Origin of the sequence: Actinomadura keratinilytica, from assembly GCF_039539665.1 — a bacterium.
Lineage (GTDB): Bacteria > Actinomycetota > Actinomycetes > Streptosporangiales > Streptosporangiaceae > Spirillospora > Spirillospora keratinilytica.
On the sequence record NZ_BAABDO010000008.1, the window covers coordinates 1 to 57,021 of the forward strand.

At 71.7% G+C, this 57,021-nt stretch carries 46 protein-coding genes, 4 tRNA genes and 3 pseudogenes (1 of these 53 only partly in view); 21 read left to right on the forward strand and 32 right to left on the reverse strand.

Annotated features, from left to right (window positions below; all coding sequences use genetic code 11):
• Positions 1-195: 195 nt before the first annotated feature.
• Together ABD879_RS04390 and ABD879_RS04395 are read right to left on the reverse strand one after the other, a co-directional pair.
• Positions 196-1,077 carry a hypothetical protein gene (locus ABD879_RS04390; RefSeq protein ID WP_345017657.1) on the reverse strand — a complete coding sequence of 294 codons (882 nt, stop codon included), beginning with the start codon at positions 1,075-1,077 and terminating at the stop codon, positions 196-198.
• Positions 1,078-1,469: 392 nt separating this feature from the next.
• Positions 1,470-2,459, reverse strand: a complete 990-nt coding sequence (locus ABD879_RS04395; protein WP_486303740.1) for an SRA domain-containing endonuclease — start codon at positions 2,457-2,459, stop codon at positions 1,470-1,472.
• 438 nt (positions 2,460-2,897) lie between these two features.
• On the opposite strand from ABD879_RS04395, the gene ABD879_RS04400 reads away from it, so the two are divergent.
• Both ABD879_RS04400 and ABD879_RS04405 read left to right on the forward strand, forming a co-directional pair.
• On the forward strand, positions 2,898-3,032 hold the full coding sequence (locus tag ABD879_RS04400; RefSeq protein ID WP_345017661.1) for a hypothetical protein: 135 nt from the start codon (positions 2,898-2,900) through the stop codon (positions 3,030-3,032).
• 197 nt (positions 3,033-3,229) lie between these two features.
• Positions 3,230-3,337: pseudogene (locus ABD879_RS04405) on the forward strand (IS5-like element ISDge16 family transposase); the annotation flags it as partial.
• Positions 3,338-3,342: 5 nt separating this feature from the next.
• Here ABD879_RS04405 and ABD879_RS04410 read toward each other — a convergent pair.
• Positions 3,343-3,929: pseudogene (locus ABD879_RS04410) on the reverse strand (IS5 family transposase); the annotation flags it as partial.
• A 320-nt stretch (positions 3,930-4,249) separates the two neighbouring features.
• On the opposite strand from ABD879_RS04410, the gene ABD879_RS04415 reads away from it, so the two are divergent.
• From ABD879_RS04415 to ABD879_RS04425, 3 genes are all read left to right on the forward strand, one after another.
• Positions 4,250-5,452, forward strand: coding sequence for a right-handed parallel beta-helix repeat-containing protein (locus ABD879_RS04415; protein ID WP_345017663.1), 1,203 nt, complete (start codon positions 4,250-4,252; stop codon positions 5,450-5,452).
• Positions 5,453-5,745: 293 nt separating this feature from the next.
• A complete protein-coding gene (locus tag ABD879_RS04420; RefSeq protein ID WP_345017665.1) occupies positions 5,746-6,585 on the forward strand; it encodes an SAM-dependent methyltransferase in 840 nt (279 codons plus the stop codon).
• A 91-nt stretch (positions 6,586-6,676) separates the two neighbouring features.
• Positions 6,677-7,570 (forward strand): hypothetical protein, encoded by an 894-nt coding sequence (locus ABD879_RS04425; RefSeq protein ID WP_345017666.1) that lies wholly within the window; start codon positions 6,677-6,679, stop codon positions 7,568-7,570.
• A gap of 534 nt (positions 7,571-8,104) precedes the next feature.
• Here ABD879_RS04425 and ABD879_RS04430 read toward each other — a convergent pair.
• Both ABD879_RS04430 and ABD879_RS04435 read right to left on the reverse strand, forming a co-directional pair.
• A complete protein-coding gene (locus ABD879_RS04430; RefSeq protein ID WP_345017668.1) occupies positions 8,105-9,367 on the reverse strand; it encodes a sialidase family protein in 1,263 nt (420 codons plus the stop codon).
• A 110-nt stretch (positions 9,368-9,477) separates the two neighbouring features.
• The gene (locus ABD879_RS04435) at positions 9,478-10,698 is read right to left on the reverse strand and encodes an FAD-dependent oxidoreductase (RefSeq protein ID WP_345017670.1); all 1,221 of its coding nucleotides are present in this window, start codon (positions 10,696-10,698) and stop codon (positions 9,478-9,480) included.
• A 142-nt stretch (positions 10,699-10,840) separates the two neighbouring features.
• Between ABD879_RS04435 and ABD879_RS04440 the strand changes: the two genes are divergently transcribed.
• The 5 genes from ABD879_RS04440 (at position 10,841) to ABD879_RS04460 (ending at position 15,484) form a co-directional block, all read left to right on the forward strand.
• Positions 10,841-11,767, forward strand: coding sequence for a carbohydrate kinase family protein (locus ABD879_RS04440; RefSeq protein ID WP_345017672.1), 927 nt, complete (start codon positions 10,841-10,843; stop codon positions 11,765-11,767).
• Positions 11,768-11,910: 143 nt separating this feature from the next.
• Complete coding sequence (locus ABD879_RS04445) at positions 11,911-12,666, forward strand: alpha/beta fold hydrolase (protein WP_345017674.1); 756 nt, start codon at positions 11,911-11,913, stop codon at positions 12,664-12,666.
• Positions 12,667-12,719: 53 nt separating this feature from the next.
• Positions 12,720-13,430 carry a hypothetical protein gene (locus ABD879_RS04450; protein WP_345017676.1) on the forward strand — a complete coding sequence of 237 codons (711 nt, stop codon included), beginning with the start codon at positions 12,720-12,722 and terminating at the stop codon, positions 13,428-13,430.
• Positions 13,430-14,533: an XRE family transcriptional regulator gene (locus tag ABD879_RS04455; protein ID WP_345017678.1), complete on the forward strand. Its 1,104-nt coding sequence runs from the start codon at positions 13,430-13,432 to the stop codon at positions 14,531-14,533. Before ABD879_RS04450 ends, ABD879_RS04455 begins: the two co-directional genes overlap by 1 nt.
• 141 nt (positions 14,534-14,674) lie before the next feature.
• Positions 14,675-15,484, forward strand: a complete 810-nt coding sequence (locus ABD879_RS04460) for an alpha/beta fold hydrolase (RefSeq protein ID WP_345017680.1) — start codon at positions 14,675-14,677, stop codon at positions 15,482-15,484.
• Positions 15,485-15,761: 277 nt separating this feature from the next.
• On the opposite strand, the gene ABD879_RS04465 is transcribed toward ABD879_RS04460, so the two are convergent.
• From ABD879_RS04465 to ABD879_RS04480, 4 genes are all read right to left on the reverse strand, one after another.
• Positions 15,762-16,724: a sigma-70 family RNA polymerase sigma factor gene (locus tag ABD879_RS04465; protein ID WP_345017682.1), complete on the reverse strand. Its 963-nt coding sequence runs from the start codon at positions 16,722-16,724 to the stop codon at positions 15,762-15,764.
• A gap of 233 nt (positions 16,725-16,957) precedes the next feature.
• Complete coding sequence (locus ABD879_RS04470) at positions 16,958-17,731, reverse strand: cellulose binding domain-containing protein (protein ID WP_345017684.1); 774 nt, start codon at positions 17,729-17,731, stop codon at positions 16,958-16,960.
• 562 nt (positions 17,732-18,293) lie between these two features.
• Positions 18,294-18,506 (reverse strand): DUF397 domain-containing protein, encoded by a 213-nt coding sequence (locus ABD879_RS04475; protein WP_345017686.1) that lies wholly within the window; start codon positions 18,504-18,506, stop codon positions 18,294-18,296.
• Positions 18,507-18,772: 266 nt separating this feature from the next.
• Entirely contained in the window at positions 18,773-19,645 is an 873-nt protein-coding gene (locus ABD879_RS04480; protein WP_345017687.1) for a helix-turn-helix domain-containing protein, read from the reverse strand.
• A 942-nt stretch (positions 19,646-20,587) separates the two neighbouring features.
• Between ABD879_RS04480 and ABD879_RS04485 the strand changes: the two genes are divergently transcribed.
• Positions 20,588-21,826, forward strand: coding sequence for a cyclic nucleotide-binding domain-containing protein (locus ABD879_RS04485; RefSeq protein WP_345017689.1), 1,239 nt, complete (start codon positions 20,588-20,590; stop codon positions 21,824-21,826).
• A 96-nt stretch (positions 21,827-21,922) separates the two neighbouring features.
• Here the strand turns inward: ABD879_RS04485 and ABD879_RS04490 are convergent, their stop codons facing one another.
• The 6 genes from ABD879_RS04490 to ABD879_RS04515 form a co-directional block, all read right to left on the reverse strand.
• Complete coding sequence (locus ABD879_RS04490; RefSeq protein ID WP_345017691.1) at positions 21,923-22,510, reverse strand: nitrile hydratase subunit alpha; 588 nt, start codon at positions 22,508-22,510, stop codon at positions 21,923-21,925.
• The gene (locus tag ABD879_RS04495) at positions 22,497-22,784 is read right to left on the reverse strand and encodes an SH3-like domain-containing protein (RefSeq protein WP_345017693.1); all 288 of its coding nucleotides are present in this window, start codon (positions 22,782-22,784) and stop codon (positions 22,497-22,499) included. Before ABD879_RS04495 ends, ABD879_RS04490 begins: the two co-directional genes overlap by 14 nt.
• A complete protein-coding gene (locus ABD879_RS04500; protein ID WP_345017695.1) occupies positions 22,777-23,040 on the reverse strand; it encodes a hypothetical protein in 264 nt (87 codons plus the stop codon). The genes ABD879_RS04495 and ABD879_RS04500 overlap by 8 nt, the downstream gene beginning before the upstream one ends.
• A gap of 831 nt (positions 23,041-23,871) precedes the next feature.
• A complete protein-coding gene (locus ABD879_RS04505; protein WP_345017697.1) occupies positions 23,872-24,753 on the reverse strand; it encodes a glycerophosphodiester phosphodiesterase in 882 nt (293 codons plus the stop codon).
• A 617-nt stretch (positions 24,754-25,370) separates the two neighbouring features.
• The gene (locus ABD879_RS04510; RefSeq protein WP_345017698.1) at positions 25,371-27,182 is read right to left on the reverse strand and encodes an adenylate/guanylate cyclase domain-containing protein; all 1,812 of its coding nucleotides are present in this window, start codon (positions 27,180-27,182) and stop codon (positions 25,371-25,373) included.
• A 227-nt stretch (positions 27,183-27,409) separates the two neighbouring features.
• On the reverse strand, positions 27,410-28,864 hold the full coding sequence (locus ABD879_RS04515) for an amino acid permease (protein ID WP_345017700.1): 1,455 nt from the start codon (positions 28,862-28,864) through the stop codon (positions 27,410-27,412).
• Between the two features lie 393 nt (positions 28,865-29,257).
• Between ABD879_RS04515 and ABD879_RS04520 the strand changes: the two genes are divergently transcribed.
• Together ABD879_RS04520 and ABD879_RS04525 are read left to right on the forward strand one after the other, a co-directional pair.
• Positions 29,258-29,335: transfer RNA gene (locus ABD879_RS04520), tRNA-Asp, on the forward strand.
• Between the two features lie 27 nt (positions 29,336-29,362).
• Positions 29,363-29,436: transfer RNA gene (locus ABD879_RS04525), tRNA-Phe, on the forward strand.
• A 77-nt stretch (positions 29,437-29,513) separates the two neighbouring features.
• On the opposite strand, the gene ABD879_RS04530 is transcribed toward ABD879_RS04525, so the two are convergent.
• From ABD879_RS04530 to ABD879_RS04560, 6 genes and pseudogenes are all read right to left on the reverse strand, one after another.
• Positions 29,514-29,663 (reverse strand): site-specific integrase, encoded by a 150-nt coding sequence (locus ABD879_RS04530; RefSeq protein WP_345017702.1) that lies wholly within the window; start codon positions 29,661-29,663, stop codon positions 29,514-29,516.
• 675 nt (positions 29,664-30,338) lie between these two features.
• The gene (locus tag ABD879_RS04535; protein ID WP_345017704.1) at positions 30,339-30,611 is read right to left on the reverse strand and encodes a hypothetical protein; all 273 of its coding nucleotides are present in this window, start codon (positions 30,609-30,611) and stop codon (positions 30,339-30,341) included.
• Positions 30,612-31,221: 610 nt separating this feature from the next.
• The gene (gene folP / locus ABD879_RS04540; protein ID WP_345017706.1) at positions 31,222-32,127 is read right to left on the reverse strand and encodes a dihydropteroate synthase; all 906 of its coding nucleotides are present in this window, start codon (positions 32,125-32,127) and stop codon (positions 31,222-31,224) included.
• Between the two features lie 1,036 nt (positions 32,128-33,163).
• Positions 33,164-34,121, reverse strand: a pseudogene (locus ABD879_RS04545) (IS481 family transposase).
• A gap of 598 nt (positions 34,122-34,719) precedes the next feature.
• Positions 34,720-35,397 carry an SMI1/KNR4 family protein gene (locus ABD879_RS04555; protein ID WP_345017708.1) on the reverse strand — a complete coding sequence of 226 codons (678 nt, stop codon included), beginning with the start codon at positions 35,395-35,397 and terminating at the stop codon, positions 34,720-34,722.
• Positions 35,398-35,440: 43 nt separating this feature from the next.
• Positions 35,441-35,851: a hypothetical protein gene (locus tag ABD879_RS04560; RefSeq protein ID WP_345017711.1), complete on the reverse strand. Its 411-nt coding sequence runs from the start codon at positions 35,849-35,851 to the stop codon at positions 35,441-35,443.
• 139 nt (positions 35,852-35,990) lie between these two features.
• Between ABD879_RS04560 and ABD879_RS04565 the strand changes: the two genes are divergently transcribed.
• The gene (locus tag ABD879_RS04565; protein ID WP_345017713.1) at positions 35,991-37,082 is read left to right on the forward strand and encodes a TNT domain-containing protein; all 1,092 of its coding nucleotides are present in this window, start codon (positions 35,991-35,993) and stop codon (positions 37,080-37,082) included.
• Here ABD879_RS04565 and ABD879_RS04570 read toward each other — a convergent pair.
• Positions 37,079-38,824: a GMC oxidoreductase gene (locus ABD879_RS04570; RefSeq protein ID WP_345017715.1), complete on the reverse strand. Its 1,746-nt coding sequence runs from the start codon at positions 38,822-38,824 to the stop codon at positions 37,079-37,081. The genes ABD879_RS04565 and ABD879_RS04570 overlap by 4 nt on opposite strands.
• Positions 38,825-39,386: 562 nt before the next feature.
• Between ABD879_RS04570 and ABD879_RS04575 the strand changes: the two genes are divergently transcribed.
• Positions 39,387-39,842, forward strand: coding sequence for an ATP-binding protein (locus ABD879_RS04575; RefSeq protein WP_345017719.1), 456 nt, complete (start codon positions 39,387-39,389; stop codon positions 39,840-39,842).
• 214 nt (positions 39,843-40,056) lie between these two features.
• On the opposite strand, the gene ABD879_RS04580 is transcribed toward ABD879_RS04575, so the two are convergent.
• The 8 genes from ABD879_RS04580 to ABD879_RS04615 all read right to left on the reverse strand — a co-directional run bounded on the left by ABD879_RS04580 (position 40,057) and on the right by ABD879_RS04615 (position 48,919).
• Positions 40,057-41,247 (reverse strand): vWA domain-containing protein, encoded by a 1,191-nt coding sequence (locus ABD879_RS04580; protein WP_345017721.1) that lies wholly within the window; start codon positions 41,245-41,247, stop codon positions 40,057-40,059.
• The gene (locus ABD879_RS04585) at positions 41,247-42,518 is read right to left on the reverse strand and encodes an AAA family ATPase (RefSeq protein WP_345017723.1); all 1,272 of its coding nucleotides are present in this window, start codon (positions 42,516-42,518) and stop codon (positions 41,247-41,249) included. The genes ABD879_RS04580 and ABD879_RS04585 overlap by 1 nt, the downstream gene beginning before the upstream one ends.
• Positions 42,515-44,302, reverse strand: coding sequence for a hypothetical protein (locus tag ABD879_RS04590; protein WP_345017725.1), 1,788 nt, complete (start codon positions 44,300-44,302; stop codon positions 42,515-42,517). The genes ABD879_RS04585 and ABD879_RS04590 overlap by 4 nt, the downstream gene beginning before the upstream one ends.
• On the reverse strand, positions 44,299-45,447 hold the full coding sequence (locus ABD879_RS04595; protein WP_345017728.1) for a leucine-rich repeat domain-containing protein: 1,149 nt from the start codon (positions 45,445-45,447) through the stop codon (positions 44,299-44,301). The genes ABD879_RS04590 and ABD879_RS04595 overlap by 4 nt, the downstream gene beginning before the upstream one ends.
• Positions 45,447-46,859 (reverse strand): SDR family NAD(P)-dependent oxidoreductase, encoded by a 1,413-nt coding sequence (locus tag ABD879_RS04600; RefSeq protein ID WP_345017730.1) that lies wholly within the window; start codon positions 46,857-46,859, stop codon positions 45,447-45,449. The genes ABD879_RS04595 and ABD879_RS04600 overlap by 1 nt, the downstream gene beginning before the upstream one ends.
• 29 nt (positions 46,860-46,888) lie before the next feature.
• Positions 46,889-46,961: transfer RNA gene (locus ABD879_RS04605), tRNA-OTHER, on the reverse strand.
• A gap of 15 nt (positions 46,962-46,976) precedes the next feature.
• Positions 46,977-48,794 (reverse strand): tetratricopeptide repeat protein, encoded by a 1,818-nt coding sequence (locus tag ABD879_RS04610; protein WP_345017732.1) that lies wholly within the window; start codon positions 48,792-48,794, stop codon positions 46,977-46,979.
• Between the two features lie 50 nt (positions 48,795-48,844).
• Positions 48,845-48,919 (reverse strand) — tRNA-Trp (locus tag ABD879_RS04615).
• A 69-nt stretch (positions 48,920-48,988) separates the two neighbouring features.
• Here ABD879_RS04615 and ABD879_RS04620 point away from each other — a divergent pair.
• Positions 48,989-49,351: a DUF488 domain-containing protein gene (locus tag ABD879_RS04620; RefSeq protein WP_345017733.1), complete on the forward strand. Its 363-nt coding sequence runs from the start codon at positions 48,989-48,991 to the stop codon at positions 49,349-49,351.
• Between the two features lie 36 nt (positions 49,352-49,387).
• Here the strand turns inward: ABD879_RS04620 and ABD879_RS04625 are convergent, their stop codons facing one another.
• On the reverse strand, positions 49,388-50,287 hold the full coding sequence (locus ABD879_RS04625; RefSeq protein ID WP_345017735.1) for an alpha/beta fold hydrolase: 900 nt from the start codon (positions 50,285-50,287) through the stop codon (positions 49,388-49,390).
• A gap of 114 nt (positions 50,288-50,401) precedes the next feature.
• Here ABD879_RS04625 and ABD879_RS04630 point away from each other — a divergent pair, with 114 nt between their 5' ends.
• From ABD879_RS04630 to ABD879_RS04650, 5 genes are all read left to right on the forward strand, one after another.
• The gene (locus ABD879_RS04630; protein ID WP_345017737.1) at positions 50,402-50,938 is read left to right on the forward strand and encodes a MarR family winged helix-turn-helix transcriptional regulator; all 537 of its coding nucleotides are present in this window, start codon (positions 50,402-50,404) and stop codon (positions 50,936-50,938) included.
• A gap of 134 nt (positions 50,939-51,072) precedes the next feature.
• A complete protein-coding gene (locus tag ABD879_RS04635; protein ID WP_345017738.1) occupies positions 51,073-52,266 on the forward strand; it encodes a homogentisate 1,2-dioxygenase in 1,194 nt (397 codons plus the stop codon).
• The gene (locus tag ABD879_RS04640) at positions 52,263-53,096 is read left to right on the forward strand and encodes a hypothetical protein (RefSeq protein ID WP_345017740.1); all 834 of its coding nucleotides are present in this window, start codon (positions 52,263-52,265) and stop codon (positions 53,094-53,096) included. Before ABD879_RS04635 ends, ABD879_RS04640 begins: the two co-directional genes overlap by 4 nt.
• The gene (gene fahA / locus ABD879_RS04645; RefSeq protein WP_345017742.1) at positions 53,093-54,283 is read left to right on the forward strand and encodes a fumarylacetoacetase; all 1,191 of its coding nucleotides are present in this window, start codon (positions 53,093-53,095) and stop codon (positions 54,281-54,283) included. Before ABD879_RS04640 ends, fahA begins: the two co-directional genes overlap by 4 nt.
• A gap of 150 nt (positions 54,284-54,433) precedes the next feature.
• Entirely contained in the window at positions 54,434-55,648 is a 1,215-nt protein-coding gene (locus ABD879_RS04650; RefSeq protein ID WP_345017745.1) for a L,D-transpeptidase, read from the forward strand.
• Positions 55,649-55,945: 297 nt separating this feature from the next.
• Here ABD879_RS04650 and ABD879_RS04655 read toward each other — a convergent pair whose 3' ends face one another.
• Positions 55,946-57,021, reverse strand: partial view of an ABC transporter ATP-binding protein gene (locus ABD879_RS04655; RefSeq protein ID WP_345017747.1) — the 3' portion only. Its footprint extends 214 nt past the window's final position; only the last 1,076 of its 1,290 coding nucleotides appear in the window; its start codon lies beyond the right edge, outside the window; the stop codon is at positions 55,946-55,948.

Sequence of the window (57,021 nt, forward strand, 5' to 3'; positions counted from 1 at the left end):
CTCCCACAACTCGTCTGGAACCAGCCGCTCGACCATCACCACGAGCGACAGAGTATCGATCAAGCCAAATGAGACAAGCTCTAATGCCCCCGACCACCACCAGCACCCAGTACCGTTCGCTCGAGTGCGGCGACCTCATCGCCGTCAAGTGAGACGGACAACGGCCACGAGGCCCCGCGCTGCCACCGCCTCACATCACCTCACGGTGATGATTTCGTTCATGCCCTGGGCCGCGTGCATACGCCCCGTACGGTAGTCGGTCACCCAAGTCACCAGCGCGTACGTGCCCGGACGCAGTTCGGCGGAGATGACCGTGGAACGGCCCGGCGACAGCGGCACCATGCCCACAGGACCGCCGATGAACGGGTAGGGGGCCGCGGGTCCGCCCTCCATTGCGGCGAAGAAGGCGCCGACCTGTGCACGGGTCGTCCCCTCGCGCACGGGCATGAAGATCGCCTCATTGAACTGACGGGAGCGGTTGGTCACCCGCACCGCGGCGCCGGCCCGCAACTGCGCCGGGGCGCGGAAACGGGGACCGTCCGCGGTCTGCACCTGCACGATCTCCGCCTCGGCACGGGGCACGACCGCTCCCCCGTGCCCGACGACACGCAGTTTGCGCACCTTGTCCGCCAAGCCGGGCGAACCGACGTCCTTGAAGTCGATCAGGTAGTACGTGCCGGGCCGCAACCTCGGCGTGAAGGTGACGGGGGCATCCGGCAGCACCGCCGCGCCGCCGTACATCACCACGTCACGCTCAACGGCCCGCGATCCGGCCATGGCCGCCTCACGGTCGGTCTCGTCGTAGGCCTGTTCCAGATCCGCCAGGTAGCGCTGGAGCGACACCCCCTTCCGCAGCCCGATCAGCCCGATGTAGGCGCCGCCGGGATCGGTCGTGGTCACCTGGAACGACGCGGCGTCCTGCGACACGACGGCCGGAGCGGTGAACCCTTCGGGCGTGACAGTGATCGCTGAGAAGCGGGCCTGCGGCGCGGCGGCGGGCACGGTCCGGGCCTGGGCGACCGCGGTACCGGTGGCCAGCAGAGAGACGGTGAGAGCGGAAACAGTGAGGATTCGCATGGGTCGACCTTCTCCCGCCCATGATCACCCCGGCATCCGGCTCCGGCCGTAACCTTCCCCAGCGCCCCTACATCCCAAGATGTAGCCACAACACGCCCACACGCTTACACCACTGCCCGCGGAACACGCCTGCGAGGCGCCCCAGCCGCCGCGGATGCGGCCCGGCCGCCTAGCGGAAGTACCCGGCAGCGCAGCACCTCAGCCAACCACTGTCCCGCGGCAGCTCAGCCGCCACCTGTTGCATCCGACTCACCGCTCCGCCCGAGCTGAGGCGCTGGATACCGGAAGGCCAGTGGCTCCTCGCTACGCATCCCGTCTACCCTTTTTTCAACCTGGAGCCGTCTCCAAGACTGTTCTGCACTTCCACAGGACGCACCAGAGCCTGTACGTGATCAGACGGAAGGATCGAGGCCGGGAACGCCGACAAAGGTCTTGCCATCCCAGTAGGCGAGAGTAATCCCGAGCGACTCCAGCAGAGCACGCAAGTCGTCATGGGGTGCCTCCGGCAAAAGCACCGCCAGTTGGGGTGCAGCAGGCTGGACGTGCCTGCTGTAGTCCAGCAACTGGCCGATCGCCATGCGCACTGCCTCGCGCGTGCTGGTGCCCTTCAGTTCATAGAGCACGTGCGCCTGCTCATCGTACAGATCGGTTAGCAGAGTACTTGTCAGGCCCTTTACCTTGATCTGGAAGCGTCTCAGCTTGCGTCCTCTAGCGCCCATGAACGCCAGGAACCTATCCGCCAGTTCGGCTTCTCGTCGCTCTGCTACCGTTTTGGGGGCCGCCGACCGAGAGCTCTTGGTCTTTTTATTGATCTCCGGCTCTACGATCGCGCTGGTAGTCACATCGGCCGCAACAGAGGTCGCCTGTGTTTTTGGCGCCGGTGGGATCGCATCATCGTCCCGTCGCTCAAATTCCTCCTCAATGGGCCGCAAGCGAAACACAATTACCCGCCGCATGATGCCCTTATCGTTTGGCGCTTCACGCACCACATAGGGCTGGATGTTGTCTAGTTCAAAGCGTCCAAGGTAGCGCTGAAGTTTGGTGCCGGTGCCGGGAACCTTGCCGACCGCCTTGAACAGCCGCAGCGCTCGCCCCTCGTCAACGTGCTGCAGGATCGCTCGGTTCCCAGTGCCATGCAGTCCCTCAAAGGTCTGATCGCCCTGACCGTGCCCGGTGTACTCGAACACCGGTCCGTACTCGTCTTCCTCCGCTAGCCATCCGTCGTGGTAGCCCTGCGCTTCCCCAACGGAAGGATCCGTGAAGACCAGCACGTTCGCTGTCGTCCGCGAAGGGCAAATCCCTCCCTGGGTACCCCCTCCGAACAGCTCCTTGAGCTCCGCCCGAGTCCGGACATCCCCGGGCACTATCTGCCCACCCACCATGCCCGACACTTTAGATCACAACGGACATTGAGTGTAGAAGCATCATGCCACTCAACTCGGTCAGACCGAGAGGAAGTAGAAGGCTGCCGGGGACCTGTCGCAGCAAGCTGGCGCAGCCGATGAGTCGGTTAGGTGCCGACAACATGCGAAATCCATGTGTGGTGGCGAGACTGGGCTTCGGTGCGGAGGAGGGCGCGGAGGGTTTCGCGGCTGCGGCCCCTTGTCTTGGTGGCGTGGTAGTTGGGGCAGAGGGCGATCATCTGCTCGGGGTGGTCGCGGCCCCAACCGGCGCGGTCGTCTATCTGGCCGACTTCGAGGATCGGGTCGCCGGAGTCGGTGACGTCGTCGGGTTGACCTGCGCAGAGGTTCTCACAGCGACCGTTGCTGCGGAGGAGAACCGCTCTCCGCGAGTCGTCGGACCGGACCGGTTGGGTACGGATGTCGGTTGTCGTGGTCGCCGCGGGCTTCGGCAGCTTCTGGCTCGGCAGGCCGACGTCGTTGAGCAGTGGCTCGGGGCAGGTGCCAGCGGAGTGGCGGCCCGGCGAGTTCGCGGGCAACGTGCTGTGGCGGTGAGGGCCAGCGATCTGCACCAAGGGCGTGGCCCAAGCCCTCTACGGCGGGTGCCGGTCCACACGAGGACGACATCGCCGCGGTCGCGGTCGCCGCGCTGCAGCGGAGGCCAATGTCGGCTATGACGACGACGTGTACCTCCCCAGATGTGGCGGGCAGCTCGTACACCCAGGCGGTAAAGCGCCGTACGGACTGTGCCGCTCCATGCACGGGTCCGCCGCGGTTCGCGCGGCGGGCGCCCGCCAGTGTTCGGCCCGGCCGCCTACCGGCGCCGCAACGTGGTCGAACGCTGCATCAACCGGCTCAAGCAATGCAGTGAGCGGCGGATCGCCTTGGAGCCGTAAGCCTTGTCGGCGATCACCCGGTCAGGCTGGCACCGGGGACGGCCCGGACCCGTCCGCGGCACCGTGATCGCCGATAGCACCTGCGGGAAAACAGTGCAGTCGTTGACGTTGCCGGGCGTGAGCACGACCGTCAACGACAGGCCGCGCCCGTCCACCGCCAGGTGGATCTCGGTGGTCGGCCCGCCCCGTGACCGCCCGAGCGCCTGGCCGGGTGTCCGGTTCGTCCCGTCCGGCTCCCCTTTTCGCGGGCCCCGGCGGCGTGCCGATGCGCCCGCACGATCATCGAATCGACGCTGACGGTCCGATCGATGCGCCCCACCGAGTCGTCGTGGACCTGCACATGGGTCAGGATCGCATCGAAGGTGCCGTCGGCGGCCCACCGCCGGTACCGCTCGTACACGGTCTTCCAGTTGCCGTACCGGTCGGGCAGGTCCCGCCACGGGGCACCGGTGGCGAGCTTCCATAGGATCCCGTTCAGCACCCGGGGCGGCTGGGCGGGCAAAAGCGGCTCGATCCGCCGCCAGGCCGCATCGGTCAACTCATGCCGTCGCACCACGACACGCCATCAAACCCAGTCCCAAGATCGTCCTCAGCCAAACATCAAGATCGACCGGACAGGCCCTAGCGCAGCTGCTGTCGCTGCGCGGCACGTTGGGTTGTGGTCGGCTGTTGTGGATCTTTTCGGGTGGGGGGCGGTTGCATCGGTGGGTGCGCCTGGCGTTCATCCGGTGTACTGCGGAGGAGCGGGTCGGGGCGGCTTGGGTGGCAGGGGCGAGGGGGTGTGGTGAATGCGTGTGAAAATAGGGGTTGTGTCTGGAAAGCGCTTTCCATAGCCTGGGGCGCCCTGTACCAAACGCGGAGAGGTGTGTGTTGAGCATGGCTTTTCTCCGGCGCGTCGGCGTGATGGGGTCGGTGCTCGCGGTGGCGGCCATGGGGGTCGTCTCGGTGGGGGCGACGTCCGCGCAGGCGGCCAGTGAGCTGTACGTGGCGACCAACGGGAGTGACAGCAATCCGGGGACGCCGGCCCAGCCGTTGGCGACGATCCAGAAGGCGGTCGACCTGGCCCAGGCGGGGACGACCATCTACGTGCGGGGCGGGACGTACGCGCCCAGCACCAACGTCCAGCTGAACAAGAACGGGACGGCGAGTGCCCCGATCACGTTGACGGCCTACGGCAGTGAGCGGGTCGTCATCGACGGGGAGAACATGCCGTACACGCCCGGGGAGGTGGGGTCGAGCATTCCGCGGGCGCAGCGCGGCGCGCTGCACATCGAGGGCGACTACTGGCGGATCGTCGGGTTGGAGATCGTCCACGGGCCGTACGGCATCTTCGGGCTGGACGCCAACAACAACGTGTTCGAGCGGCTCACCACCAGGGACAACTACGAGAGCGGGCTGCACCTGCAGGGCTCGTCCGCCAACAACCAGATCATCAACCTGGACAGTTACGGGAACCGGGACCCGCGCAAGAACGGGGAGAGCGCCGACGGCCTGGCCATCAAGGAGGGGGCGGGGACGGGGAACGTCGTACGCGGGGCCAGGTTGTGGAACAACTCCGACGACGGGTTCGACGTGTGGGAGTTCCTGTCGCCGATCCTGATCGAGGGCAGTGTCGCGTACGGCAACGGGTTCAACAGGTGGAACCTGCCCGACTACACCGGTGACGGCAACGGGTTCAAGATGGGCGGCGGTGACCCCGATCCGGCGGCGAACCACATCGTCCGCAACAGCATGGCCTGGCAGAACGCCGTCGCGGGGTTCATCGACAACGGGAACCCGGGTGCTTTGACGATCGAACGCTGCACGGCCTGGAAGAACCCCGGCAACGGCTTCGACTTCGCCGACTCGGACTCGACGCTGACGAAGAACCTGTCGGCGAGCAACGGCACGGCCGTCTCGCTGGGGTCGAACTCGGGCGGCGGCGGGAACTCGTGGAACCTGGGCGGGACCTGGAACGACTCGTCGTTGGTGAGCACGGACGCCTCGGTCATCACCGGGCCGCGGAACGCGGACGGGTCGATTCGGTCTTCGGACTTCCTGCGTCCCAAGAACGGGGCGGACCTGGGGGCGCGGCTCTGATCTCGGCGGACGCCGTGGCCCGGTGCGCGTTGAGTGCCGGGCTGGGCCGCCTGGCGGGAGCAACCATCGGCCCAGCCCGGCACGCCGGGGTCTATCGGTGCCCCGGATGTGGCTGAGAGCACTGTCTCCAACGTCTCCGGCTTGCGTGTCGTGTGGTCGGTGCGGTCCGCGGGTGTGATCTCGGCGAGCCCCGGCGGGACAGTGCGGCCGATGGCGGACATCCTTAGGTTCGCCCCGCTTCGCCCCGAATTACGGTAGCTGTCGAGAGTTGTCACGGAGTCCGAAAGGTCGTCATGACCGACAGCAGCACGTCGCCGTCCAAGTCCGCCGCGCCCATCGACAGCACGCGCCCCCACCAGGCCCGGCTGTGGAACTACTGGCTGGGCGGCAAGGACAACTACCCGATCGACCGCGAGGTCGGCCAGCGGATCATGGAGGTGTATCCGGAGATCGCCGACGTCGCCCGGCAGTCGCGCGCCTTCCTGGTGCGGGTGGTGCACTTCATGACCGGCCAGGGCATTCGGCAGTTCCTCGACATCGGCACCGGGCTTCCGGCGGTCGACAACACCCACGAGGTGGCCCAGCGGGACGCCCCCGAGAGCCGGGTCGTGTACGTCGACAACGACCCGCTCGTCGTGGCGCACGCCCGGGCGCTGCTGAAGAGCGTCCCGGAGGGCGAATGCGCCTACCTGGAGGCCGACATCCGGGAACCCGAGGCGATCATCGAGCAGGCGGGGGCGGTGCTGGACTTCACCCGGCCGATCGGGTTGCTGCTGCTCGGCATCGTCGGCAACGTGTCCGACGAGGACGATCCCCGGGGTGTCGTGCGGCGCCTGGTCGACGCGTTGCCGTCCGGCAGCTACGTGGCCGTCAACGACGGCACCAACGTGCTGGGCGTCGACGAGTGGACGCCCGCCGAGGCCACCGCCCGCGGCGAGGCGCTGCGGCTGTGCCGCGAGGCCGGGACGGTGCCGTACCACGCCCGCACCCCCGAGTTCATCGAGTCCCTGTTCGAGGGCCTGGAGCTGGTGGAACCGGGTGTCGTGTCCACGCCGTTGTGGCGTCCTGAGTTCCCCCAGGTCGAGGACCTCCAGCCGATCGACTCGTTCGGCGGCGTCGCCCGCAAGCCCTGACCGCCCGGCGTGGGCCGGCGGCACCGGCGTATGGACGACGGTGACCGTTTCCTACAAGACCCGTGGGGCGGCACCAGCTCATGCTGTGGGCATGACCATCGATGTTTCCGCAGCCGGTGAGTTCATGGCCACGCATGCGCGCGTCCTGGACCGCCGCCGTTTCGAGTTGCTGACGTCCGGGAGCGGCGACCCGGCCCCTGTACTCGCCGCACTCGACGGGTATCGCAACGCGGACGGCGGCTACGGGTGGGGCCTGGAGCCGGACCTGCGTGCGCCCGAGAGCCAGCCCGGGGCGGCCCTGCACGCCTTCGAGGTGTTCGAGGACATCGCCCCGGCCACGGCCCCGCAGGCGGGGGCGTTGTGCGACTGGCTGGCGGCGGTCACGCTGCCGGACGGGGGCCTGCCGTTCGTCCTGCCGCTGTCCACCACCGCCGGTACGGCGCCCTGGTGGGCGGGCGGCGACCCCACGGTGTCCTCGTTGCAGATCACTGCGGTGACCGCGGCCGCCGCCCACCGCGTCGCCGTCCACGATCCGGCCGTGGCCGGGCACCCGTGGCTTGAGCGCGCCACCCGCTACTGTCTGGACGCGATCGGGTCTCTTGAGGAGACGCCCCACGCGTACGTGCTGGCGTTCGTCGTCCGCTTCCTGGACGCGGTGCACGACACGCACCCGCAGCGGGCCGCCGAGCTCCTCCAGCGCATGCGGCGGCACATCCCCGCGGACGGGCGGATGCGCGTGGAGGGCGGTACCGAGGAGGAGACCCTCCACCCGCTGGATTTCGCGCCGCTGCCCGACCGTCCGGCACGCGTGCTGTTCGCCCCGGACGTCATCGCGGCCGATCTGGACCGGCTCGCCTCGCTCCAGCAGGAGGACGGCGGCTGGACCGTCGACTACGCCAACATCTCGCCCGCGGGCGCCCTGGACTGGCGGGGCCACGCCACCGTCCGCGCCATCGACGTCCTGCGCCGCAACGGACGCCTCTGACCTGCCCGACCGGCCAGGACGCGAGCTCGATCGGCGGCGGACGGCATGGACGGGGCGCCGTGCTGCGGCCGGTCTGCCTGCGCGGCAGCGCGACGCCCCGGCTAGGGCGTGTTTCAAAGTGCGGCGAGCGTCACCCGCCATGGTCCCGGTTGCGGGAGGCCAGGACCGACAGCAGCGGTGGTCGTCCACCCGCCTTCGACCCGGCCGACCACCGGGGACGCCATGCCGTCGGGTACGGCCGCGCCGTCCCGAGCGCCATCGCGGGCCGTGGATACGCCGTGTCGAGCTCGCTGCCCGCTATCAGGCTCTTCTCTGGCTCCACCTACTGTGGCCGTCTGCGGCGATCGGGCGCCGAGGCGGCGCTCCTGGCTTCGCGGCGGTCGTGGTGGGCTTCGGGTGGCTCTGAAGGGTCGTCGGAGCGTCTACGGGATGCTCTCCCATCCGTCGGCAGGGACGCCTCCCGGCGGACTTCCACTCGGCCTGGACGGCCTTGCGGATCAGGGACCGCACCGGGCTCGACGCCGGCGGGCGTTGTCAGCCGTTGAGGATCCAGGAGAGGTTGAACTTGCGGAAGATGATCGAGCGGTAGGACTTGCCGTTCTCGGAGGTGTCGAGGTTGCTCTCGACCAGGGCGGCGATGCGGTAGTCGGAGGTCTTGGCCATGCTGGAGTAGCCGCCCTCCGTGCCGGCCCCCGAGGGCAGTGGGCCGTCGCCGAGGGGGCGGCTGACCGGCCAGGTGCGGGCGCCGTCGTAGCTGATGCGCACGCGCATCTTGTTCGCGCGCTGCACGGTGCTGGCCGGGTTGAGGAAGACGGTGCGGGCGGGGGAGTCGTTGTTGTACTGCAGCACCGACGCCTCGCACTGGGGGTCGAGCAGGGTCGAGTCGGGGGAGAAGGCGGAGAAGGTGCCGGTGGCGCTACCGCGCGAGACCCAGCGCCGCTTGGCAATCTCCCATGAGGACGTGGTGGGGCGGTCGTTGCGGTAGAGGGTGCCGTCGGTGAGCTGGGTGATGGTGGCCTCGCCTGTCTGCTCGCCGAGTTTCTGCACCTGCCAGGTCCGGCCGTGGTCGAAGCTGATGATGTTGCGGTGCTGGGCGGGGACGACCAGGTGGCCCTCGCGGGTATAGATGCCGTTGCCGGGCCCCATCGCGTCCCACGCCCATTCGGCGCCGTTGGCCTTCTTCTTGGGGGTGAGCGCCTCGGTCATGTCGGTGGGGGTGGAGGTGCCGTCCAGCCCCTTCCACGTCAGGCCGTCGTCGGTGCTGCGCATCAGGTAGGTGCGGCGGTCGCCCCACTTGGTGATGGGTGTGGTGGTGGTGCCGGTGTCGGGGTCGTAGCCGCCCCGCTGGCTGTAGCCCGCCGGGTTCCACGACATGAACATCCAGATGGTGCCGGTCTGCATGTCGACGACCGGGGTGGGGTTGCCCCAGGTCCCCTGCCCCGCGCCGACGACCTCCTTCAGGCTCGACCACGTCGCGCCGTTGTCGGTGCTGCGCTTGTAGACGAGGTTGATGTTGCCCCAGTCCTTGTTGCTGGAGGCGCGTCCCTCGGCGAACGCCAGCAGCGTGCCGGCCTTGGTGCGCACGATCGACGGGATCCGGAAGGAGTGGTAGGTGATCCCGTTGAGCGACTCCTTGTGGCCGCCCCTGAACAGCACCGTGGCGGTGTGGACGGGGGTGGCGGACTTGGCCGGGTCGTCCACTGCCCGCGCCGGAGCGGCCGTCACGCCGACGAGGGCCGTCCCCGCGACCAGGATCGCCGCCGAGGGGAGGGCGGGGGCCCGGAGCACCGTCTTCATTTGTCCTCGCTTCCCGGGGCGGACCCAACAAACAGCCCATCCCCCACGAAAGTCGATCAAATAGGACAATACGCGGCGAACACTCCGACGCGGAGGGACCTGATCGACGTTCAGGCGGTGTTCACCAACTCGGAGGCGTCGGCGGGGGCGGCCCAGTCGATGCGGTAGCGCTGCTCGGGGCCGAGCGTCTTCTCGCCGCTGAGGAACGTGCGGGTCGCGATCGGCATGAACAGCCGCATGAACGCGGCGCCGACCGGGCCGAGCGCCTTGGTGCCGTTGGTCTTGGCGGCGCGGGCGGCGATCTTCTCCACCCGGGGACGGCGCAACCGCTCGTAGGCGGCGAACGCCGACGGCACGTCCGGCAGGTCGCGCAGGCAGCGGGCGAGCTGAACGGCGCTCTCCACGGCCAGTGACGCGCCCTGCCCCGAGCTGGGGGACGGCGCGTGGACCGAGTCGCCCACCAGCACCATCCGGCCCCGGTGCCAGCGCGGCACGCTCGGCATGATGCCCATGGTGCCGAGCACGATCAGGTCCTTCGGGTCGGTGCGGGCGAGCAGGTCGCGGCCGGGCGTCTCGTCGCCGACGGCCTCGCGCAGGCGGCGCAGCCACTCGTCCGGGGGCGTGCGCCGGGCCTCGGCCGTCGTCACCCGCGCCCGGTGGGGGAGGTTGACGAACCAGGCGGTGGTGCCGTCGAGCTGCGGCCAGTAGCCGAGGAAGGCGCGCCGGCCGAACACGAAGTACATGTTCTCGGTGTCGCCGGGGACGGTCGTGCGGGCCACGGCGCCGAAGTTCAGCAGCGGGACGTGCTCGGGCCCGGGGTTGTCCGGGTCGATGAGGGCGCGGACGGTCGAGCGGATGCCGTCGGCGCCGATCAGCACGTCGGCGGTGGCGGTCGTGCCGTCGCCGAACCGCGCGGTGATGCCGTCGGGCGCCTCCTCGACGCCGACCAGGCGCTTGCCGTACTGGAACGCCACGCCCTGGGCGAGGGCGGTGTCGCGCAGGGCGCGGTGCAGGTCGGCACGCCACAGCGCGACGCCCGGCGGCAGGCCCCGCGGGGCGTTGAACGCGCCGAGCCGCCTGCCCCGGCCGTCCATCATGACCATGTTGCGGGTGGGCTGGCCCACGGCGCGCACCGCCTCGTCGGCGCCGATGATGCGCAGCGCCTGGATGCCGTTCGGCGCGATGCCGAGCATGGCGCCCACCCCGTCGGCCGCCGACTCGGCGTACGCCTCGTACACGACCGCCTCGATGCCGGCCCGCCGCAGCGCCATCGCCGCCGCCGGACCGGCGATGCCGCCGCCGATGACCAGCGCGGTCCGCACCGTCGTCATGTCGCATCCCCCTTAGCTTCGGACGAATAGTTGCTTACAACTATGTGCAGCCGATTAGTTGATGTCAACTTTCTCGGATCGCGAGAGGATCCGGGAGGGGCTAGCCTGCCGACCGACGGCCGCAACCGAACGGAGGACGACCATGCGCAGCCGCGTGACCGTGGTCGGCGAAGTGCTCGTCGACCTGCTGTGGAAGGCCGGCGCCGCGCAGGTGCCGCCGGTGCCCGGCGGCAGCCCGGCGAACGTCGCGGTCGGGCTGCACCGCCTCGGCCGGCCCGTCACCCTCGTGACGACCTGGGGCGACGACCCGCCCGGCGCGCAGATCGGCGCCCATCTGGACGGCATCGGCGTCGAGGTGCGGCGCGCGCCGAGCGCCACCGACCGCAGCACGGTGGCCCTCGCCTACCTCGGCGAGGACGGCTCGGCGTCGTATGAGTTCCTGGCCGCCTGGGATCCGCAGGAGCTGGCCGTGCCCGCCGACACCGCCGTCCTGCACACCGGCTCGCTGGCGCTGGTGGTCGAGCCCGGCGCGGCCAAGGTGCTGGACGCCTGCCGCCAGGTGCGCGAGCGGCCGGGTACGGCGGTCGCCGTCGACCTCAACGTGCGGCCCGCCGTCCAGCGCGACCGGGCCGCCTACCGCGCCGCCTGCGACCGGTTCGCCGAGGTCGCCGACGTCGTCAAGGCCAGCGACGAGGACCTGGCCTGGCTCTACCCGGACACGACCGCCGAGCACGCCGCCCGCGGCCTGCTGGCCCGCGGCGCCCGGCTGGTCGTCGTCACGCTCGGCGCGGACGGCGCGTTCGCGCTCACCGCCGACGCGCAGGTGCGCGTCCCGGCACCGTCCGTCGAGGTCAAGGACACCGTCGGCGCCGGGGACGCCTTCCAGGCCGCCCTGCTGGACGCCCTGGCCGACGGCGCCGCGACCGGCGACCGGTTCGCGCCGCCGTCGGCCGAGGAGCTGACGGACGTGCTCACCCGCTGCGTCACGGCCGCCGCCATCACCTGCACGCGCATCGGCGCCGACCCGCCGACCGCCGCCGGACTCCAGGCGTCCCTGCGCGACGGGTAGGTCCGTGCCGACCGGGGCGCACCGCCGATTCCCCGCGCCACCCCGCCAACGTACCGGCGGCGCAGGGGCATCTATGCTGGCGGGTCGGCACCATGCGAACCATGGGGTCGAACCGTGGGGTCGATCCGACAAGGAAGCCGCGCATGACTGATCTTCCCGTCCGTCACTTCCAGGGCCGCGACGGCGTCGACCTGGCGTACCGCGAGGTGGGCGAGGGACGGCCGCTGGTGCTGATCCACGGCTACTTCTCCACCGCCACGGTCAACTGGATCCGCTACGGCCACGCCGCCGAGCTCGCGGCGCGCGGCCACCGCGTGATCATGCCGGACCTGCGTGCGCACGGCGACAGCGGCAAGCCGCACGACCCCGCCGCCTACCCGCCCGACGTGCTGGCCGACGACGGGTTCGCGCTGCTGGACGCCCTCGGCCTCACCGACTACGACCTCGGCGGCTACTCGCTGGGCGCGCGCACCGTCGTGCGCATGCTGGCGCGCGGCGCGACCCCCCGCCGCGCGATCGTCGCCGGGATGGGCCTTGACGGCATCGTCGACGCCGGCGGCCGCAGCGCCCACTTCCGGCACGTCCTGACCAACCTGGGCAGGCATGAACGCGGCTCGGCCGCGTGGAAGGCCGAGGCGTTCCTCAAGACGGTCGGCGGCGACCCCGAGGCGCTGCTGCGCCTGCTGGACTCCTTCGTCGACACCTCCCCCGAGGAGCTGGCCCGCATCACCGTCCCGACGCTCGTACTGGCGGGCGCCAAGGACGACGACAACGGCTCCGCCGAGGCCCTCGCCGACTCCCTTCTGTACGGCGAGTACGCCGAGATCCCCGGCGACCACATGAGCGCCGTCACCAAGCGGGACCTCGGCACCGCCATCGCCGACTTCCTCGCGTCCTGACCCGCGCGCCGCGGCCGCGTAAGAACGTCGGTGGGCGTGTCTATAGTCGCGGCATGGGCGAGGAGCAGCAGGCGTGGGACGAGCTGCACGCGGCGGGCTTCCTGCATGCGGCGCGTGAGGCGCACCGGGAGGCGACGCTGGCCGTCTTCGGCTCGCTGAGCCGTTCGGCGGGGTTCAAGGAGCGCTCGTTCGGCTACGCGTCGTTCGACGTGCTGGAGAGCCGGCTCGACCGGGTGTTCCGCATCGGCCGCCGCGCCGACGGCGGCGACCGCCCGGCGGTGGTGCGCGACAACCTCAACAACTCGCCCGGCTGGCGGTGCGGGCGGTACCGCGTGCTGCTCAAACGGCACGAGTTCGGCGCCGTACGGGCCATCCGCTGGGACCGCGACAGCCCCACCAAGCAGGCCGTGGCGCGGCAGGACTTCCCCGACGACCCGCAGCTCGCCCTCGATCTGGGCATCGCGCCCGCATGCGACACGCCCGAGGTGGTGACGCTTGTCCTCGCGCACAGCGCCACCGAGGAGCCGCTGGAGATGGAGCTGTACCTGGGGCGTCCCCGGCTGAACGCCGACGGCGGCGCGGCCTGGCACTGGCTGCGGCCGATCAACGACGACACCCTCGGGCCCGATCCGCGGCGTAAGCTCGTCGAGCCCACCCTGCCGCTGTGGACCGACGACGAGGCGGACGCCCCCGTACGCCTGCGCGAGCCGAACCGGCGGCGGCACGGCGCCACGAGGAGACGGACGAGCACCGAAACGGCCTAGTGAACGACCTCACCACCGACGACCGCACGGCCAGGCGGCTCGCCGAGGCGCGGCGGCTGTTCGACGGCGGACGGCTGACCCTGGCGCGCCGGCTGCGCGGGCTGCGCAAGAACCAGCTCGCCCAGGCGGTCGGCACCACCCCGGCCGCGATCGGCCGCTACGAGGGCGGCGTGCACCCGCCGTCCGAGGGCACGCTGTCGCGGCTGGCGATCGCGCTCGGCGTGCCGGTGGAGTTCTTCCACGCCGGACGCGGCCCCGTCACGCTCGACACCGCGCACGCCCACTTCCGGTCGCTGCGCTCGGCCACGCAGATCGAGCGCGACCAGGCCCTCGCCTTCGGGCGGATCGCCGCCGACATCGTCGCCGCCCTGGAGGAGCTGGTGGAGTTCCCGCCCGCCGACCTGCCGGAGTACCCGGTGCCGCCGGACGAGATCGCCGGCCCCGGCCCGGTGGAGGCGGCGCGCCTGGCCCGCAAGGCGCTGCTGGACGAGCCCGGCCCCGTCCCGCACGTCGTGCGGCTGCTGGAGCGGCACGGCGTGATCGTGCTGATCCTGCCGCCGTCCACCGAGCGGGTCGACGCGTTCAGCATCGGCGCCCACCCCCGCCCGATGGTGCTGTTCAACCCGGCCAAGGGCGACTACTGGCGCAACCGCTTCGACGGCGCCCACGAGCTCGGCCACCTGGTCATGCACGCCGACGCCGAACCCGGCAGCAAGGTCATCGAGGACCAGGCGCACCGCTTCGCCGCCGAGTTCCTCATGCCCGAGGAGGACATCGCCGACGAGCTTCCGCGCACCGCCGACTGGGACCGCCTGGCCGACCTGCGGGCCGTCTGGGGCGTCAGCATGGCCGCGCTGCTGTTCCGCGCCCGCACGCTGGGCATCATGACCGAGACCGCGTACCGCAACGCGATGAGCGCCATGAGCCGGCAGGGCCGGCGCCGCCGGGAACCCGGCCCCGCGCGCCCCCTGGAAGGCCCCACCATGCTCACCCGCGCCGTGGAACTGGTCGGCGAGACGGGCATCGACCGCGACCGGCTGGCCGACCGCGCCCACGTCACCCGCGCCGACCTCGACCTCCTCGTCCCCACGCGCTCCCGCTAGTCACTCCCCCGCTGGACCCAGCGATACCCGTCGGCCTCAACGAGGTGGGCCGTCCGCCCCTTTGGCGGACGGGGGTGCCGAGGCCGCGTATCGAACGTTTGTTTTAATCACATCAGCCACCGTTCAACGGAGAGGGGTGTGATGACGGACATCCACGTGACCGTCTGGGACGACAGCGACGGTTCGGCACGTGCGGCGGCGATCTTCGCGCACGGTGTGATGACGTGGGGCACCGACGACCGGTACGGGTTCGGCGCGCAGCGGCCGCTGGCGGACGCCTACCGGCTGCTGATGGTCGACCGGCGCGGGCACGGCGCCAGCCCGGACATCGACCGCACCGACTACGAGGTGGACGCCGACGACATCGTCGGCCTGCTGACGGGCATCCCCGGCGGCGCGCACCTGGTGGGGCACTCCTACGGCGGGGTGGCCGTGATGCTCGCCGCGGCGCGCCGTCCGGACCTGGTGCGCTCGCTGACGCTCATCCAGCCCGGGGCCCTGCGCCCGGCGGCCGACCACCCGGTCGTGGCGGAGGCGCTGCAGCGCAGCCGCCAGGCCACCGCGGAGCTCCCCCCGGACCTGTCGCCGGAGGAGTATCTGCGCATGTCGACCGAAGGGCTGGGCCTGCCCATGCCCGAGCCGACCCCCGAGCGGCTCCGGACCGTCCGGGCGGCGATGCGCGAACGGCCCTGCTGGGACGCCGACGTGCCCCTCCAGCCGCTGGCGGACGCCGCGTGGCCCACGCTGATCATCACGGGGACGTGGGAGGGCGCTCCCGAGGCGTATCGCCGGTACGCGGGCGAGCCGCTGCTGGCCGCCGCCGACTTCATCGCCGACCGGATCGGGGCCGAGCGGCTGCGCGTCCCCGGGTTCTACCCGCACACCGAGCAGCCGACGCTCGTCAATGACGCGCTGCGCGACCTGTGGCGGCGCGCCGACGCCGCGGCATAGCCGAACAGGGGGCGAATGCCCACCGCACCGGCCATGCGCCGACGACCTGGGGGTCGACGGAAAGACCGCCGGCCTTCCGGACGCGATGCGGTGGGCCGGCCCCGCCGGACAGCAATCCGCCGATCGGATGTCCGCTTACCGAACGACGGGGTACACGACACCCCGACGAGACCGCCCGATTACTCTACGCGATGATCGCATTACCCAGGGAGGTTCTCGGCGATCCTCCGCTTGGCCTTTCCCGGGGTGCGGCACCGGCGGACGGCGCCGGCGGGAGTCAGCTCACCCAGGCCAGCAGAGGATCGCACCGGGACGGGTCGCGCAGGCGCGCCAGCGCCCCCTTCTCGAGCTGGCGGACGCGCTCGCGGGTGAGGCCGATCCGGTCGGCGATGTCCTGGAGGGTGTGCGGACGGCCGTCCCGCAGCCCGTACCGCAAAGTCAGGATCAGGCCCTCGCGCGGCGGCAGCTCGTCCACCAGGGCGCGCAGCTCCTGCGCGAGGTTCTCGAACTCCAGGATCTCCGACGCCGGCACGGCGGTCGCGTCGGGGATCAGGTCGCCGACGCGGGTCTCGCCGTCCTCCCCGACCATGGTGTCCAGGCTGAGGGTCTCGCGCGCGGCCCGGCGCAGGTCGACGACCCGGTCGACGGGCTGCCCGGCGGCCGCGGCCACCGCTTCGGCGGTCGGTTCGCGGCCCGCCGTCTCCAGGTGGCGCTCGATGCGCGCCAGCCGGGTCAGCTCCTCCAGGACGTGGGCGGGCAGGCGGACGGTGCGGGCCTTGTCGGCCAGGCCGCGGCCGATGGCCTGCCGGATCCACCACATCGAGTAGGTGGAGAACTTGTATCCCTTGGCGTAGTCGAACTTCTCGACGGCGTGGATCAGCCCGAGGTTGCCCTCCTGGATCACGTCGAGCATCGGCAGCCCGCGTCCGCCGTACTTCTTGGCGGCCGACACCACGAGCCGCAGATTCGCCCTGATCATGTGGTCCTTGGCCAGCCGGCCGTCCCGGGCGAGCGCCTCCAGCTCCGCGCGCGTGGCGTCGGCCGTGCGCGGCGCGCGCCCCGTGTCGAGCAGGTGGCGGGCGTACAGCCCGGCCTCGATCCGCTTGGACAGCTCGACCTCCTGCTCGGCGGTCAGCAGTTCCGTCGCGCCGATCTGCGACAGGTACTGGCCCAGCAGGTCCCGCTCCTCGTCGGGCCCCGACGGCTCGTAACGCGGATGATCTTGGTAAGTGCGGGCCACCCTGCTCACCCTCGGTCGTCGCGATGGCGTCCGGACGAGGACGACCGGCAGCGGGGCCGTGTCGAGGCGCCGACGGTGACGTTGGCGGCGCAGGGGACCGCCGTCCTCGCCTCGCGGCACTGGGTCGTGTCGCCTTCCATCCTCATGCGAACCATGGGCGCCCCCTCGGCTCGACCGCATTTCCGGAAGGCGCTTTAAATACCCGCAGGGCACACCCCAAACACGGGGAATGGTCACCCCGGTGTGCAGGCGCTTCCGTTGAAGGTGCAGGAGGACGGGACCAGCGGCTCGCCGTTGCCCTGGAAGTAGATCGTCGTGCTGCCGCCCCGGGGCAGCGCCCCGCCGCTCACCATGATCGTGCTTCCGTGGCGCCACCACGCGTACGGCCACAGCGCCGTCAGCTTCCTGGGCGGATAGCTGAACGTCAGCCGCCACGACGGCAGGTCGGAGCCGCTGCCGTTGGTCACGACGTAGGCGCCGTGGAAGGTGCCCCGCCAGTCGTTGACGGTGGAGTACCTGATCGTGACGCGCCCGTCCGTCCGGGACGGCTGGGACGGGGTCGGCGCGGCGGCCCGGCTCCGCGTCGCCCTCGGCGTGGCGGAGGGGGAGGCGGAGGTGGGCGAGGCGGAGGTGGACGAGGCGGAGGCCGCAGACCGCGACGGGGACGCCGACGGCGACGCGGAGGCCGACCGCGTCGGGCTCGGCTCGCTCCTGTCATCGCGCCCCGCCGGCCCTTCGCTCGCCAGCGGGACGGCCGGCGGCTCGTCGGCGCACGCGGACGACCGGCATTCCGCGGCGGCCTGCGGGACGCGTTCGTCATCGCCGCCGAAGAGCATGTGCAACACCAGGATCGTGACGACGAAGGTGACCAGCCCCACCCCGCCGGCCGCCCACGCGACTCCGGACGGGCGGTAGCCGCGCACGCTCGCCAGCACCCCCGCCTTGGGCCGCCGCCGCGTTCCCCCCTGGCGGCGGCGCCCCGCCGATCCTGCCCTGCGTTCTGCCATGGCGTCCCTTCCGGTCGTACCAAGAAGGCCACCGAGCGCCGCCCCGCACCCGGGGAGCACCGTCCCCGCGCCCCGCCCACGCACAATGCCGCGAGAATCCTAATGGACGGAGCAGTCACGGAATGGCCGAAACGCGTTTGTTCTCGTCGGCTTCCCGCGTCTCAGCACCGAAACTCAACCCACCGCGAACAAAAAGACACGTTGCGTAGAGCCGCCGCCGCTGCCGCGATGCCGCGCCATCCCGGAAAGGGCGGCGCGACATTCCGCGGACCCGTTACGGAAAACACATTCCGCCACGCCTCGCGCACACGCAGCGACTCCGCCGCCCATCTCCCGGAGAACGTCGGGCTACCGCCGCGCCTGGCACGACTCCGCAGGTCATCGCCGTGTAGGCAAGGGGCGTCCGAGACGCTGAAATGCGAGGGCGAACTGTCGTGAAACGGCCCCGTCGGGGCGGTGAGCGCTTAATCGTGCGATGGTCATGCCGACATGGTCCAGAGCACGTCCGGAAGGGCGTCGCGCCGTTCCGGACATGACCGGGCGGCGGGCCGGGGCAAGCCGCTCACCGCGGCTCGGCGGCGCCGCTTTTGATGTTGCGGAGGAAGGCGCGCCACTGCGCCGCTTCCAGGACGAGCATGCCGCCGGAACTGTCACGCGAATCCCTGACGTACACGCGACCTTCGTGCGCCGCCACCTCGACGCACTCGTCCCCCTCCTGGCTCGCGCCGCTCTTGCGCCAGGCAAGCCGGCTCCTCGACGACGGACGGTCGGCCATCCAGCACCCCTCTGTGAAAGTCGCCGGCGGGCCTGTCGCACGAGTCATCCGGACAAGAGCACCCACCGGCCCCAAGCAGGGCATGACAAACCACGACCTTGTGGAAAATTTCCCGGACACGAGTGTAAACGGTTTCAGTTATCCCGCCTACACCGGGATCACAAGATCACGTGATGTCGCTATGACGCCCGCTCGGCCTTGGGGTGTCGGTAGGGCGGTCACCTCCGTGTTCGTCGAGGTCAGGGGTGCCGGAACGGCATCCGCGGTCAGCTCATGAGGTCCTCGGCGGCCTGCCGGATCAGCTCGATGGAGTCATTCGCCGGCAGCGCGTCCTCCAGCAGCACCTCGAAGTTGTCGCGGTACTCGGCGATGCGCGAATCGTCGCCGGTGATCATCACGCTGGTGCCCGGCCGCCCCTCCAGATAGAGCACGTCGCCGAGGCCGCCCTCGAACTCCAGGAGCGTGAACGGCCCGTAGATGCCCAGGTGGGCACCGCGCGAGAAGGGGATGACGCGGACGGTCAGCAGGTCGCTGCGCTCGGCGGAGTCGGCGATGTGCCGCAGCTGGTTCGGCATGATCATCGGGTCGGTCTCGATGCCGACATGGCGGCGGATCACGGCCTCGTCGACGATGTAGTACTGCCGGGGCGGGTTCTGCCGCCGGGCCAGTTCCTCCTGGCGCTGCATCCGCAGTTTGACGGCGAGCGCGCGGCTCGTGGGGCTGGCCATGCCGGTGGCGAGCACCTCGGCGTATTCGCGGGTCTGCAGCAGACCGGGCACCACCGTGCCGTGGAAGTTCCGGATGGAGGACGCCCCGGCCGCGTAGCCGACGAAGTTCAGGAAGGTGTCGTCCAGCTCGTTCTTGTAGGCGTTCCACCAGGCGGGCTCGCGGGCGCCGCGGGCCAGGGCCTGCAGCCTCTCCTGCCGGCTCTCGGACGTGACGTCGTAGACCATCAGCAGAGCCTGCAGGTCGGTGCGGGTGATGGCGTTCTTTCCGCCCTCGATCCTGATGACCTTGGACGGGGACCATTCCAGGGCCCGTGCCACCTGCTCCTGCGTCATTCCCTTCTCTTTTCGGAGCCGGACGAGCTCACTACGCAGCAGCGCGCTCTGCACAACCGGGCCCTGATCACTAGCCATCGCAAACGCTCACTCTAGGTAGTCGCAGTGTGGTCGATATCACATGCCGATGTGCCACCTGGCAGTCGGGCACCTGGCGCGCCGGTCACCTGCAACTCGACAGCTGCCCCCGACGCCGCCGTTCCGTTGTACCCCAACACCCCTCCGTCACGTGGCCGGTAACGCGAAATTCAGCTTGCGTACTGCTGCGCGGCACTAGACCATGTTGTACGGTGCTAGGTAGCAGATTAACAGGATACGCGCTGACATACAGCGTCGCGACATGTTAGAGTAAAGAAACGATCTTGACGCAGGGTCAGGATTCAGGGTCGGCCCCCTGTTCGGCCGTCCCGCACCGGCCCCGCCACGCCCGGGGCGCCCGCGCCGGGCCGTCCATACGAAGGAGGTCCCGCAGGCATCGACATTCCAAGCATTCACCTGGAAACGCCAAGGGCCGCCCTGCGCTCTCCATCGATCACACCGGTAGCCAGCCAAGCGAATCGAAGGAAAGCGAAGGGCGACCCTTCGGAACCGTCAGATGAGTTCGCCGGGCCGTGACCGCCCTGCGTCATCGCCGCAGTTCGGTTGTTTGACCAGGCAAAACACCTCCAGCGGACTCACCCAGTCTAACCGCGATCAAGCGGCAGAGGCTATAGGTGACCGCGACTTGCGCACCGCCCACCGCGCCATCGCCCGGTATTCCCAGGCCACGCGACCGAATCCGGGCACTCGCGCAAGCCGCCTTCGAGACTTGGGATTCTCGACCATGCGTACACAGCAGAATCCGCGTCGAATAGCCGACGTCATTTCTGTGCGCCGCCGTCCCGCGGCCCCGACCGGGCCGGGCAGCTCCCGGACGACGCCGCCACGCACCCCTCGCCGTACGCCCGTCCCGTCCAGCGCCCCCTCATCCGACCGTCCGCGCGCCGCACATCGCGCCGGCGGCCGGCCCGGGAGGGCGCGATGATGACCTACCACCCCCACCGGCACGACCCGGACGCGATGGTCACCCGTCCCTCCCTGCGCTCGCTGGACACCACGCACCGCCGGCCCGCCGCACGCGTGCAGCCGACCGCGCCGGCGATGGACCTGCGGCCGACTCCCTACGACCAGCCCGCCCCCGGCCGCGGCTTCTGGGGAGCCCTCACCCACGCCGAGCGCGAGGCGTTCTCCAAGGAGGCCGAACCGGTGGAACTGCCGGTCGGCCACGTGCTGTGGCGGGAAGGCGACGCCGCCGGCCACGTGCTGATCATCCGGTCCGGCTGGGTGAAGATCTGCGTCCGGCGCAAGGGCTGGGAGCGGATCATCGCCGTCCGCGGCCCCGGCGACCTGATCGGGGAGCGCGCCGCCATGCAGGTGCGGCGGCGTTCGGCCACCGTGGTCGCCCTGGACACCGTCCAGGCGCTGCGCGTGTCCACCGGCGCGTTCGCCGCCATCCTGGCCGAGCACCCGCGCATCCTGCGCGTCATCGAGGAGCAGATGTACGACCGGCTCGCCGAGCAGACCGCACCGTCCGCCCGCGTGAGCGACTCCCCGTGGCCGGCGGCGGCTCCGGCGGCGCCCCGCGACACCGACGCGTCCGCGCCGGTCGCCGCACCGGTCGCCGACATCCGCGCCGGGCAGAACTGCACGATCCTGTTCACCGACATCGTGGGGTTCAGCGGCACGCACCGCACCGACGAGGACCGGCTCGTCGTGCGCCGCGTCATGTACGACCTGCTGCGCGACGCACTGGAGTACTCCGAGGTGCCCTGGGATCCGTGCCACCGCGAGGACCGCGGCGACGGCGCCCTGGTGATCGTCCCCGCCGAGATCCCCACCCGCCGGGTCGTCGACCCGATGCTCACGCGGCTCACCGCCGGGCTGCGCCGCCACAACCGCACCGCCGACGGGGGCACCCGCTTCCAGCTTCGGGTCGCGCTGCACGTCGGCCCCGTCGTCCCGGACGACCAGGGCGTCTCCGGCCTGGCGATCATCCAGACGGCGCGGCTGCTGGACGCGCCCGTCCTGCGGGAATGGCTCGACCGCACCCAGGCCGACGTCGGTTTCATCGCCTCGGCCTACGTCTACGAGTTCGTCATCGCGCATGCGCCGGGCCCGGTGAACCCGGCCAGCTACCAGCGCGTCACCTGCAAGGTCAAGGACGCGGAACTGACGGGCTGGATGCACCTGTCCAGCGCCACCATCCCGCCCGCGGCCTGACCGCCGCCTCACCGTTCACGCGCGCCGCCGGGTCCAACCCCGCACCCGGCCCCCGCGCCCTTCCCCCGTCTCCGGCCCTCCGCCCCGGGCCGCATGTCACACGGCGGCCGTGCCGATGAGCCCTTCCCGAGTGACCAGGGCCGCCAGCGCTTCCTCCGCCAGCCCCTCGGTGCCGTCGGGACGGCGCGGCAGCACCATGTAGCGGACCTCCGAGCTGGAATCCCACACCGCGATCTCGACCTCGTCCGGCAGGACCAGGCCGAACTCGGCGAGCACCTCGCGCGGCTCCCGCACCACCCGGGCCCGGTAGGCGTGGCTCTTGTACCAGGACGGGGACGGCCCCAGCAGCGACACCGGATAGCACGAGCACAACGTGCACACGATCACGTTGTGGACGCGTGCGGTGTTCTCCACGACCTTCAGCCGGTAACTCATCGGCACCGAACCGGACGCGCCGAGCCTCACCTCCGCGGCCGCGGCGTTGCCGTCCTCCAGCAGGCGTTCGCGGAAGGCGGGGTCGGTCCAGGCGCGCGCCACCAGCCGGGCACCGTTCGTGGGCGACGCGTCCCGCATGAACCGGCTGAGGGTTTCGTCCAGTTCCCGGTCGCTGGTGAGCCCGGCCGCGATCGCCCGCTCCTCCAGCCGGCGGACGCGCGCGGCCACCGGCAGGTCAGCATGGCTCAAGGTAGGACTCCCACAGGTCGACGGCGACGGTGTGCCCGCCCGTCCCCCACAGGTCGCGGGCGGCGAAACGCACGCTGTAGACGGTCTCCACGCGCGGCGGGTCGATACCGCGCACACGGTCGTCCGGCAGCGGCCACGCGCCGTGCGCCTCGACGACCTCGCCCACCTGGCCCCGCACGTAACGCGGCACACGGGTGTGGTGCGGCGGGTCGACGGCGCGGACCCGCACCCGGTCTCCGGGCCCGTACGCCGGCGTGCCCGTGTCGTCAGCCAAGCCCTTTCTCCTCCAGGAGGTTCTCTATGGCCAGCAGCCAGCGCTCGTAGTACGAGCTGCGCAGATAGACCTCCGGCGGCAGCCTCTCGATGGCGTCGCGGAACTCGTCCAGGTGGTAGGCCCCGTTGTTCACCAGCGTCATGTTGAGCGCGTACACGCGGGCCTCCCAGTCGGCGTGGAACGGCGGCTCGTCTCCCACGACGACCGGCACGGGCCCGAACCCTTCTTGCCCGCCCATGTCGTGCACCCTGCCCATGCCCTGAAGCTACCCCGCCTCCAAATCCGAACCCAGCCCCCGACACCCCCAGCACGTCCGTTGAGCGGGCGGGGGCGCGAGCCACCGTACGGCCCGGCGCGCAGACCGCAATGCGAGCCACCGTCCCCCCACTGCGCGCCCAAAGCCGACGGCGCCCCGCCCTAACGCCCCGTCCCGCACACGCCCCCACACACAGACGGTGCACGAGACCAACACGCGGCCATCCACGGCCCGGTACACGACCCAATGTGCAAACCACCTTGCGAACCCCCATGAGGTCCCGCCGCAAGGCCCAACATTCACCTCGATGCCAAGGCCAGTGCAGCGCGCAGCACCCCCCAGTGCGCGCCCCATCGGTGTCTCGACGCGCGAGCCCGTGGGCAGAGCCAGCGCGTGGCCCATATGCGGCCGGTGTCCAGCCATCGTGCGCCCCTACAGCCCCTACGTCCTACCCCGGCCCAACGCCGAGGCCGACGCCGCACAGCAGCGCAACAAGCGCCCCCAGTGCACGACCCGACACCGGGCTGGGGCGCGGGCCACCGTCGTACGGCCTGGTGCATAGATCCGTGTTCGGGCCGGTCTAGGAGCCGGTACGCAGCCATCTGCACACCCCAGCGTCCGCCCATGCGCAGACCGGTGCACAGTCCAGGTGGGCGCGCAGCGGCTTCACACCAGACGGCACAGGGGCGGGGCATCGGGGCGTTCAACAGACGCGCCCCAGTGCGCGGAGCCGGTGTCCGTGCACCGGTGCAGACCGCCGGCGTGCGGGAGCGGACATGGTCGCGCCGCCGACCCCGCTGGGGAGGTCGGCGGCGCGTATCGGCATGGAGATCAGGCGGCGGCCCGCTTCCGCGCACCGCCGGTCAGGACCTGACGCAGCACGTCCGGCTTGTCGGTGATGACGCCGTTCACGCCGAGCCCGACGACGTTGCGCATGGCGGCCGGGTCGTTCACCGTCCAGGTGAAGACCTCCATGCCCAGCGCATGCACCCGCTTGACGTATGCCGAGGTCAGGGCGGTGTACTGCGGGTTGATCTGGTCGGCGTACCCGGCCAGGACCGGGAGCCGGTCGACGGCGGGCGTGCCGAGCAGGCCGATCGGTACCCGCGGCATGATCTCGCTGAAGCGCTCCATCGACTCCCAGTTGAACGACTGCACGACCAGCCGGCGCTTACGCGGATCGGGCAGCAGCCACGACGGGTTGCGCTTGAGTTCGTCGGCGATCCGCTTCTCGATACCGGGGTACAGCTCCGGTGACTTCACCTCCAGCAGCAGCCCGATACCGCTGTGCCGCATGGCGCGCAGGGACTCGCCCAGCGTCGGCACCCGCTCGCCGGCGTACTCGGCGCTGAACCACGACCCGGCGTCCAGCTTGCGGATCTCCGCGAGGGTGAAGTCGGCGACCCGCCACGGCGCCCGGTCGGGGAAGACCTCCTCCACGTTGGTGGTCCGGGCCAGCGTGGTGTCGTGGATGACGACCAGCTTGTGGTCCTTGGTCTGCTGCACGTCCAGTTCGAACATGTCGGCGCGCTGCTTGCGGGCCAGTTCGAACGCGGCGATGGTGTTCTCCGGCGCATACGCGGAGGCACCGCGGTGCGCGACGACCGCGACCTTGCCGGGCTTCGACGTCGATGCGGCCGCGTCCGCCGCGGTGCCGGTGACCAGCGTGGCGGCCGCGGCGGCGGCGAGGGTGAGACCGAGCCGTCGGAACATTGGCACCCCTTGCAGGTAGGCGATGTCGGTCCAACCCTTGAGCCGTCCGGTGACGCTCAAGTAACAGACCGATAGCAGCTCGTGTAATCCGCGTGGACGAGACAGGCCGCCCCCGCACTATCGGCCCGCCTTAATCCGCTGGCCCGCCGTCTCGCGGCACTCCCAGTGGCGACGCATGAGGACCTTGACGCACGTCCGGAGCCGTCGATCCGGAGAATCCATCGGCCGCATGCACTCTGACGGACGGCACAACGTCAATAAGCAGAAAGTTTCGCAACCCGTCGTGCCGTCGCGGGCCCCGTCCACCGCCGCAAACCGCCCATGCCGTTGTGTCAGCGTCGCCAACACCTGGCCTCCCCCACCTTGCTCCTGCTGCGCACACCGGCCGCCTGACCAGCCACCGACACCACCATGCGCCGCACCGCGTCGATCAGAACACCAAGCCGCCGACCGTAACCGGCAAGGCTGCGCTCCTCGACGTCATGCACAGCCCCAGCCCGAGCAGCGCGACCGGCAGCGACGGGCAAACCCACCAGGCCCCACCGCCGGCACCGCGCCGTACGCACTGACGTCGATGGACGAACCCACGCCTGCTCAGCGACCGCCAGTCGGCCGGTTCAGTCGCCGTCCACCGCGGCGTCAGCGCCGAACGAGGGCATCGCCCCGGCGTCGGACGAGGGTGTCGGGTCGGCGCTGGGCGGGGGCGTTGCGGGGCTGCCCGCCATGGGGTGCGCGGGAGCGGCCGCGGGCCGGGTCTGGTCGTCTCGGGCTGCTTCGTCTGCGGTTTCGGAGCGCCTGAAAGGCTTGAGGTTGGCAATCTTCGTGCGGGACGGCTTCGGCTGCCGGACGACGCCGGGCCACGGCGACGTGTCGTCCGCAGGAGGCCGACGGCGGCGGACGACGCGGGGACGTGGCAGAAGGCGCCGCCGGGCGGCGGGCACGAAGGGCGGGTGCGGCATCGCGAGCCTGGTCGGCTTGCTGCGGCCGCGCAGGATGACCGAGGCGCCGAGCTCCCACTCCTCGGCCTCGGCGGGGCGGGCCTCCCGCAGCAGGGCGCCGGAGGCCAGGACCCGGCCGGGGAAGGTCTTGGCGAGGTCGCTGAGGCGGGCGGCCTCGTTCACCGGGTCGCCGATCACCGTGTACTCGAAGCGCTGCTCGGCGCCGATGTAGCCGGCGACGACCGGGCCCGCCGACACGCCGACGCCCGCGTCCAGCTGCGGGACCTCCTCGCGCAGCCGGGCGGCCAGCTCCCGGGCGGCGCCCAGCGCGGCGCCCGCGGCGTCCGGGAGACAGGTGGGCGCGCCGAAGATGGCCAACGCGGCGTCGCCCTCGAACTTGTTGATCCAGCCGCCATGGCGGCCGACCACGTTCACCACCACGCCGAAGAACGCGTTGAGCAGCGCCACGACCTGGTCGGGTGAGCGGCTGTCGGCGAGGCGGGTGGAACCGGCCAGGTCGACGAACAGCACGGCGACCTCGCGGGTCTCCCCGCCCAGCCTGATGTCGCCGCTCTCCAGCGCCAGCACGGCGACCTCCTCGCCGACGTGCCGTCCGAACAGGTCGCGCAGCCGCTGGTGTTCGCGCAGGCCGGCGACCATGTGGTTGAACCCGGCCTGCAGCTGGCCGACCTCGCTGGCGTCGTACACCTCGACCCGCGCGCCGAGGTCTCCGCGTTCGACGCGGGCCATGCCCTCCCGCACCGACGCGATGGGGTCGGCGACGGCGCGGGTCGCGATGTAGGTGACCTGCATCCCGATCACCAGGGCGGCCCCGCCGAGGCCCAGCACGGTGACGGCGAGCTGCGCGGTGCCGATGCCCGGCGCGACCAGCGCCGCGACCGCCACGCAGATCAGGCCGAGGATCGGAACGGCGGTGCCGAGCGCCCAGGCCAGCATGACCCGCATGGTGACGCCCGGCAGCCGCAGGCCGCGCGGCGGCTCGCTGGCCAGCACCAGCGCGGCCGCCGGCCGCAGCAGCCGCTCCGACAGCAGGTAGACGATGGTGCAGGTCGTCAACGCGCCGAGCAGGCAGGTCAGCCCCACCTTGGCGGCCAGCCGGCCGGTGAACAGGAACAGGTCGAGTAAGAACCAGCCCGCGGCGCCGCCGCCCCACATCAGCCCCACCAGCAGGGTCAGCCGCAGCGGCCCGAGCAGCACGGCGCGCCGCTGCGCCGCGTCGGGGACGCCCTTGTCGCGGACGAGCCGGACGACCGGGCGCCACAGCCGCCACGCCACGAGCAGCGTCACGGGCGCGGCCACCACCGGATAGCTGAAGAACGCGACGGTGTTGACGACGCGCGCGTACTCCGGGTCGGCGAGCGGCGGATCGGGCACCACGAAGATGGCGAACAGCAGGACCACCGCGGCGCCGCCCAGGTTGGCCAGGCCCACCACGACGAGCAGCACCCAGCGGACGCGCATCTCGAGCATGGTCCGGGGGATACCGGGGAGGTCAAGGCGGGCTCCGAGCCCGCGCACCACCGTCTTGCCGGTCACCTCTGCCCTCCCCGGTCTCCCGAGGTTCATGACGGCCGTCGCCCTGCGACACGTTCACCCTAAGGGCCGCGCAGCCGACGCGGTGGAAAACTCCCCACCGCGAGGACAAGCCGCTGGGCGCCGCCGTAAGGCCGATGTGTCCTCACGGCGGCGCCCCCGGCTCAGCCGGCGTTCTGGGGCGTGCTGCGAGCGGACGCCGGGACGGCCGCCATCCGGGTCTGCTGCGAGCCGCGCCGGACGAACGGCCATCCCGCGACGATGAGCACCAGCCAGCCCGCCATCACGTACAGCGCGACCCGGGTGTCGGCCTCCCAGGCGATCAGCACGGTGACGAACGCGAAGAACGCCAGCACCAGCACGCTCGTGAACGGCGCGCCCGGCATGCGGTACGGGGCGGCGGCCAGCCGGCCCGCGGCGACCGCGCGTCGGTAGCGCATATGGGCGACGACGATGACCGTCCACACCATGATGGCGCCGCCGGTGGACACCGAGGTGATGTACTCGAACGCCTTCTCCGGGACGACCGCGTTCACCACCACGCCGATGCCCATGACCACCGCCGAGATCACCACGGTCAGCACGGGCACACCGCGGCCGCTGAGCCGCGCCAGGATCCGCGGGCCGTCGCCGTTGGCCCCGGCCGTCCGCAGCATCCGCGAGGTGGAGTACAGGCCGCCCGCGTTGCAGGACGACAGCGCGGCGGTGAGCACCACGAAGTTGACGATGCCCGCCGCGGCCGGGATGCCGATCTTGGTGAAGGCCAGCACGAAGGGGCTGGTGCCCTCCTCGAACTCCGTCCAGCTCACCACCGACAGGATCACCAGCAGGGACCCCAGGTAGAACAGGGCGAACCGGATCGGCAGCGCGTTGATCGCGCGAGGGATGTTCTTCTCGGGATCCTTGGCCTCGCCGGCGGTCACGCCGACCAGCTCGACCCCCAGATAGGCGAACATGACCATCTGCAGCGTCATCATGGTGCGGCCGAACCCGTTGGGGAAGATCCCGCCGTCCGCCCACAGGTTCGTGACCGAGGCGGTGCGTCCGGCGTCGCTGAACCCGAAGACCAGCACCGCCAGCCCGACCAGGATCATCATCACGATCGCGGCGACCTTGATCATGGCGAACCAGAACTCGAGCTCGCCGAACAGCCGCACCGAGATCAGGTTGATCACGAACAGCACGACCAGTGCGATCAGGGCGGTCTTCCACTGGTCGAAGTCGGGCCACCAGTACTGCACGTACTGGCCCGCGGCGGTCAGCTCGGCCATCCCGGTGGTCACCCAGATGACCCAGTACGTCCAGGCCGTCGCGTACCCCCAGAACGGCCCGAGGAACTCCCGGGCGTAGTCGGCGAACCCGCCCGGGGCGCGCCGGTAGGTGAGCAGCTCGCCGAGCGCCCGCATCACGAAGAACAGCGCCAGCCCCGCGATCGCGTAGGTGAGGATCAAGCTGGGGCCGGCCTTGGCGATGTTGGTCCCCGCACCGAGGAACAGGCCGGTGCCGATGGTGCCGCCGATCGCCAGCATCTGGATCTGCCGGGTGCCGAGCGCCCGGTGGTAGCCCTCCCCGGCCGGTTGTGCCTCCTCAGGGGGCCGGTCGGCAGTGTGTGGAGCCATGCGCCTTTGGGCCTTTCTCTTCTCCGCCGTCCGGGTGGGACGACGGTGTCTGCAGTCCCCTTGTGGGTGACCGGGGTCATACTAGGTACTCGCCGCACGGACCTGTAAGAGACCCCCTGTCCAGCACAAACGCCGCGCAACACCATCCGATCTCACCGTACGCGACGACACCGACACTCTTTGCAGCACTCCCTGCGTCTACCCGCCCGAAGCGGCTCCCACCAGCACCGTCTCGCTCCCGACGCCGCTCGCACCCCACCCGATCCGGCGGTCGGCGGCCGCGATAACGAGTTGGCGCTCACCTCGGGCATCGCGTATGCTCTCGGTCGTTGCCGAACACCGGCGAGGCCCGGTCAAGGAACACCTCCGGAGCGGTTACGCTCAGGAGTGCAAGGTCCTGTGGAGCAGTTAGGAGTGCTCGCCACCCTGTCAAGGTGGAGGCCGCGGGTTCAAATCCCGTCAGGACCGCCAGGCGTACCGCCGTCTCCGGTGCGTCATGGGCAGGTAGCTCAGTCGGTACGAGCGTCCGCCTGAAAAGCGGAAGGTCGGCGGTTCGACCCCGCCCCTGCCCACACCGTATGAACAGCACAAACGCCCGGCCGCACACTCGCAGCCGGGCGTTTTGACGGCAACCCTGACGGCAACGCCCCTAGCCGAGGGCATCCCCCAGCTTCCGCAGCGCCGCCCGCTTGTCGTCGGAGGTATGGGCGTAGATCGTCATCGTGACCCCGATGTCGCTGTGCCCGACGATGTCCCTGACGACGTGCGGCGGGACGCCGAGGGCCAGGAGCAGCGACACGCAGGTAATGCCGCATGTCGTGAAACCGCATGGAGCCGAGGCCGGCCGCCTCGCGGATGCGCCCCCAGCTGCGGCGAAGGTTGGCCGGCTCCATGGGTGTCCCAAGACAGGACGGGAAAGCAGCCCGCGATCTTTCCAGTTCGGCCAGGCATCCGCGGCCTCGATCCGGCGCTTGGCCGCCTCGTCCTGCCCTCAATGCACTTGGCGTGGACGCGAAGCACGCCCTCGACACTGTGACCGGCTCACTCGGCGACCTGGGGTGCCGGAACGCCACCGTTCAGCCAGGTGGACACACAGGCATGCCGCAGGTCGTACGCGGTGAGGCGTACTCGGCTTTGCTCAGTGCCATTCTGGCCTTGTCCCACGCGCGCCGGTAGGTGCTGGTCGACAGCTCCCCACCGCGCACGCCCCAGAACAGACGCCCACCGGGACCCGTCGGCCAGGTGCCGACGCGAGACGCGGGTCAGCGGGGCGGGACCGGCACGCGGCGCCACTCGCCCTGACCGCGCCTCTTGATTCCGCGCTGTTCCGGCGAACGCCGTCTTCGGTCCACTCGGCGTCGAACTCCGGGGCGGTGCAGAAGTGCAGCTCCCCCAGTTATCGGCCGGTTCCTCCACCTGCCCAACCCGCACGCGAGATCGACTACGGCGGGATGCCGAGATCGGACGGGCGTGGTCAGGAGGTGAGTATGAGGACGATGCTGAATGCGGTGAAGAAGCCTTGGATCCAGGCCCAGTGCTGGACAGGGATGCCGTACAGGGTGTGCTCATTGTGATGCCTGTTCACGGCCCGGCCCACGACGACGAGGAGGACGGTGCCGACCGCCAGTCCCACCGAGGTGCCGATGGGACCGAAAAGCTCCCCGAGGAGCATCGCGGCGACGATTCCGGCGCCGATCAGCAGGGGCACGATGAGGAGGCCGAGCCCGGTCCAGACGATCAGCAGCATGTTTCATCACCGCCCGGCATGCCGAGCGCCTCTTGGCCGCTCTCACTTCTACGGTCCCGTGCCGGATCGGCCATCCGACGTCCGAGCGTCGCAAGGTTCACATAGCGCATCGTGCAGGCATCATCGCTCGCAGTCCAGCCCTGGCCTGCAGGCGTTGGCGGACCGACGCGCATCGCGAAGCCGCTCGTGGTGACCAGCGGCCCCGATCGAGGTACCCGGTGCGCCGTCGGCTCGGCGTGGTTTCCGTGCGAGTGGGCAGGGCCTCGAGTAGTCCGTTCGGGCGAGTGTGCGTCCCTCTGGGGCTTCCACTGACCGCCTCTGCGTCCCGCAGCACTCAGTCACGCGGAAAGGCTGCCACGTCCTTTCGCCTGCATCGCGAAGCCGCTTGTGCCGGCTGATGGTCCGATCGGGGCACTCGACGCAGGAGAGCACGCCGGGCCCGGCGCGAAGTGCCATGAAAGGGAGCAAGGGGCCCGACGAGCACTCATCCGCTGCGGACCGGTTGAGCCTGGGGGTTCCGCAGGTCTGCGGATTTGTATCCCGGGGCGCTCATGGGCCGTGTGCACGGGTGAGCAGAAATCTGCGAAATGCACTTGCTGGCTTCGGGTGGTCAGACAATGTTGTGGCGGGCCACTGCGGGAGGACGCCATCCCAGGATTCCCTCGACCATCCGAACGGCCGGGACGAGTTCGGCGACATCGTGCACGCGCACGATTCTGGCCCCCTGCATGATGCAGACTGCGACAGTGGCGATCGTCGCTTCTACGCGCTCCAGTTGTTTGCGGTCGACCGTTTCGCCGATGAAGTCCTTGTTGGACACAGCCACGAGGAGGGGGTGGCCGATATCAGCGATTTCCGTTAGGCGTCGCGTTAGTTCGAGTGAGTGGTACGTGTTCTTGTTGAGGTCGTGCCCCGGGTCGATGATGATTTTGTCGGACGGGACGCCGCGGCTTTCCGCGAGGGCGACGCGATCCCTGAGGAACTCGGCGACCTCGGCCACCACGTCGTCATAAACGGGACGAGGGTAGGGCGTCCGGGGCTGGGCGAGGCTGTGCGTGATCACAAGGCTGGCGCCTACTTCCGCCACGGCGTCAGCGAGAGCCGGGTCATGCAGCCCGCTCGTGTTGTTCAGTACGTCGGCGCCGGCGGCGAACGCGGCGCGGGCGACGTCCGGCCTGAAGGTCTCGACCGAGATCACCGCGTCGGTACGGGCGCGAGCAGCCTCGATCAGGGGAACCACACGGTCGATCTCTTCCGCCGTGCTGACGGGAGGACCCGGGGCGAACGGCACGCCTCCGATGTCGAGCCAGTCGGCGCCATGCGCGAGCGCATTCTCTACGGCGGCCACCGCAGCGTCCAGGGCGAACGTCCGGCCTTTGTCGTGGAAGGAATCAGGGGTTCGGTTGATTATCGCCATGACGGCGACCTGCCGAGAGAAGTCGAAGGTGCGACTTCCGATCGTCCGCCGGGGGCGGATGATCTGCGGATTGTAGATATTCGAGTTCGTTTCCGTCACTGTCGCCTACCTTCGTTGCGATCCAGGGCCCAGCATAGCCCCACCGGACAACGCGGCACATCGGCGCCGAGCCGTCCGGCCAGCGGGGCCGTCGGACGGGCGTGCCCTGCGCTCGGGCCCGCCGGCTCCATCTCGCTGCCGGTTCCTCGTGACTCTACGCCTTGGCCACGCCTTCGGAACTGCAAGGAAAACCGATGAGAGCGACGAACAGGCACGGGTTTTCCCATCTAGAGCAGACTTCACCGTCTCCTGGGCCGCGTGATCCTCAAGGACGTTTCTACTGCCTCTTCTGCAGTGCCGCTGATATTTCGTTCGTCGATGTGAGATTCGTGTCGTCGCACCTTTTCCGGAACGTGTCGGCCGGTGGGTCGGCGTTCGTCGCAGACGGTGGGGTGGGCGCCCGTCTGTCTCCTCGGTGGGGCCGACCTGCCAGCGCCGCACCGTCGGTAGGTTCCTCCAGACTTGTCCTGTTGACCTTGCGTGCCCACTCCGGCACCGTCACGTGGCGTAGCGGGCGGCCTTTTAGGCAGATGGCTGGTCGAGGGAGAAGGGGCCTTGGGTGTCGGTGCGAATGCCGCGCTCCACAGCGGGACCTTGTCTCAGGGCGTCCCCCTTGGATGTACATCTCGGGGAACCCGTGGTCGGACGGACAGCGCTGCGGTAGATGACACGACGGTTGAGGGCCGCGATGTGTTCTGGGAAAGCGCGCCCCTGATTGGTCGGCTTTCCCGTGGTATTACTAGCTTCTTCAGCCTGCCCCGTTGACCTTGGTGTGCCCACTCCAGCGCCGTCACGTGGCGGTGCGGGCGCTGGCACAATCGCCGTCCTAAGCGTGTCCGGTGGATCATGCTGGGTCCGTAGCGGCGCGGTGGCCGGGGTGCTCCGGCTCGGTGGGCAAGGGCGGGCCTGATGTGGCGGGTGGCGAGGCTGTGCCTCGTTTCGGGTCGGTTGGTGCGGTGTTCGACCACGTTGCGGTGTCGGCAGGGCACCCGCATCGGAGGCGGTCGCGCAGCCGTCAAGATGCACCGGACACAACCTAGGTGTGTTGTTCGGACAGGTTGGTGACGCGGTCGGCTGGGGTTGGGCCCGCGATGCCGACGTGGGGTCGGTGGTGGTTGTAGCGGTCGAGCCGGTTGCCGAAGGGGGCCTGCCGTTCGGTTTCCGAGGTGTAGGGCCGGTGGTAGGCCGATTCTTCGAGCAGGGTGCGGTGGAATCGTTCGGTCTTGCCGTTGGGCTGGGGACGCCGGGGCCGGGTCCAACGGGGGCTGATACCCAACTCCGCGCAGGTGGCGCGCCTGGTCGTCTTGGTGTAGGCCCAGGCGTTGTCGGTCAGGACGCGCCGGATGGTGATGCCGCGTGCGGCGAACCACTCCGTGGCGCGGACCGGGAACGCGGCGCAGGTGGCGGCGGTCTCATCGGCCAGGACTTCTGTGTAGGCCAGACGGGAGTGATCGTCCAACGCAGTATGCAGGTAGAGGTAGCCGCCGCTGTCGCGGTGCCGGTCAACGCGGCCCGCGGCACGCCCGGCACCTTGTGTCCGCCCTCGTCGGGGATGCGGCCGAGCTTCTTGACGTCGATATTGACCAGGTCCCCGGGGCGCTGGTGCTCGCAAGCGGCGGACGGGCTCGCCGGTGGCCCGGTCGCATGCCGCCCGGGGGCGCCACGCCGTGCCGGACCAGGATGCGGTGCGCGGTGGACGGCGCGATGCCGGTACGGGCGGGGCGGGCGGACCGATGCGGTGCGCCCGGCGCAGAGCGAGCACCTGCGCCTCGACACCCGGCGGCGTCCGGCGGGGGCTGCGATGCGGGCGGCCGGGTGCGGTCGTGCATGCCGGCCTCGCCGAGTTGCCGGTACCGGTCGGCCCAGCGTTTGGCGGTGGTGGCGGAAACCTGGAACCGCTCGGCGGCCCGCCGCAGCGACCAGCCCTCCTCCACGACGCACCGGGCCGGGCGCAGGCGTCCGGTCGGGGTCAGCGGGGCGTTGCGGTGGGGCACGAGGGCCTCCTGGGCGTCGGTGGTAGATGTCGCAATCCACACCGGAACCAGAAGGCCCTCTTGTCGTTCGAGAACTGTCCGGGGCGTGTCGCCTGTCACCAACGTCCCCGAACAGCACACCTAGGTCGCCGGGGCACTGGTGCTCGCAAGCGGCGGATGGGTTCGCCCGTGGCTCGGTCGCATGCCGCCAGGGGCGGCAGTCCGTGGCGCGCCAGGATGCGGTGGGCGGTGGAGGGCGCGAGGCCGGTGCGGGCAGACCGGGCCGATGCGATGCGGCGCAGGGTGAGCATCTGCGCCTCGACGTGCGGTGGTGTCCGGTGGGGGCTGTGATGCGGGCGGCTGGAGCGGTCCTGCATGCCCGCTGCGCCCTGCTGCCGCCGGTGGGGCCAGAAGCTTATGGCGTGTTCGGTCTGGGTGGTGATGGTGAGGACGGTCGACGCCCGGCGGACGAGTGCGTCGGCCGCATCTGTATTCGTCAGCGTGTCTGGGGGCTGGTGTCCCTCGCTGTCCTTGGCTTGTGCGGCCACGCTGTCTTGTGCCAAATCGGGCCGTCGTTCGGATTGATGGGCACGCTTCGGCCTGTGCGACAGGGGGTTGGTTACGGGTCTGTTTGCGGGACGTACTGGGCTTCGGCCTCGTCCAGCCACCGGCGGTACCAGCGGGCGAATCCCATCGGCTTCCCGTCGGTATCGAGCAGCGGCCGGAAACCGCAGCCGTCGGCCATGTCGTCCGCCCACATCTGGCCCCTTGCCGGGCCGCTGACGACGAGTGCCTCGCGTAGTGCACAGCCCAGGTGGCACAGGTACAGGAGCCCGACCGAATACTCAGGCCGGCAGACGACCTCCTCGAATTTCTTCCAGTAGGCGTCCTCGGCCTCGCTGAAGGCTTCGTGCGAGCCGTAGTCCCCTGGGTCGGGCGGGTCGGGCAACGCGTCGGCCGGGTTGAACGCCTCGGTGTGCGGAAAGGGGTGCGCCAGCGTGTCGAGGTCGGTCAGGTCGGCGCCGTCGCCCTCCCAGCGCCATCGCCCGTCCACTCGGCGGACCGGGAAAAGGCCGTACGCGGGTCCTGCTCCTCCTCTGCCGGCCTCCAGGAGAAAGGATCGGTACTCGCCGGGCAGCTCCACCCGCAGCTGCTCCTCGAGCTCCTGGAGCTCGGCGGCGCTCAGCGGCGGCTCAAGGCGCCACCTGTGACTCATCGCCCCGGGATCATCACCCGTGTCATTGGCGGCCAGGCGGGCGAGCCGTTCACGTATATCCGACCAGTCGGGAGGCGTCATGGTCGGCCACGATATCCCACGCGGGGTGGGGCGGCGCAGGACTTCAGGGCTGCTCCTGAGTGGGGCGGGGGGTGGTCAGGAAACCTATGGCGGCGGCGAGAGTTGCTATGCCTTCGCCTACGAGGCTGATTGTCTTATCGGTGTACCACCTGGGGTCGTGCATGGCGGGGATGGGGCCGAGTCGGCCGACGTCCACGTAGTAGTAGAGGAGGAGGGCCCCGACGGCGCTTCCGGCGACGAGGAAGGCGATCGCATAGGTCCATTTGCGGGCCCAGGCGAGGACGAGAAGGCCCGATACCGCGGCGAGGACGGCCTGGGCCCGGAAGAGGTCGTCGCCGGGGATGGTGCCGTCGCTGCCGCGGGGGCCGGGGGCCATTTCCGGTGCGAACTGCCAGTGGACGTAGGCGTCGGCCGCCAGGCCGGCGGCTGTGAGCAGGCGGAGCAGGATTCCCATACCAGTGGAACGGTGCGGCCGCCCCTGACGGCTCAATTCGATGGGGCGGCTCGCGCTATGTTCTGGGGGCATGCATCTGGCGCGGGTGTTCGACGACGGTGGGGAGCACGGGAAGCGGCCGCCGGTGTCGCGTCCTCCTGTGCCAGAGCACGAGGTCGAGCGCGTGGTGGAGTACCTGCGCAACGGGAAGGTGGTCATGGCGGCGCGGTCGTTCGCGCCGGACCAGGTCGATCCGTCCCGGGGGGACAAGGTGCCCCTGATCTTCCACACGGACGGCACGTGGGTGTGGGCGGGGGCCGTCTACTACTACCTCAAGGAGCACGGCATTCCGCCGCAGCCCGAGCTGGTGCATCACATCCGGGCGCGGGGCTTCCAGCCCGCCGAGGTGGACGACGCCGCGATGGACATGGCGATCGAGATCGCGACCGGTCAGCGGGAGCCGGATCCGCCCGTGCCGCTGCCTCCCCCCGGGCCGCCCCAACCGCCTCCGGCACCGTTTCCGGGGCCGCACGGGCCCGGTGCTGTGCCTTTCGGTGCGCCTCCGCCCGTGCCGCCTGCGCCCGCGTGGCCGCCGGGGTTCGGGCAGGCCTACCCGGGTGGGCCGGGGCCGTTCCCGGGGGCGCCGCCGATGCCGCCGCCTCACGTGCAGGTGGCTCCGCCGGACGAGTGGGCGGCGGAGCTGAAGCGTCGATTGACGGAACTGGGCGTGGACTCCGGCGCGTACCGGATCGGTGAGGTCGTGGACGGCGCCTGGTGCATGGTGCCGGAGGGGGGCCGCTGGGCGGTTTTCCAGTCGCGTCACGGGGAGCAGCGCAGGCAGGCCACGTTCGAGAACCCTGAGCAGGCGGCGACGTATCTGGTCGGTGGTCTGCTGTTCAAGCCAGGGCGCAAGCGCAAGGACGGGTCGATCGAGCCGCTTCCGGGCGAGCCCCCGCTCGGTCTGTTCCGCAACCGGCAGATGATCGAGCTGCCCCCGGGGACGACGGTCGACCGCTATGGCGACAACAGCGGGAACGTGGCGTTCACCGCGGGCACGCCCGTCCCCCAGCGGTCGCTGCCGCCGGACGGGGCGAACCGCCCCTACCAGATGTTCCGGTTGCAGCGGCCGCTGAAGGTGCTGATGGGCGTGACGCTGCCGTCGTTCGACCAGCCCGGGGGCGGCACCGCGTACATCTTCGAGCGCTCCATCGCGGAGTTGCTCGCCGACGGTTCGCTGGTCGTCGCCCGTTAGGGCACTTCCGCCGGTGGTTCCGGCAGGGTGAGCGCGGCCGGGGCGTCGGGTGGGACGGCGGGGTTGCGCGGTGGGACGCTGCGGATGCGGCGGTAGGGCGCGCCCAGCGGGGGGCGGGGGTCGGCGTCGCCGCGGTTGGGCCAGAAGCTCATGGCGCGTTCGGCCTGGGCGGTGATGGTGAGCGACGGGTTGACACCCAGGTTCGCGGTCACGGCGGACCCGTCGACGATGTGCAGGCCCGGATGCCCGTAGACGCGGTGGTAGGGGTCGATGACTCCCGTCTCGGGGGAGTCGCCGATGACGCAGCCTCCGATGAAGTGGGCGGTGGTCGGGATGTTGAACAGGTCGAACCACGTGCCGCCGGGGGTGGCGTCGAGTTCTTCTGCCAGCAGCCGCACGGCCTTGTGCGCGACGGGGATCCAGGTGGGGTTCGGTTCGCCGATGCCCTGGCGGGCCGTCAGGCGGCGGCCCAGGAGGGTGCGGCGTTCGGTCACGGTGATGGAGTTGTCGGCGGTCTGCATGACGAGGGCGATGATGGTGCGCCGTGACCAGTCCCGTAGGGAGAGGCCGCGTAGGACGACGTCGGGTCGCCGTAGGGCATGGCCGAGGAACTTGGCCCAGCGCGGGAGGCGGCCGCCGCCGTCGATGAGCAGGGTCCGGATGAGCCCCATGAGGTTCTGGCCCGCCCCGTAGCGCGTCGGTTCGATGTGCGTGTGCTCGTCGGGGTGGAAGGACGAGGTGATGGCCAGGCCGGTGCTGTGGTCGACGTCCTCGGGGCGGTGCCACAGGGTCAGGCGTTCCACGCCCAGAAGCGCTTCGGAGTTGGTGCGGGTCAGCTCACCCAGCCGCGGGGACAGGTGGGGAAGGACGCCCTTGGCACGCATCCGGTGCAGCAGCCGTTGGGTGCCGTACGTGCCGGCGGCGAAGACGACCTGTTGCGCGGAGAGCCGCACCCGGCGGCGGCCGGGGAGCGCTCCGGAGCGGACGGCGTGTATGTCGTAGCCGCCGTCCGGTCGGGGGACGACGGCCGTGACGGTGGTGTCGGGGACGATTGCGGCGCCGGCGCGTTCGGCCAGGTAGAGGTAGTTCTTGGTGAGAATGTTCTTCGCGCCCACCTTGCAGCCGACCATGCAGCCGCCGCAGGCCGTGCATGCGCTGCGCCGGGGGCCGGCGCCTCCGAAGTAGGGATCGTCCGTCTCCTCCCCCGGTTCGGTGTGCTCGTCCCCGAAGAACACCCCGACGGGGGTCGGGTGGTAGGTGTCGCCCACGCCCATCCGTTCGGCGACGCGGCGCATCGCCTCGTCCGCCGGGGTGACCAGGGGGTTGACGGTGACGCCGAGCATTCGGCGGGCCTGGTCGTAGAACGGTTGGAGTTCGTCCTGCCAGTCGGTGATGTGCCCCCACTGGCGGTCGGTGAAGAACGGGCGGGGCGGCTGGTAGAGGGTGTTGGCGTAGACGAGTGAACCGCCGCCGACCCCGGCACCGGCCAGCACGAGCACGCCGGCCTTGCCCCGCACCAGGTGCATCCGCTGGATGCCGCGCAGGCCCAGGCGCGGCATCCACAGGTACCGCCGCAGACGCCAGGAGGTCTTGGGCAGGTTGGACTCGTCGTAGCGGCGGCCGGCCTCCAGGACGGCGACCCGGTCCCCCTTCTCGGTGAGCCGCAGCGCCGAGACGCTGCCGCCGAACCCCGATCCGATCACGACCACGTCGGCGTCGAAGCCTTCGGGGTCAGCCGCCATGGGCACCCTCCCTGCAGTCGGGGAACCAGTCGAGCAACACGGTCTCCGACTATCGGCCCGCCGCGGTGCCGGGCACCACGCAGAGAAAGCGGCAACTGCGCGGGCGACTTGTCAGCGGTCTGATAAATGGCGATTAACGGACCATCCGAAAAAGGCATTCTGTGGAGGGGCGATTCGAGTGCCCTGCTCCGGGCGCCTGTCTGCCGGTCGCCTGCCCGGCTCTAGCGGATCGCGGCAGGGGCGCTCCAAGAGCGGCGCCGCCCGCAGGCGCCCGACCGCTACTTCTGCGCGAATTGCGGAGATTGTCGTAGATATGTGGGCATGATTGGGCGTTACGACATCCGGATGACGTGCAGTGGAAGCGCAGTTCGCGGGCGTGTCCACATCAGGTCAACATCGGTGTGCGCGCCACATTGCCCATCACTCTGCGCAGGGGAATGATTGCGGTGCGCACTCGACCGCGGAATGGTGATCACGTGATGCTCGGCAGGACGAACCCGGCCCGACGGACGCGGGGCCTCCCGCACTCCGCCGCGCGGCGGCCGCTACCGGCAGTGACGCCATGACCGCCGCGATGGACGCCCTCGGCGAGCGGCTGGCCCTCACCGGCGGCGCGCGGCAGGGGCGGGCCGCCCGCAGGATCGTCCGGGAACGCGCCGCCAAGGTGGTGGACGATCCGGTGGCGCTGGACGACATCGAGCTGATGACCGCCGAGGCCGTCGCCAACGCCGTCCTGCACGGCACCGGGGTGGTGCAGATCGACGTGGCCACGGACGGGCGGCGGCTGCGCGTCGAGGTCCGCGACGAGGGCCCCGCGCGGAGCCCGGGCCACGCGCCCGAGGCCGAGGACGAGGCCGGCGGGCCGTGCCGGCCGGAGCGGCCCGGGGACGCCGGCGCCGCGTGCCGGCAGCCGGCCGACCACGGCCGCGGGCTGCTGGTCATCGACAGCCTCGCCGAGGAGTGGGGCCTGGAGCAGACCCCCACCGAGACGCTCCTGTGGTTCGTCATCCGCGCCTGACGCGGCCTCATGCGTCACGCGTTCGGCTCGCGGGCGGCGGGTCCGAGCACGATGACGGCCGCGACCGCCGGCACGGCCCGGGCGTCGTGTGTTCGGCCTGCGGGCAGGGGGCGCGGTGGCCAGGTGGTCCCCTGGCCGAGTGCGATCGTGTGGCCTTCCTGCGGAGGGGGGACGCTGATGTGCGGCGTTACGGGCGGCGGGGTGCCCGAGGCGGTCAGGGGCGCGGTACGCGGATCGTCTCGGCCCAGGAGGGGGGCTCCGGGGCGTCCGCGCCGATGAGCACCGCGATCAGCCGGCAGGCGGCGGGCTCGTCCGGCCAGGGGGTGAAGCCGTCGGTGAGGACGATGACGACGCCGGGCGGGTGCGGCACGTCCAGGGCCCGGCGGATCCCCACGCGCATGTCGGTTCCGCCGCCGCCCCTCAGCTCGACCTGGTCGGCCGAGGTGACCCGCGACGCGGCCTGCACGTCGGCGTCCACGCTGAGCACGGTGACGCGGTCGCCGCGCACGCCCACCTCGCGCAGCACCCCGGTGACCTCGGCGAGCGCGGCGGCCAGCGCCTCCTCCCCCATCGAGCCGGAGGTGTCGATGACGATGGCGACGCGCGGCAGCGGGCGGCGCAGGCTCGGCAGGACGACGCCGCGCAGGGCCGGGCCGCGGCGGGACGGGCGGCGGTAGGTGTAGTCGGCGGCGCCGCTCGCCCACGACAGCGCCTCGCGGACGGCCCCGGCCAGCACGCGCCGCCAGTCGACGGCCGGTTCCAGCACCTGTTCGGCCCAGCGGCGCCATCCGGCGGGGAGGTCGCCGCGGTTGCGGTGGTGGGCGCGCATGGCCTCGGCGGTGTGCCGGCGGATCGCCTCGGCCTCGGTCTCGGTGACGCGGGCGGCGGTGCCGTCGGCGGCGCCGAGGTCCCACGGGGAGGGTTCGCCGTGGGCGCCCGATCCGCAGTCGTGGCCGCCGGTGGCGGGCACGTCCGGCAGGTACTCCTCGAACAGCCGGCCGGGCGGCAGGTCGTAGGCGGCGGGCGTGACGCGGCCCGCGGGCAGGGGCAGCCCGTCGGCGAGCAGGTCGTCGTTGATCTCGCAGTCCTGGGCGATGTTGACGCGCAGCCGGTCCCGGCGCAGCTCCGGGGCCAGCCGGTCGGCGCGGCCGTGGTGGTCGCGCAGCAGGTGCGCGACCTCGTGGATCCACACGCCCGCCAGCTCCTCCACGGGGGTGGCGTCGACGAACGCGGGCGACACGTAGCAGCGCCAGTACCGGTCGACGCCCATCGTCGGGACGGCGGTGGACGGGACGACCGACAGCGAGTACAGCGCGGACGCCAGGTAGGGGCGCTGCGATGCGGCGCGGAACCGGGCGGCCAGCAGCTTGGTCCGGTCCAGGTCCGGTGCGGAAGGCCCGGCCATCAGCGGTCGCCGGTGAGCGCGCCCGACAGCTGCAGCAGGTCCAGGAACGCGTCGATGCCGCTGGGCACGGGCCAGTCGACGTCGCGCAGGGCGGCCAGGTCGACCGCCGCGCGCGCCGCGACGTCCGGGATGCCCGCGTCGACCGCCTTGGCCAGCACCGTCCAGCCCGCCTCCCAGCGGCCGCGGGTGAGCCGGCCCTGGACGGCCGCGACCACCGAGGTGAGGAACGCCAGCTGCCGGTCGCCGCGGTCGGGCAGCGCGAACGCGTCCGGGTCGGCCAGTACCCGGTCGGGGTCGGGCAGGTCGAGGTTGTCCAGGTAGGCCAGCAGTTCCAGGCCGGCGCCCTCGCCGACGGCGCCGACGACGACGGTCGACAGCGCCTCGCGTCCGGCGCCCGTGGCGTACCCGGTGGCGAGCAGCCGCAGCACCATCTCCCAGCTGCGCGGCGAGGGCCAGGCGCCGCCGCGCGCCTCGGCGTCGCCGGGCAGCTGGTGGGTCAGGCCGGGGCGCGCGGTGAGGAAGCCCGACACCGCGCCGCGGGCCCGCGCCACCGCGGACGGCATCCGCGCGGGGTCGATCCTGGGGATGGAGACCTGCGGCCAGGTGCCCGCCATGCCGCGTGCCACGGTGCGCGGGTCGTGCGTCCAGTGGAGGTGGACGAACCGGTTGGCCAGCGGCGGGCTCAGGTGCCAGCCGTCGGCGGCGCTGGACGGCGGGTTGGCGGCCGCGACGACGCGCACCGGCTCGGGCAGGGTCAGGCTGCCGACGCGGCGTTCCAGCACCACGCGCAGCAGGGCGGCCTGGACGGCGGGCGGCGCGGACGACAGCTCGTCGAAGAACACCAGGCCGCGGCCGGCGCGGGCGACGCGCACCGCCCAGTCCGGCGGCGCCATCGGCACGCCGGTGGCGGCCGGGTCGTCGCCGACGATCGGCAGCCCGGCGAAGTCGGACGGCTCGTGCACGCTGGCGATCACCGTCTCCAGGGGGACGCCGAGGCCGTCGGCGAGCTGGCGCATCCCGGCGGACTTGCCGATGCCCGGCTCGCCCCACAGCAGGACCGGCAGGTTCGCGGTGACCGCGAGCGCCAGCGCCTCGAACCGGTGGTCTTCGGCGGGTTCGGTGCGCCACGCCCCGGCGCGCCGGTTGAGCTCGTCGGCCAGGGCGAGGGCGTCATGGTCACGGATGGGGTCACGGATGGGGTCACGGATGGGGTCACGGATGGGGTCACGGATGGGGTCGCGGGCGGGCTCGCGGGCGGCTTCGTCGGTCATGCGTTCCCCTGTGCGGCGACCAGCTCCTTGAGGAAGTCCAGGTCGCGCCGGTCGCGGATGTCGATCAGCTCGGCGAGGTCCACTTCGCCCTCCGTGTAGACGAAGCAGCGGACGTCGGTGCGCGCCCCGGCCTGCACCAGCGCCCGGACGAGGTCCGCCGAGGCGTCCTCTTCGACGGCGCGGAACAGCGGAGTGCGGTGGAGTTCGTCGAGCGCCTCCAGGTCGAGGCCGGCCGCCAGCAGGCGCGGCAGCAGCAGCCGGTGGTCGACGTGGTGGAGCAGGTGCAGGAGCGTGTCCTTCCGGCCGTCGCGCGCGTGCGGGTCGCACCCCAGGTCGAGCATGCGGAGCACGCCGAGCGTGTCGCCGTGCCGCATCCGGTAGAACAGCTCGTTGCGCTGGGCGCGCAGGGCGCGCGGCATCCGTCCGGCGGACGTCCAGCTCCGGCGGACGGCGAAGCAGCCGAGGACCGGGCCGCCGAGCGCCTTGAGCGCCTCCTCGCGCCGCCGCTCCTCGTCAGTGTGGTCGTGCATGTGCAGGGCACCGTCCCGGTACGACACCTTGTGCCACACGTTCCGGCAGCGGACGCGGACGACCGGGGACGGCTCGGGGTCGGGCGGGCCGATCGGGCGGCCGTCGCCGGGCGCGTCCCGCGCGGGGAACAGCGCCGAACGCACCAGCGGGTGCAGGTCCTCGGGCGTGAGCCGTCCGGCGCGCAGCAGATCCAGGTCGGGCAGGCGCCGCCAGTACACCTCGGGCAGCGGGAGAGCAGCGCGACGCTCATGGTGTCGGCTGTGTTTCTGGAGTCGTTTGTAGGACTCGCCGTTGTACAGGACGAGGCGCAGGCGGGAGCGCGTCGGATCGTCGGCGTCTTCGTGGTGCGCCGCGGCGACGAAGTCGTGCGGCCACCCCATCAGCTGGTCGCCGAACGGGATGTACCAGTCGATGCCCGTGCGGGCCAGCCGCCGCAGCTCATGGCGCAGCCGGTGGACGGCCAGCACGCTCTTGGGCAGCCCGGTCAGCGGGCTGTCGTGCAAAATGCCGGGGGCCTCGCCGCGGTTCTCCAGGGCGATGTCCGCGGCGGCGAGCGCCTGCTCCAGGTCGCCGCGGTCCTGCAGCAGCGTGATCCATTCAGCGAAGCGGACGGGGTCGTCCGGGCCCGGGTTCTCGGCGGGCAGTTCGTCCGGGCGGCGCGGGGTGCCGTCGGCGTTGAAGAACGGGGCGCGGTCCAGGCCGCCTTGCCGGGCGAGGAGTTCGTGCGCGTGCCGCGCGTCCCACACGTGGCGCGCCGCCGACCAGTCGAGTTGGAGCAGAACCGTCCTCGCATCGGCGGGGGTCACCGGGCCGAACCGCAACGCCAGCCGCTGCGGGGCACCGCCGGGGGTGACGACCTGCAGGGCGGCGCGCCGCTGTCGGCCGTACTCGTTCAGCACGATCACGCGGTTGGGCTTGATCAGCGTCTGTCTGCGCCCCTCCTCCTCGTAGCGGGGCAGGTGCCAGCGCAGCAGGTCGGGCGCGAAGTGGCGCAGATCGTCCTCCAGCGCCTCGGCGACGGCCGGGCCCTGCCGGCGGGCCACCTCGGCCAGGTCGAAGGCGACGTCGACGCCGGCGGCGGCGCAGGCGCCCCGCCAGTCCCCGGCCAGGCGCCGTTCCGTCGCCTCCTCGATCATCCAGCGGGGCACCGCGTACCGGCGGGTCCGCGCCCACATGCCCGCGCGTACGTGGTCGAACGGAAGGCACGCGTGGGTGCCCGGTTTCGGCTGGGCGGGGGTGTCGGGTTCGCTCACCGGTAGACGCTCCCGATCAGTCGGATGTCTGGGTGGGCCGGGGTGAGGGGGCGCATCAGGGCGTTCAGCGCGCGCTTGACGCGGCGCGGGACGTTGGGGCCGAGCCGCACCTGCTCCAGGCGCGTCGCGTTGTCGCTCACCCGGGCCAGCAGTCGCTTGGCTCCGCGTCCGGTGATACCGGAGTGGGCGAGGTTCAGGGTGCGCAGGGGGCTGCCGGGGACGGCGTCGGCGAGGGCGGACGCGCCTTCGTCGCCGGTGGCGTTGCCGGGTGCGCCCAGGGCGCGTTGCGACGGCGGGCGCCCGAGGTCGAGTGCTTCGATGCCGTCGAGGGCGTCCGCCAGAGCGCGCGCGCCGTCGGGGCCGATGCCGTTGCCGCCCAGCCCCAGCCGTACGGGACGGGCCGGGTCCGCCGCCTCGGCCAGGGCGGCGGCGCCCGCGTCCCCCAGGTGATTCGACGGGACGTACAGATCGCGCACGCCCGCGTCGCGTATGAGGGAGGCCAGCAGGGGCGCCGCGTCGGCGGCGAAGCCGTTGCCCCCGAGGAAGAGGCGCTCGACCGGTTGCGGGCGTTCCGCCAGTGCGTCCCGCAATGCGCGCAGCCCGTCCAGGGTGACGCCCGTGTTGACCAGGTCGAGGGTGCGGATCGTCGTGTTGCGGCGGAGCATGGCCGCGAGCGCACGCACCCCCTTGTCGCGGACGGGGTTGCGCTTGAGCCACACGGCCCGCACCGTGTCGTCGTCCGCCAGCCGTTCGGCGAGCACGGCGACACCCTCGCCGTCGATGCGGTTGCAGCCCATGTAGAGGGTTTCGACGCCGTGCCCGGGGACGAGCGCCCGCGCGATGGTGCGCACACCCTCGTTGCCCATGGCGTTGGTGCCCAGCAGCAGGTGCACGGCGTGGGGCGACGCGGCGGCCACCGGCATGAGGCGCGCGACGCCCTGCGCCCCCAGGCCCTGCTTGCACAGGTCGACACGGCCGTCAGGGCGCAGCGTGCCCAGGGGGAACGTCTCGTCGGTGTCGACCGCGGACGCCTCGCTCAGGCGCGCCAGCAGCGGTTCCAGCGCGGCCGGGTCGGCCGCCGGGACGTCGGGGTGTTCGATGGCGGGGCAACGCACCGGTGTGGGCTGTGCCTCGGGGGCAGTCATCACCACTCCACTGGGCGGTAGTCCTTGAGGAACAGTCCATGCACGGGTTCGCCGCGCACGCCCCGCACGATGGGGTCGTACACGCGGGCGGCCCCGTCGATGACGTCCAGCGGCGGGCGGAAGCCGAGCGCGCGCTGCTCCATGCGGCTGGGGTGGGGCCGCTCGTCGGTGACCCAGCCGGTGTCGACGCTGTTCATGTAGATGCCGGACGCGGCGTAGTCGGCGGCCGACGTCCGGGTCATCATGTTCAGCGAGGCTTTGGCCATGTTGGTGTGCGGGTGCATCGCGGACTTGTACGACCGCGAGAAGCTGCCCTCCATCGCCGACACCTGCACCACGTACCGGTCCGGGTGCGGGGACGCCTCCATCAGGCCGCGCAGCCGGGAGGTCAGCAGGAACGGCACGAAGGCGTTCACCACGTGCACCTCCAGCCATTCCCCGGGCGGCACCTCCGCCAGCCGCAGCACCCAGCTGTTGCGGTCGCGCAGGTCGAGCGGTTGGCCGGTCTCGTCGGTGCGCCCGGCCGGGAACAGCGCCTCCCAGCCCGCCTCCGACAGCGCCTCCCAGCCCGCGTCCGGAAGGGCATCGGGGGCCTGCCCGGCGGTGAGCGCGGGACGGGCCGCACCGGACACGGCGACGCGCGCGGCGGCGCCGGTCAGCGCGCGGTCCTCGGCGGCGCGCACCTCGCGGTAGTAGGCGGGCGGGCGGCGGATCGTCTGGGCGGCGTTGTTGACCAGGATGTCGAGGTGGTCGAACCGCCGGTGCACCAGCTCGACCAGGTCGGCCACGGCGGGCAGGTCGAGGAAGTCGACGCCGTGGACGTGCAGGCGGTCGAGCCAGTCGCGGGCGTCGCAGACGGCGGCGAACCGGCGCGCCGCGTCCCGGGGGAACCGGGTCGTCACCAGCACCTCGGCGCCGTCGCGCAGCAGCTTCAGCGCCGTGTGGAAACCGATCTTCACCCGGCCGCCGGTCACCAGTGCGCGGCGGCCGCGCAGGTCGGCGCGGGCGTGCCGGCGGTCGGCGTTCTCCTGCGCGCACGGCGGGCACATCGAGTGGTACTGCGGGTGCACCTGCCGGTAGGGCGCCTTGCAGACGTAGCAGCGCCGCGCGCGGACCAGCCGCCGCGGCGCCTGCTCACGCGCCGGGCCGGGCGCGGGATCGGGGGCCGGATCGGGCGCGGGGTCCTGCTCGCGGTGGCGTTCGGACGCGGCCAGGGCCTGCCTGTCGTGCCGCCGCCGCTCCTCGCGCCGCGCCGCCTTGCGCGCCTTCTTGTCCGCCCGGTACGCGTCGCCGACGGCGCGCCGCACCTGCTGCCAGCGCGGATCGCCGGGGTCCGCCGCGGCCACATGCCCCAGCACCCGTAGGCACGCGTCGATATCGGCTTGAGTCGGCTCCGATTCGATCGACGCCACCGCGCTGGCTCCCCCGTGCGAAAGGGGTGATGGGCCGGCCGGATTCGAACCGGCGTCCTCCAGTGTGCACACAAGGCGCGACGACCTCTGCGCTACGGCCCATCACCTATGGTGATCTTAGCGATCGCCCCGCCCGGCTTCTCCCTTTTGTTCGTCGCGTCGGCTCACCTCGTCCAGCACCTCGGCCAGGGCGGCGCGCGGATCGAACCGCGCGGTGCCCATGGCGGTGCGCACGCGGTGGTGGACGTCCACGGCGGTGCGCAGCCACCGCGCCGCCTCCTCCAGGCGGCCCTGGCCGCGCAGCGACAGGCCCAGCCAGTAGGCGGCCTCGTGCAGCGGAGGCTCGTCGTGGCGGCCGTCCCAGGCCAGCCGCAGCAGCGGTTCGGCCTCCGCGTACGCGCCGCGCCGCACCATGCTGCGCCCCGCGGGCCAGCCGCACCACGCCACGCCGCGCCGCGCGGCCAGCGCCCACATGCGCTCGGCCTCCTGCACGTCGCCGTACTCCTCGGACCGGTCGCCGCACCACCACGCGGCCTTGCCGTGCCCGAGCCGGGCGGCGCGGCGCAGCCACCGCTCGGCGTTGAACGCGTCGTTGGCGATCAGCAGCAGGTGCCCGGCGCGCTCGACGAGCCGTACGTCCGCCTCGTCCGGCTCGGACGCGGCACGGGCCCGTTCGTAGGCCGCCGCGGCCGCCGGCAGGAACCACCCGACCACGTGCCGCGGCTCGGCCTCGCACCGCCCGTACAGCAGCTCCCCCAGGGCCAGCCCGGCCTCGACGTCCCCGGTCTCGGCCGCCATGCCGTACCAGCGGGCGGCCTCGGCGAACCGTCCGGCCTCTTCGAGCAGCCCGGCCAGTTCGACGGCCGCGTCCGGGCTGCCGCCTTCGGTGGCGGCGCGGAGCCCGTCCAGCCGCCCGGCGTCCGCCGCCGGGGCCGCTCCTGCCGTCCGCCGCTGCGCCTCCACGCGCTCCAGCGCCCCTTCGACGTCGCGGTGGTCGTCGTCACCGGCGTGCTCGCCGTAGGCGGTGTACCAGTCGCGGGCCTCGGCGAAGCGGCGCTGGCGCAGGCACAGGCCGGCCAGCTCCCACATCGAGGACGCGTCCGCGAGGGCGGCGCCCCTTTTCAGCCAGTGCTCGGCCTCCCCCACAAGCCCCCGCTCCCGGCACAGGACGCCCAGCGTGAACGGCGCGTAGGGCCTGCCGGGGTAACGCCGCGCCGCCTCCTCCAGCGCCCGACGGGCCTCGTCCCACCGGTCGACGCGTTCCAGCAGCAGGCCCTTCCAGACGAGCGGCCTGTTGTCGTCCGCCGCGTCGGCGACCTTGTCGAACAGCCGCACCGCGTCGTCCTGGAAGGAGGCGTAGGCGCGGAAGCCGGCGACGTCCCGCCCGAGTTCGGCGACGGCGTCGAGCGCCATCGCGTGGTCCCCTCCCGCGACGGCCTCGGCGACCGTGTCCTCGCCCCGGCGGACGAAGGAGCGGAACCGCTCCATCGCCTCCAGGGCCTGCCCGGCCGTCCGGTCGCCCGCCGCCAGGGCCTCCCCGAGGAGCCGTTCCGCCTCGTCCTGCCGCCCCTGCGCGGCCGACAGCAGCGCCGCCGCCGTCCGGCATTGCGCGCTGCCCAGCTCGGCGCCCCGCGCGTACCACCGCGCCGCGCCCGCCGTGTCGCCCGACTTCTCCAGCAGCACGGCCAAGCCGAACGCGCATCCGCCGTCGCGGTCGGCCGCGGCGCGGTACCACCGCTCGGCCCGCTCGTAGTCGCCGCGGTCGCGCAGCACCGCGGCCAGCGTGCGGGCGCAGGACGCGTCGCCCGCGCGGCCGGCCCGCTCGAGCCAGGGCAGGGCCGCGTCGATGTCGCCTCGGTCCATGAGCTGCCGGGCGTACGCGGCCGGGTCGTGCACGCTGTTTTCAGTTGTGGTCGGGGAGGCGAATTCGGACATCCGGCATAGGTACCAGAGAACGTGATGATGCGTCCGGAATTCGCCGAGGGGCGGGCCGGCCGGACTCGAACCGGCGTCCTCCCGGTTTTGGAGACCGGGCGCGACGACCTATGCGCTACGGCCCGCCGCCTCGCAGCCTAGTGCCACCCGGTGGGATGTGAATGGCCGCAGGGGATGCGGGCATGATCTGGCCCATGAGCACACCGTCCAAGCCCAGAGTGCGCCGGGCCTACGACGAGCCCGAACCCCAGGACGGCATACGCGTCCTCGTGGACCGTCTCTGGCCGCGTGGCCTGTCCAAGGACTCCGCGCGCATCGACGAGTGGCTCAAGGATGTCGCCCCGTCGACCGAACTACGCCGCTGGTACGGGCACGACGCGTCCCGCTATGAGGAGTTCTGCCGCCGCTACGAAGCCGAACTCGCCGACGAGGCCCACGCACGGGCACTCGCCCGGCTCCGGGAGCTCGCCGCGTCCGGCCCCCTGACCCTGCTGACCGCCACCAAGGACGTGGAGCACAGCCAGGTCCCCACTCTCCTCAAGGCCCTGTCAGGGTGAGCCGGGGGCGCCTGCGCCGGTTTTCCTCAGGGCGCGTCACGGTGACGTGGGGCTCGGCTCGGTGCCGTGTGCGCGGACGGCCCGTGCCACCTCGTGCGGATGCGTCAGGTGCAGGTGGTGCCCCGCGTCCGCGACGACCGTCACGGTGGCGTGGGGGAGCGCGGCCGGCAGCTCCTGCCCTTCGGGGGTGCGCGGATCGCGGGAGCCCACGACGACGTGCACGCGCCCCGGGAAGCGCCGCAGCTTGGCCTTGAGTTCGTCGCGCCATCGCGGCCGCGCGGTGGCGGCCGGGAGCCGGGCGGCGGTGGCCGCGACCGTGCCGCGGCGAAGGTCCGCCGCGCTCGAACGGAGCGCCGCCGCGTGCGCCGTGTCGCCGGTGAGCCGCCGGGCCAGCGCCTCGGGACGCGCCCGCCTCAGGTACCGGCGGGTCAGCGGCGCCCACCTGGCGATCGCGCCGGGGCGTTCCTGCAGGAAGAACGGCGACACGAGGGTGAGCCGGTGCACCTCGCCCGGACGGGCGGCGGCGGCGCCGATGGAGTGGCCCACCAGGTGCCGGGCGCCGGTCTCGGCCACCAGCGCGGCGAGCCAGGCGGGCCAGTCGCGGTGGCGTCCCGCGCTCATCCCGAGGCCGGGCAGGTCGACGGCGCGGGCGCCGCCGGCCGCCGCGACGACCGGCGCCCAGATGTCGGCGTTGACCGGCAGGCCCGGGAGCACGACCGTGGGCGCGGCCGCGAGTTTTTCGCTCGCCCTGCCGCACGCCGCCGCCGGCGCCGCCGCGCTGCTGCGGCGGGCGGCGCCCGCGTCGGTCGCCGCGTGCACCCGGCGGCGGCGTTCGGCGACCGTGCAGGGGGGAGGCCGGACGGCGGTGCGGGCGGCGACCACTGCCGCCGCCTCGACGAGCTCGGACTGCTGGAAGCGATCGCACCGCGAGCGCATGCGGCCGCCCGTATGCCGAAGGCCTTCTTGGCGCCGCGCGGCGCGGCCGTCGGCAGGGGGCGCTGCGCCGAAAAGTTAATACATGTATTAACTATTGGCGGCTAGGCTGGGGGCATGGCGGGTGAGGGTGGGACGGACGCGTTGGACTTCTGGTCGTTCGTCGAGCTGGCCGAGCGGAGGCTGGCGGAGGAGTTCGGGTTCCGGCACCGGACGGCCACGCGGCTGCTGCTGACGTTGAACCGGGCCTCGGCGATCGTCACCTACGACCTGGAGGCGGCGGTGCACCGGCCGCGCGGGCTGTCGTGGGCGGGGTTCCGGCTGCTGTTCGTCACCTGGCTGGCGGGCCCGCTGGAGCCGGGCCGGGCCGCCGCGGTGGCGGGGATGACCAGGGCGGCGGTGTCCAACCTGGCCAAGTCGCTGGAGGCCGACGGGCTGCTGGTGCGCTCCCCGGGCGAGCGGGACGGCCGGACGGTGGTGCTGTCGCTGACCGAGCGGGGGCAGGAGGCGATGCTGGAGGTATTCGCCGCGCAGAACGCCCGCGAGCGGCAGTGGGCGGACGCGCTGACCGACACCGAGCAGGACATCCTGATCATGCTGCTGAACAAGCTGATCGCGGGCCGCCGCCGGTTCGACGCGCGCGAGCGCAGCTGACCGGCCGGCACCTCGCCGGGCCGCGCCCGATTCGCTCCCGACCGGGGGGTACCAGGGGGTGGCGGACGACGTCGGATGATGCGATAGTAAATGTATTAACTACTTTGCCAGGCGGCGGCGAGGAGGGACGCATCATGGCGTACTACCGGCGGGTCGGCGATGTGCCGCCCAAGCGGCACATCCAGCACCGGGACGGCGGCGGACGGCTCTACTACGAGGAGCTGATGGGCGAGGAGGGCTTCTCGTCCGACTCCTCGCTGCTGTACCACCGCGAGATCCCCTCGGCGATCGTGGACTCGCAGCCGTGGGACATCCCGGACGCGACCACGACGCCCAACCATCCGCTCCGGCCCCGGCATCTGAAGCTGCACGACCTGTTCCCCAAGGAGACGTGGGGCGAGACCGACGTCGTCACCGGCCGCAGGCTCCTCTTGGGCAACGGCGACGTGCGCATCTCCTACGTGGTCGCGGCCGCACCCTCGCCGCTGTACCGCAACGCGCTGGGCGACGAGGTCGTCTACGTGGAGTCGGGGACGGCGACCGTGGAGACCGTCTTCGGCACGCTGCAGGCGAGGGAAGGCGACTACGTCGTCATCCCGACGTCGACCACGCACCGGTGGCTGCCCGAGGGGGACGCGCCGCTGCGCGCGTACGCCATCGAGGCCAACGGGCACGTCGCGCCCCCCAAGCGCTACCTGTCGCGGTTCGGGCAGTTCCTGGAGCACGCCCCGTACTGCGAACGCGACCTGCACGGCCCCCAGGAGCCGATCCTGGTCGACGGCACCGACGTGGAGGTCCTGGTCAAGCACCGGACGTCGGCGGGGGTCGTCGGCACCCGGTTCACCTACGCGCGGCACCCGTTCGACGTGGTGGGGTGGGACGGCTGCCTCTACCCGTTCACCTTCAACGTCAGCGACTTCGAGCCGATCACGGGGCGGGTCCACCAGCCGCCGCCCGTGCACCAGGTGTTCGAGGGGCCGGGGTTCGTGGTGTGCAACTTCGTCCCGCGCAAGGTGGACTACCACCCCCTGGCCATCCCGGTGCCGTACTACCACTCCAACGTGGACTCCGACGAGGTCATGTTCTACTGCGGCGGCGACTACGAGGCGCGCAAGGGCTCGGGCATCGCGCAGGGGTCGGTCTCGGTGCACCCGGGCGGCATCGCGCACGGGCCGCAGCCCGGCGCCTACGAAGGCGGCATCGGCGTGGAGTTCTTCGACGAGCTGGCCGTCATGGTGGACACGTTCCGCCCGCTGGAGCTGGGCGAGGGCGGCCTGGCCTGCGAAGACCCCGCCTACGCGTGGAGCTGGGCGGGAGGGCGGCGATGACCGTTCCCGCGTTCGCCCGCGGACTGTGCGACGACGCGGCGGTGTTCCCCCCTGGGTCGATGCCGCTGCCCGACGCCGTCCCCGCGCACCGCGCGCACAAGCGCGCCGACTACGCCGAGCTGGTCGGCTCGTTCGTCGTCGCGGCGCCCATGCTGGACGACCTGCGCGCCCAGCCGGGAGAGCCGTTCCCGCTCATCGTGACGGCGCCCGCGGGCCCGCGCCAGGCCGCCGCGGCCGCCGGGGCCGACGACGTGGTGTCCGTGGAGGTCGCGGTGCCGGCGGGGATGCCGGTGGACGAGTTCTTCGCCGAGCTGCGGCAGGTGAAGGGCGCGACCGTGGTGGTGGAGGTGCCGCGCGACGAGCGGCGGCCGCAGATCGTCGCCGGGCTGGCCGGCACGGACTGGAAGGCCAAGTTCCGCACCGGCGGCGTGCGGGCCGAGATGTATCCGGACGAGGCCGAACTGGCCGCCGCGATCAAGGCGGTGGTGGACGCGGGCGTGCCGTTCAAGGCCACCGCCGGGCTGCACCACGCCGTCCGCAACACCGACCCGGAGACCGGCTTCGAGCAGCACGGCTTCCTCAACGTGCTGCTGGCGGTCGACGACGCGCTCGCCGGGCGCTCCGCCGGCGAACTGGCGCGCACGCTGGGCGAACGCGACGGCGCCGTGCTCGCCGAGCGCGTCCGGCGGCTGGACGGGGCGCGGGTCGCCGCCGTCCGCAGCCGGTTCCTGTCGTTCGGCACGTGCAGCATCGCCGAACCCCTGACCGACCTGGTGGCGCTGGGGCTGCTCCCGGCGGCACTCGCGGAAACCGAAGGAGTGGCCCGATGACCCGGATCGACGTTCCCGACGGCTCCCCCTTCGGCGTCGGCAACCTCCCCTACGGCGTTTTCTCCACGCCCGGAACCGCTCCCCGGGTGGGGGTGCGCCTCGGCGACTCGGTGATCGATCTGGCGGTCGCGCTGGACGACGACGTTTTCGCCCGGCCCTCGCTCAACGGGTTCATGGCGCAGGGGCCGCGCCGCTGGGCGGAGATCCGGGAACGCATCACCGAACTGGCGCACGGGGACGTGCCGGACGCCGCGGTCCACGACACGTCCCGGGTCACGCTGCATCTGCCGGTCGAGGTGGCGGACTACGTCGACTTCTACGCCTCCGAGCACCACGCGTCCAATCTGGGCCGGCTGTTCCGCCCGGACTCCGAGCCGCTCATGCCGAACTGGAAGCACCTTCCCGTCGGCTACCACGGCCGCGCCGGGACGGTCGTGGTGTCCGGCACCGACATCGTCCGGCCCAGCGGGCAGCGCAAGGCCCCGGCCGACGCCGCGCCCGGGTTCGGGCCGAGCCGCCGCCTCGACATCGAGGCCGAGCTCGGCTTCATCGTCGGCGTCGGCTCGCCGCTCGGCACGCCGGTGGCGTGCGAGGAGTTCGCCGAGCACGTCTTCGGCGCGGTGCTCGTCAACGACTGGTCGGCCCGCGACATCCAGGCGTGGGAGTACGTGCCGCTCGGGCCGTTCCTGGGCAAGAGCTTCGCCACGTCGGTGTCGCCGTGGGTGGTGCCGCTCGCGGCGCTGGAGCACGCGCGCGTCCCCACCCCGCCGCAGCAGCCCGAGCCGCTCCCCTACCTGCGGGAGAAGGAGCCGTGGGGGCTGGACATCGAGATGGCCGTCAGCTGGAACGGGCAGGTCGTCTCGCGTCCGCCGTACCGGGAGATGTACTGGTCGCCGGCGCAGATGCTGGCGCACATGACCGTCAACGGCGCCAGTGCGCGCACCGGCGACCTGTTCGCCTCCGGCACCGTCTCCGGCCCGGAGAAGGACCAGCGCGGCGCGTTCATCGAGCTGACCTGGGGCGGCCGCGAGCCGCTGCTGGTCAACGGCGAGGAGCGCACCTTCCTGGAGGACGGCGACGAGGTCGCCGTCTCCGCGACCGCGCCCGGCGCCGACGGATCCGTCGTGGGCTTCGGTGAAGTGCGCGGACGCGTCCTCCCGGCGGGGTCCGGCCGCCGGACCGAGTGACCACCGTGATCAACCGATAGCGAATCGTAATGCCGCGGGCCGTCCCCGCAGTCCGAACAACCGGTATTTTTCCAACATCATCTATTTTTGACCTATCATTCGAGGTCACTCTGCCCCTTCTGCAGGGCGGAAAGTCGGGGACGGCCTGGGGTGGCACAGTTGCGTACACGCGGCATCGCTGATCGACGTCGGGCGGCCGGAATCGTTCTGCTGGTCGGAACGCTGGGGCTGGCGGCCTGCTCGACCTCCGAGACTCACAAGACCACGACGACCGGCGGTGACACCAAGGTCCCCGCCGCCAAGGTGACGATCACCCCTGTCCAGGGAACCGAAAAGGCACGCCCCGACCGCGGCGTGGTGGTGAAGGCGTCCGGCGGGACACTGCAGACGGTCAGTGTCACCGCGAACGGCACCCAGGTGGAGGGCGTCTTCAACGCCCAGCGCACCGAATGGCGGTCCAAGTGGACGCTGCGTCCCGGCACCAAGTTCACGGTGACGTCCACCGCCAAGAACTCCATCGGCACCGTTTCGCAGGCCAGCAGCACGTTCCGCACGCTCAAGCCGAGCGCCGCGCAGACCGCGACCGCCTCGCTGGACTGGATTCTCGAGGGCAACCGCGGCAAGACCTACGGCGTCGGCATGCCGATCATCATCGACTTCAGCCGTCCGGTGGCCAACAAGGCGGCGGTCGAGCGGGCCCTGGAGGTCACCGCGGAGAAGCCGGTCGAGGGCGCCTGGCGGTGGATGGGCGACCAGAAGGTCGTCTACCGCACCAGGACGTACTGGCCCGCGCACCAGACGGTGCAGCTGAAGGCGCACCTGGCCGGGGTCCGGGTCGCCAAGGGCGTCTACGCCACCAGGGACCTCAACCGCACCTTCAAGATCGGCGCCGCCCGGATCACCAAGATCAACATGAAGAAGCACCGCATGACGGTGCGGGTGGACGGCAAGAAGGTGCGCTCGGTGCCGGTCAGCGGCGGCAACGGGCAGACCATGGAGTACACCACCACCAGCGGCACGCACCTGACCATGGAGAAGGGCAACCCGGTGCGGATGACCGCGCCCGGCCGCAAGAAGGGCGACCCCGGCTACTACGACCTGCTGGTCAACTGGGCGGTCCGCATCTCCAACAGCGGCGAGTACCTGCACCAGTCGATGGGCGAGGAGTACTGCCTGGGCCGGGCCAACTGCAGCCACGGCTGCGTCCGCCAGCCCGCCAAGGACGCGATCTGGTTCTACCGCACCGTGCAGCCGGGCGACGTCGTCGACATCACCGGCACCAAGCGCAAGCTGCAGTGGGACAACGGCTGGTCGTTCTGGCAGCTGCCCTACGAGACCTGGAAGAAGGGCAGCGCGCTGACCTGAGCCCCCTTTCCGACTCCGCCGACGGACGCGGCCACCGGCGACGGTGCCGCGTCCGTCGGCTTTTCCGGGCGCATCGACCAGGTCGCCGCCGTCCCCTCGGGTCCGCCGCTCACGGGCCGCCTGGCAGGTCGGCCCGGCCACCTACCGCACCATGTGCCGAGACATGCCTCGATGGCGGACCTCCCCCGGGCGTTCGTCGCGTCACCGCGTCGGCGACCGGCACTTCGGCCGGCGGCGCCCGGCCGAGGGGCGCGGCGCGGGGCGGACCGGGCCGGCGCCGGCGGTGCCGGCGGCGTGCTAGCCGGCTGCGGTTTCGGCTCCGGACGCGGCCGTGTCGCCGGGCCCGCGGGGTGCGGACCGTTGGACGCGGCGCTGGGCCTCGCGCTCCTTGTCCGCCAGCCGTCCCAGCTCCGCCGCGCGCTCCTCGTCGCGGGTGAGGTTCTCGCCCGTCGCCGGGTCGAACAGGTGGACGCGCGAGGTGTCGATCCACACTTCGGCCTCGTCCCCCGGGCCGATCAGGCTGGCCGCGTCGAGCGCGACGACCGCCTGGGTGCGCAGCTGGTCGCTGTCGAGCTCCCGCGACAGCTCGCGCAGCCGCGCGGCCACGTCGGCCGGCGCCTCGTAGGGGATGTAGGCGTACAGCTCGTTGCCCAGCCACTCGGTGACGTCCACGCGCACCCGCAGCAGCGAGCCGCGCTCCCGCCGCTCGGCGCCGACCAGCGAGGCGTCCTCGAAGTGCTCGGGGCGGATGCCCGCCAGCACGACCTTGCGGTCCCCGACCGCCTCGGCCTTGCGCCGGTCGCCCATGTCGAAGCGGCCGAGCGGGGTCTGCAGGACGGTGCCGTCCAGGGTGGCGGGCAGGAAGTTCATCGACGGCGACCCGATGAACCCGGCCACGAACAGGTTGGCCGGCTGCTCGTACAGCTCGCGCGGGCTGCCCACCTGCTGCAATACGCCCTTGCGCAGCACCGCCACCCGGTCGCCCAGCGTCATCGCCTCGGTCTGGTCGTGCGTGACGTACACGGTGGTCACGCCGAGGCGCCGCTGCAGCCGGGAGATCTCGGTGCGCATCTGCCCGCGCAGCTTGGCGTCCAGGTTGGACAGCGGCTCGTCGAACAGGAACGCGTCGGCGTCGCGGACGATCGCGCGGCCCATCGCCACCCGCTGCCGCTGGCCGCCCGACAGGTTCGCTGGCCTGCGCTCCAGGTGGTCGGTCAGCTCCAGCAGCGCGGCGGTCTCGGTGACGCGCCGCCGCACCTCGGCGTCGGGCGTCTTGGCCAGCCGCAGCGGGAAGGCGATGTTCTCGAACACCGTCAGATGCGGGTAGAGCGCGTAGTTCTGGAACACCATCGCCAGGTTCCGCGCGCGCGGCG

Bases quoted from the DNA above. Each gene is read 5' to 3' on its own strand.
- ABD879_RS04570 (WP_345017715.1), bottom strand. From the start codon at position 38,824: ATGGCGGCTGACCCCGAAGGCTTCGACGCCGACGTGGTCGTGATCGGA.
- ABD879_RS04435 (WP_345017670.1), bottom strand. From the start codon at position 10,698: ATGACGACGGTGCGGACCGCGCTGGTCATCGGCGGCGGCATCGCCGGT.
- ABD879_RS04480 (WP_345017687.1), bottom strand. From the start codon at position 19,645: ATGGCTAGTGATCAGGGCCCGGTTGTGCAGAGCGCGCTGCTGCGTAGT.
- ABD879_RS04575 (WP_345017719.1), top strand. From the start codon at position 39,387: ATGACCGCCGCGATGGACGCCCTCGGCGAGCGGCTGGCCCTCACCGGC.
- ABD879_RS04440 (WP_345017672.1), top strand. From the start codon at position 10,841: ATGCGCAGCCGCGTGACCGTGGTCGGCGAAGTGCTCGTCGACCTGCTG.
- ABD879_RS04625 (WP_345017735.1), bottom strand. From the start codon at position 50,287: ATGCGCTCGCGGTGCGATCGCTTCCAGCAGTCCGAGCTCGTCGAGGCG.
- ABD879_RS04515 (WP_345017700.1), bottom strand. From the start codon at position 28,864: ATGGCTCCACACACTGCCGACCGGCCCCCTGAGGAGGCACAACCGGCC.
- ABD879_RS04415 (WP_345017663.1), top strand. From the start codon at position 4,250: ATGGCTTTTCTCCGGCGCGTCGGCGTGATGGGGTCGGTGCTCGCGGTG.
- ABD879_RS04630 (WP_345017737.1), top strand. From the start codon at position 50,402: ATGGCGGGTGAGGGTGGGACGGACGCGTTGGACTTCTGGTCGTTCGTC.
- ABD879_RS04595 (WP_345017728.1), bottom strand. From the start codon at position 45,447: ATGACTGCCCCCGAGGCACAGCCCACACCGGTGCGTTGCCCCGCCATC.
- ABD879_RS04640 (WP_345017740.1), top strand. From the start codon at position 52,263: ATGACCGTTCCCGCGTTCGCCCGCGGACTGTGCGACGACGCGGCGGTG.
- ABD879_RS04430 (WP_345017668.1), bottom strand. From the start codon at position 9,367: ATGAAGACGGTGCTCCGGGCCCCCGCCCTCCCCTCGGCGGCGATCCTG.
- ABD879_RS04500 (WP_345017695.1), bottom strand. From the start codon at position 23,040: ATGGGCAGGGTGCACGACATGGGCGGGCAAGAAGGGTTCGGGCCCGTG.
- ABD879_RS04450 (WP_345017676.1), top strand. From the start codon at position 12,720: ATGGGCGAGGAGCAGCAGGCGTGGGACGAGCTGCACGCGGCGGGCTTC.
- ABD879_RS04445 (WP_345017674.1), top strand. From the start codon at position 11,911: ATGACTGATCTTCCCGTCCGTCACTTCCAGGGCCGCGACGGCGTCGAC.
- ABD879_RS04395 (WP_486303740.1), bottom strand. From the start codon at position 2,459: ATGGTGGGTGGGCAGATAGTGCCCGGGGATGTCCGGACTCGGGCGGAG.
- fahA (WP_345017742.1), top strand. From the start codon at position 53,093: ATGACCCGGATCGACGTTCCCGACGGCTCCCCCTTCGGCGTCGGCAAC.
- ABD879_RS04555 (WP_345017708.1), bottom strand. From the start codon at position 35,397: ATGACGCCTCCCGACTGGTCGGATATACGTGAACGGCTCGCCCGCCTG.
- ABD879_RS04390 (WP_345017657.1), bottom strand. From the start codon at position 1,077: ATGCGAATCCTCACTGTTTCCGCTCTCACCGTCTCTCTGCTGGCCACC.
- ABD879_RS04560 (WP_345017711.1), bottom strand. From the start codon at position 35,851: ATGGGAATCCTGCTCCGCCTGCTCACAGCCGCCGGCCTGGCGGCCGAC.
- ABD879_RS04475 (WP_345017686.1), bottom strand. From the start codon at position 18,506: ATGGCCGACCGTCCGTCGTCGAGGAGCCGGCTTGCCTGGCGCAAGAGC.
- ABD879_RS04610 (WP_345017732.1), bottom strand. From the start codon at position 48,794: ATGTCCGAATTCGCCTCCCCGACCACAACTGAAAACAGCGTGCACGAC.
- ABD879_RS04635 (WP_345017738.1), top strand. From the start codon at position 51,073: ATGGCGTACTACCGGCGGGTCGGCGATGTGCCGCCCAAGCGGCACATC.
- ABD879_RS04400 (WP_345017661.1), top strand. From the start codon at position 2,898: ATGTCGGTTGTCGTGGTCGCCGCGGGCTTCGGCAGCTTCTGGCTCGGC.
- ABD879_RS04585 (WP_345017723.1), bottom strand. From the start codon at position 42,518: ATGACCGACGAAGCCGCCCGCGAGCCCGCCCGCGACCCCATCCGTGAC.
- ABD879_RS04510 (WP_345017698.1), bottom strand. From the start codon at position 27,182: ATGCTCGAGATGCGCGTCCGCTGGGTGCTGCTCGTCGTGGTGGGCCTG.
- ABD879_RS04485 (WP_345017689.1), top strand. From the start codon at position 20,588: ATGATGACCTACCACCCCCACCGGCACGACCCGGACGCGATGGTCACC.
- ABD879_RS04460 (WP_345017680.1), top strand. From the start codon at position 14,675: ATGACGGACATCCACGTGACCGTCTGGGACGACAGCGACGGTTCGGCA.
- ABD879_RS04470 (WP_345017684.1), bottom strand. From the start codon at position 17,731: ATGGCAGAACGCAGGGCAGGATCGGCGGGGCGCCGCCGCCAGGGGGGA.
- ABD879_RS04620 (WP_345017733.1), top strand. From the start codon at position 48,989: ATGAGCACACCGTCCAAGCCCAGAGTGCGCCGGGCCTACGACGAGCCC.
- ABD879_RS04580 (WP_345017721.1), bottom strand. From the start codon at position 41,247: ATGGCCGGGCCTTCCGCACCGGACCTGGACCGGACCAAGCTGCTGGCC.
- ABD879_RS04535 (WP_345017704.1), bottom strand. From the start codon at position 30,611: ATGCTGCTGATCGTCTGGACCGGGCTCGGCCTCCTCATCGTGCCCCTG.
- ABD879_RS04505 (WP_345017697.1), bottom strand. From the start codon at position 24,753: ATGTTCCGACGGCTCGGTCTCACCCTCGCCGCCGCCGCGGCCGCCACG.
- ABD879_RS04425 (WP_345017666.1), top strand. From the start codon at position 6,677: ATGACCATCGATGTTTCCGCAGCCGGTGAGTTCATGGCCACGCATGCG.
- ABD879_RS04420 (WP_345017665.1), top strand. From the start codon at position 5,746: ATGACCGACAGCAGCACGTCGCCGTCCAAGTCCGCCGCGCCCATCGAC.